The 57,671-nt window shown below is 66.9% G+C and carries 47 protein-coding genes, 1 tRNA gene and 4 pseudogenes (1 of these 52 running past the window's edge); 21 read left to right on the forward strand and 31 right to left on the reverse strand.

Annotated features, from left to right (window positions below):
• Both E6J58_14410 and E6J58_14415 read left to right on the forward strand, forming a co-directional pair.
• Nucleotides 1-450 (forward strand): BrnT family toxin (locus E6J58_14410; protein TMB36095.1); only part of this gene is annotated, 450 nt, incomplete at its 5' end.
• Between the two features lie 19 nt (nt 451-469).
• On the forward strand, nt 470-997 hold the full coding sequence (locus E6J58_14415) for a hypothetical protein (GenBank protein TMB36096.1): 528 nt from the start codon (nt 470-472) through the stop codon (nt 995-997).
• Nucleotides 998-1,103: 106 nt separating this feature from the next.
• On the opposite strand, the gene E6J58_14420 is transcribed toward E6J58_14415, so the two are convergent.
• Together E6J58_14420 and E6J58_14425 are read right to left on the reverse strand one after the other, a co-directional pair.
• On the reverse strand, nt 1,104-2,579 hold the full coding sequence (locus E6J58_14420; GenBank protein ID TMB36097.1) for an ATP-binding cassette domain-containing protein: 1,476 nt from the start codon (nt 2,577-2,579) through the stop codon (nt 1,104-1,106).
• 5 nt (nt 2,580-2,584) lie between these two features.
• Nucleotides 2,585-3,571 (reverse strand): ABC transporter substrate-binding protein, encoded by a 987-nt coding sequence (locus E6J58_14425; GenBank protein ID TMB36098.1) that lies wholly within the window; start codon nt 3,569-3,571, stop codon nt 2,585-2,587.
• A 114-nt stretch (nt 3,572-3,685) separates the two neighbouring features.
• On the opposite strand from E6J58_14425, the gene E6J58_14430 reads away from it, so the two are divergent.
• The 4 genes and pseudogenes from E6J58_14430 (at nt 3,686) to E6J58_14445 (ending at nt 6,265) form a co-directional block, all read left to right on the forward strand.
• Nucleotides 3,686-4,051, forward strand: a complete 366-nt coding sequence (locus E6J58_14430) for a helix-turn-helix domain-containing protein (protein ID TMB36099.1) — start codon at nt 3,686-3,688, stop codon at nt 4,049-4,051.
• A gap of 91 nt (nt 4,052-4,142) precedes the next feature.
• Nucleotides 4,143-4,445, forward strand: a pseudogene (locus E6J58_14435) (addiction module toxin RelE).
• 62 nt (nt 4,446-4,507) lie between these two features.
• Nucleotides 4,508-4,777: a helix-turn-helix domain-containing protein gene (locus E6J58_14440; protein TMB36205.1), complete on the forward strand. Its 270-nt coding sequence runs from the start codon at nt 4,508-4,510 to the stop codon at nt 4,775-4,777.
• A gap of 126 nt (nt 4,778-4,903) precedes the next feature.
• The gene (locus E6J58_14445) at nt 4,904-6,265 is read left to right on the forward strand and encodes a sensor histidine kinase (protein ID TMB36100.1); all 1,362 of its coding nucleotides are present in this window, start codon (nt 4,904-4,906) and stop codon (nt 6,263-6,265) included.
• A gap of 856 nt (nt 6,266-7,121) precedes the next feature.
• Here the strand turns inward: E6J58_14445 and E6J58_14450 are convergent.
• Nucleotides 7,122-7,442, reverse strand: a complete 321-nt coding sequence (locus E6J58_14450) for a hypothetical protein (GenBank protein ID TMB36101.1) — start codon at nt 7,440-7,442, stop codon at nt 7,122-7,124.
• 131 nt (nt 7,443-7,573) lie between these two features.
• Here E6J58_14450 and E6J58_14455 point away from each other — a divergent pair, with 131 nt between their 5' ends.
• The 6 genes and pseudogenes from E6J58_14455 to E6J58_14480 all read left to right on the forward strand — a co-directional run bounded on the left by E6J58_14455 (nt 7,574) and on the right by E6J58_14480 (nt 14,073).
• Entirely contained in the window at nt 7,574-9,208 is a 1,635-nt protein-coding gene (locus tag E6J58_14455) for a hypothetical protein (protein TMB36102.1), read from the forward strand.
• A 230-nt stretch (nt 9,209-9,438) separates the two neighbouring features.
• Entirely contained in the window at nt 9,439-9,978 is a 540-nt protein-coding gene (locus E6J58_14460; GenBank protein ID TMB36103.1) for a hypothetical protein, read from the forward strand.
• On the forward strand, nt 9,845-10,261 hold the full coding sequence (locus tag E6J58_14465; protein ID TMB36104.1) for a helix-turn-helix domain-containing protein: 417 nt from the start codon (nt 9,845-9,847) through the stop codon (nt 10,259-10,261). Before E6J58_14460 ends, E6J58_14465 begins: the two co-directional genes overlap by 134 nt.
• A 63-nt stretch (nt 10,262-10,324) precedes the next feature.
• Nucleotides 10,325-10,616, forward strand: a pseudogene (locus tag E6J58_14470) (nucleotidyltransferase family protein).
• Nucleotides 10,558-10,881 carry a DUF86 domain-containing protein gene (locus tag E6J58_14475; GenBank protein TMB36105.1) on the forward strand — a complete coding sequence of 108 codons (324 nt, stop codon included), beginning with the start codon at nt 10,558-10,560 and terminating at the stop codon, nt 10,879-10,881. Before E6J58_14470 ends, E6J58_14475 begins: the two are co-directional and overlap by 59 nt.
• 672 nt (nt 10,882-11,553) lie before the next feature.
• A complete protein-coding gene (locus E6J58_14480; GenBank protein ID TMB36106.1) occupies nt 11,554-14,073 on the forward strand; it encodes a hypothetical protein in 2,520 nt (839 codons plus the stop codon).
• Nucleotides 14,074-14,140: 67 nt separating this feature from the next.
• Here the strand turns inward: E6J58_14480 and E6J58_14485 are convergent, their stop codons facing one another.
• From E6J58_14485 to prfA, 8 genes are all read right to left on the reverse strand, one after another.
• Nucleotides 14,141-14,266 carry a hypothetical protein gene (locus E6J58_14485; GenBank protein TMB36206.1) on the reverse strand — a complete coding sequence of 42 codons (126 nt, stop codon included), beginning with the start codon at nt 14,264-14,266 and terminating at the stop codon, nt 14,141-14,143.
• Nucleotides 14,267-15,005: 739 nt separating this feature from the next.
• A tRNA-Gly gene (locus E6J58_14490) sits at nt 15,006-15,081 on the reverse strand.
• A 44-nt stretch (nt 15,082-15,125) separates the two neighbouring features.
• A complete protein-coding gene (locus E6J58_14495; protein TMB36107.1) occupies nt 15,126-16,745 on the reverse strand; it encodes a hypothetical protein in 1,620 nt (539 codons plus the stop codon).
• On the reverse strand, nt 16,746-17,156 hold the full coding sequence (locus E6J58_14500) for a hypothetical protein (protein TMB36108.1): 411 nt from the start codon (nt 17,154-17,156) through the stop codon (nt 16,746-16,748).
• A 74-nt stretch (nt 17,157-17,230) separates the two neighbouring features.
• Nucleotides 17,231-18,493: a UDP-N-acetylglucosamine 1-carboxyvinyltransferase gene (gene murA / locus E6J58_14505; protein ID TMB36109.1), complete on the reverse strand. Its 1,263-nt coding sequence runs from the start codon at nt 18,491-18,493 to the stop codon at nt 17,231-17,233.
• A complete protein-coding gene (gene prmC, locus E6J58_14510) occupies nt 18,494-19,351 on the reverse strand; it encodes a peptide chain release factor N(5)-glutamine methyltransferase (GenBank protein TMB36110.1) in 858 nt (285 codons plus the stop codon).
• Entirely contained in the window at nt 19,344-20,192 is an 849-nt protein-coding gene (locus E6J58_14515; GenBank protein ID TMB36111.1) for a peptide chain release factor N(5)-glutamine methyltransferase, read from the reverse strand. The genes prmC and E6J58_14515 overlap by 8 nt, the downstream gene beginning before the upstream one ends.
• Entirely contained in the window at nt 20,189-21,262 is a 1,074-nt protein-coding gene (gene prfA, locus E6J58_14520) for a peptide chain release factor 1 (protein TMB36112.1), read from the reverse strand. Before prfA ends, E6J58_14515 begins: the two co-directional genes overlap by 4 nt.
• A gap of 775 nt (nt 21,263-22,037) precedes the next feature.
• Between prfA and E6J58_14525 the strand changes: the two genes are divergently transcribed.
• Together E6J58_14525 and E6J58_14530 are read left to right on the forward strand one after the other, a co-directional pair.
• Nucleotides 22,038-22,721, forward strand: coding sequence for a hypothetical protein (locus E6J58_14525; GenBank protein TMB36113.1), 684 nt, complete (start codon nt 22,038-22,040; stop codon nt 22,719-22,721).
• 46 nt (nt 22,722-22,767) lie between these two features.
• Entirely contained in the window at nt 22,768-24,267 is a 1,500-nt protein-coding gene (locus E6J58_14530) for a leucyl aminopeptidase (protein TMB36114.1), read from the forward strand.
• Between the two features lies 1 nt (nt 24,268).
• Here E6J58_14530 and E6J58_14535 read toward each other — a convergent pair whose 3' ends face one another.
• The 3 genes from E6J58_14535 to E6J58_14545 form a co-directional block, all read right to left on the reverse strand.
• Nucleotides 24,269-25,531: an aminopeptidase P family protein gene (locus tag E6J58_14535; GenBank protein TMB36115.1), complete on the reverse strand. Its 1,263-nt coding sequence runs from the start codon at nt 25,529-25,531 to the stop codon at nt 24,269-24,271.
• A 9-nt stretch (nt 25,532-25,540) separates the two neighbouring features.
• Nucleotides 25,541-26,170: a hypothetical protein gene (locus E6J58_14540; protein ID TMB36207.1), complete on the reverse strand. Its 630-nt coding sequence runs from the start codon at nt 26,168-26,170 to the stop codon at nt 25,541-25,543.
• A gap of 61 nt (nt 26,171-26,231) precedes the next feature.
• Nucleotides 26,232-27,806: an amidohydrolase gene (locus E6J58_14545; GenBank protein ID TMB36116.1), complete on the reverse strand. Its 1,575-nt coding sequence runs from the start codon at nt 27,804-27,806 to the stop codon at nt 26,232-26,234.
• A gap of 30 nt (nt 27,807-27,836) precedes the next feature.
• Between E6J58_14545 and E6J58_14550 the strand changes: the two are divergent.
• The 3 genes and pseudogenes from E6J58_14550 (at nt 27,837) to E6J58_14560 (ending at nt 30,326) form a co-directional block, all read left to right on the forward strand.
• Nucleotides 27,837-28,499 (forward strand): annotated as a pseudogene (locus tag E6J58_14550) (M50 family metallopeptidase).
• A 46-nt stretch (nt 28,500-28,545) separates the two neighbouring features.
• Nucleotides 28,546-29,250 carry a hypothetical protein gene (locus tag E6J58_14555; GenBank protein TMB36117.1) on the forward strand — a complete coding sequence of 235 codons (705 nt, stop codon included), beginning with the start codon at nt 28,546-28,548 and terminating at the stop codon, nt 29,248-29,250.
• 74 nt (nt 29,251-29,324) lie between these two features.
• Nucleotides 29,325-30,326 carry an aldo/keto reductase gene (locus E6J58_14560; protein TMB36208.1) on the forward strand — a complete coding sequence of 334 codons (1,002 nt, stop codon included), beginning with the start codon at nt 29,325-29,327 and terminating at the stop codon, nt 30,324-30,326.
• Here the strand turns inward: E6J58_14560 and E6J58_14565 are convergent.
• The 3 genes from E6J58_14565 to E6J58_14575 all read right to left on the reverse strand — a co-directional run bounded on the left by E6J58_14565 (nt 30,316) and on the right by E6J58_14575 (nt 33,010).
• A complete protein-coding gene (locus E6J58_14565) occupies nt 30,316-30,966 on the reverse strand; it encodes an MBL fold metallo-hydrolase (protein TMB36118.1) in 651 nt (216 codons plus the stop codon). The two genes, E6J58_14560 and E6J58_14565, sit on opposite strands and share 11 nt — an antisense overlap.
• Nucleotides 30,963-32,417 (reverse strand): VCBS repeat-containing protein, encoded by a 1,455-nt coding sequence (locus E6J58_14570; GenBank protein ID TMB36119.1) that lies wholly within the window; start codon nt 32,415-32,417, stop codon nt 30,963-30,965. Before E6J58_14570 ends, E6J58_14565 begins: the two co-directional genes overlap by 4 nt.
• A gap of 140 nt (nt 32,418-32,557) precedes the next feature.
• On the reverse strand, nt 32,558-33,010 hold the full coding sequence (locus tag E6J58_14575; GenBank protein ID TMB36120.1) for a hypothetical protein: 453 nt from the start codon (nt 33,008-33,010) through the stop codon (nt 32,558-32,560).
• A 77-nt stretch (nt 33,011-33,087) separates the two neighbouring features.
• Between E6J58_14575 and E6J58_14580 the strand changes: the two genes are divergently transcribed.
• Complete coding sequence (locus E6J58_14580; GenBank protein ID TMB36121.1) at nt 33,088-33,447, forward strand: response regulator; 360 nt, start codon at nt 33,088-33,090, stop codon at nt 33,445-33,447.
• A gap of 4 nt (nt 33,448-33,451) precedes the next feature.
• Here E6J58_14580 and E6J58_14585 read toward each other — a convergent pair whose 3' ends face one another.
• The 4 genes and pseudogenes from E6J58_14585 to E6J58_14600 form a co-directional block, all read right to left on the reverse strand.
• Nucleotides 33,452-34,666, reverse strand: coding sequence for a hypothetical protein (locus E6J58_14585; protein ID TMB36209.1), 1,215 nt, complete (start codon nt 34,664-34,666; stop codon nt 33,452-33,454).
• Nucleotides 34,667-34,786: 120 nt separating this feature from the next.
• Nucleotides 34,787-35,524: pseudogene (locus E6J58_14590) on the reverse strand (DNA topoisomerase IV subunit B).
• A complete protein-coding gene (locus tag E6J58_14595) occupies nt 35,524-37,881 on the reverse strand; it encodes a DNA topoisomerase IV subunit A (GenBank protein TMB36122.1) in 2,358 nt (785 codons plus the stop codon). Before E6J58_14595 ends, E6J58_14590 begins: the two are co-directional and overlap by 1 nt.
• 86 nt (nt 37,882-37,967) lie before the next feature.
• Nucleotides 37,968-40,085, reverse strand: a complete 2,118-nt coding sequence (locus E6J58_14600; protein TMB36123.1) for an elongation factor G — start codon at nt 40,083-40,085, stop codon at nt 37,968-37,970.
• 74 nt (nt 40,086-40,159) lie between these two features.
• Here E6J58_14600 and sppA point away from each other — a divergent pair, with 74 nt between their 5' ends.
• From sppA to E6J58_14615, 3 genes are read left to right on the forward strand one after another with little or no spacing between them, the layout of a single operon-like run.
• Nucleotides 40,160-42,658 (forward strand): signal peptide peptidase SppA, encoded by a 2,499-nt coding sequence (gene sppA, locus E6J58_14605; protein TMB36124.1) that lies wholly within the window; start codon nt 40,160-40,162, stop codon nt 42,656-42,658.
• Nucleotides 42,659-44,545, forward strand: coding sequence for a tetratricopeptide repeat protein (locus tag E6J58_14610; GenBank protein TMB36125.1), 1,887 nt, complete (start codon nt 42,659-42,661; stop codon nt 44,543-44,545).
• A 16-nt stretch (nt 44,546-44,561) separates the two neighbouring features.
• Nucleotides 44,562-46,160, forward strand: coding sequence for a transcription termination factor Rho (locus E6J58_14615; GenBank protein TMB36126.1), 1,599 nt, complete (start codon nt 44,562-44,564; stop codon nt 46,158-46,160).
• A gap of 19 nt (nt 46,161-46,179) precedes the next feature.
• Here the strand turns inward: E6J58_14615 and E6J58_14620 are convergent, their stop codons facing one another.
• The 10 genes from E6J58_14620 to infB all read right to left on the reverse strand — a co-directional run.
• Nucleotides 46,180-48,117, reverse strand: a complete 1,938-nt coding sequence (locus tag E6J58_14620) for a hypothetical protein (GenBank protein TMB36127.1) — start codon at nt 48,115-48,117, stop codon at nt 46,180-46,182.
• Between the two features lie 275 nt (nt 48,118-48,392).
• Nucleotides 48,393-50,351, reverse strand: coding sequence for an alpha/beta fold hydrolase (locus E6J58_14625; GenBank protein TMB36128.1), 1,959 nt, complete (start codon nt 50,349-50,351; stop codon nt 48,393-48,395).
• 254 nt (nt 50,352-50,605) lie between these two features.
• Nucleotides 50,606-51,277, reverse strand: a complete 672-nt coding sequence (locus E6J58_14630; protein TMB36129.1) for a deaminase — start codon at nt 51,275-51,277, stop codon at nt 50,606-50,608.
• Between the two features lie 487 nt (nt 51,278-51,764).
• Nucleotides 51,765-52,061, reverse strand: coding sequence for a coiled coil domain-containing protein (locus tag E6J58_14635; GenBank protein TMB36130.1), 297 nt, complete (start codon nt 52,059-52,061; stop codon nt 51,765-51,767).
• A gap of 70 nt (nt 52,062-52,131) precedes the next feature.
• Nucleotides 52,132-53,217, reverse strand: a complete 1,086-nt coding sequence (locus tag E6J58_14640) for a 4'-phosphopantetheinyl transferase superfamily protein (GenBank protein ID TMB36131.1) — start codon at nt 53,215-53,217, stop codon at nt 52,132-52,134.
• A 26-nt stretch (nt 53,218-53,243) separates the two neighbouring features.
• The gene (truB, locus tag E6J58_14645; protein TMB36132.1) at nt 53,244-54,194 is read right to left on the reverse strand and encodes a tRNA pseudouridine(55) synthase TruB; all 951 of its coding nucleotides are present in this window, start codon (nt 54,192-54,194) and stop codon (nt 53,244-53,246) included.
• On the reverse strand, nt 54,184-55,200 hold the full coding sequence (locus E6J58_14650) for a bifunctional oligoribonuclease/PAP phosphatase NrnA (GenBank protein ID TMB36133.1): 1,017 nt from the start codon (nt 55,198-55,200) through the stop codon (nt 54,184-54,186). The genes truB and E6J58_14650 overlap by 11 nt, the downstream gene beginning before the upstream one ends.
• Nucleotides 55,197-55,589, reverse strand: coding sequence for a 30S ribosome-binding factor RbfA (gene rbfA, locus E6J58_14655; protein ID TMB36134.1), 393 nt, complete (start codon nt 55,587-55,589; stop codon nt 55,197-55,199). The genes E6J58_14650 and rbfA overlap by 4 nt, the downstream gene beginning before the upstream one ends.
• Nucleotides 55,586-56,002 carry a DUF503 domain-containing protein gene (locus E6J58_14660; GenBank protein ID TMB36135.1) on the reverse strand — a complete coding sequence of 139 codons (417 nt, stop codon included), beginning with the start codon at nt 56,000-56,002 and terminating at the stop codon, nt 55,586-55,588. Before E6J58_14660 ends, rbfA begins: the two co-directional genes overlap by 4 nt.
• Nucleotides 56,003-56,027: 25 nt before the next feature.
• Nucleotides 56,028-57,671 carry the 3' portion of a translation initiation factor IF-2 gene (gene infB, locus E6J58_14665; GenBank protein ID TMB36136.1) on the reverse strand. Its footprint extends 1,230 nt past the window's final position, so only the last 1,644 of its 2,874 coding nucleotides appear in the window; the start codon falls outside the window, past its right edge; it ends in the stop codon at nt 56,028-56,030.

Below are 57,671 nucleotides of genomic sequence, written 5' to 3' on the forward strand. Positions count from 1 at the left end.
GAGGTCGAATCGCTGCTCCGGTGCACCGTCTTCCTCGCGGACCGTATCGTCGAACCCGCTCACGACGAGCCGCGGTGGCTGCTGCTCGGGGAAACCAACAAGGGACGTCGGTTGGCGCTCATCTTCACGCGACGTGGCAGCAAGCTTCGGCCCAGCAGCTGCCGCCAAATGCGGCGAAACGAAGGGAGGCTCATGAGGAAGCGAAACTCGAAAGTGGTTCCGAAGAAGGCCGCTAAGCGCGACCGGCAGATCGAGGAATTCGAGAGTCGGGATCTCGGAGACGACATCCGGGCCGCTGGCGGCCTCCGGGCGATCCGCAAGACCTTGCCGACTTCGATCGTGCTCGAGCAGGACCTGGTCGACAAGCTGCGCGAAAAAGGCGCCAAGCGCGGCCTTGGCTACCAGACGATGCTCAAGCTCATCGCGCGCGAGCACGTGGACGAGTACTGAGTGCCACGGCGCGTACGCTATGGAGATTTCAAAGCTTGAGGCGGCATCGCGCCTGCTTGACACCGCAATCAGGTCGTTTTTCGAGGGAGCTGACGAAGTGGCGGTTCACTCGCTTGCGGCCGCATCGCTGAATATTTTTTCGGACCTCGCCGAACACGGCGGTAACTCCTGGCGCGCTCATCTCGGCGACGATTCAAAGCTCTCGGCGCGGGAGGTGAAGCGCGTCCTGAACAGAGCATGGAACTTCTTCAAGCACGCTGATCGAGATCCCGACAAAACGCTTCACTTCGAGGAGATCGACAGCGAGCACCTGATGTTCGTCGCCGTCCTCCAGTGCGGTGAGCTTCAAGCAACGACCTGCTGCATGCAGGCCTTCCAACTCTGGTACATCGCCGCGCACCCAGCTCACTTTCCGAAGAGCGAGCCCGTTTTCTCCGAGGCAATGAAGTTGTTCCCCGACTTCGAGACCTTGTCTTCGGCAATGAAGATTCGACGAGGAGCCGCTTTCCTGCACGAACATTGCCCGCCGCAGGCGCGCGCCGAGTAGCAGCGGCACTCTTGCGCATTCCGTGCATGTCGGCTGAACCGCGATGGCAACCGAAACTCACCGCAACATCCGGATGCTGGACGGGGCGGAGCCGCGACGGTAGCCGTCAGCGCTGCGGCGCCGACATCCCCCAGCGCACGACCGTGGCGCGCTCGAGCCAGCGGAACAGCAGGTTCTCGACGAGAAGGCCGATCACGATCACGGTCACGAGTCCCGCGAATACAAGTTCCGTGTTCATCTCGAATCGGTTCTGGTAGATGAACCAGCCCAGCCCCCCCTGGCTCCCCGCGACCCCGAAGACCATCTCCGCCGCGATGACGGTGCGCCAGGAGAACGCCCAGCCGATCTTCACGCCCGTGAGGATGTGCGGGAAGGCTGCGGGAAGCAGGATGCCGGCGACGAAGTGCCATCCGCGAAGTCCGAGGTTCTGCCCCACCTTGCGCAGTGTGGGCGCCACGGTCACGAATCCCGTGTACGTGTTGAGCGACATCGGCCACAGCACCGAGTGCACGACCACGAAAATCAAGGAACCGGTCCCGAGCCCGAACCAGAGGAGCGACAGCGGCATCAAGGCGATCGCCGGCAGGGGATTGAACATCGAGGTGAGCGTCTCGAGGACCGCAGAGCCGGTCCGCGTCGTCACGGCGACGCCGGTGAGCGCGAGCGTGAGGACGGCTGCGATGCCCATCCCGGCCAGCAGCACCTGGAGCGACTGCGCCGCATATCCCGGCACCTGGCCGTTCTCGACCGAGCGCGCGAACGCGCGCAGCACGGTGGACGCGGGAGGGAACAGCAACGGACTCACGTGGAACGCGCGCGTCGCCAGCTCCCAGATGGCGAGCAGGGCGGCGACGACCGCCACCTTCGCGAGCGTCCATCGCGCGCGCGGGCTCATCCGGCGAGCAGCTCGTCGACGGCGCGCTGCACTTGCACGGCCGAGGCCGTGTGCCGCGATCCGGCGGCAGGGTTGTCGACCATGCCGCGGACCTGAGTGGGTCACGAAGAGCAGCGTCGTCCGCGCCGCGCGCAGCACCGCGAGCAGATCGTCCTGCAGCTTGCGGCGCGTGATCGCATCCAGGCTCGCGAACGGCTCGTCCATGAGCAGGATGCGTGGAGATAGCGCGAGCGCGCGGGCGATGGCCACGCGCTGCTTCATCCCGCCGGAAAGCTGGTGCGGGTGAGCTTGCGCGAACCCGGCGAGGCCGACCAGCTCGACGTAACGCAGCGCTTCCGCCTTGGCCTGCGCGGCGGCCATGCCGCGGGCGACGCGCAGCGGATATGCGACGTTGCCGAGCACCGTGCGCCAGGGGAGCAATTGGTCGAATTCCTGGAACACGACGACGCGGTCGGGTCCGGGGGCGAGCACCGGTTTCCCGTCGAGCTCGATCGAGCCTCGCGAGGGCCGGAGGAATCCCGCCATCGCCTGCAGCAAGGTGGACTTCCCGCATCCGGACGGTCCAAAGAGGACGAAGCGTTCGCCTTCGCGCACTACCAGCGAGACGCCGTCCACGGCGGTGAAGGAACCCTCGTGCCTCTCGTAGGCGAGGGCGACGTCGACGACCCGCAGCAGATCGGCGGCCATCGCGTTCAGCTGCCCGGCAGCTCGTGCAGGTGCGGCAGCGCGTAGTCGCGCCAGGACGGCCGGGCCGACTTCAGGGCCCCGATCTTCACCATGAAGGAGACGAACCGCGACACGCCGTTCGGCGTCATGGTGTAGCGGATGCCGGGCTGCCGGACGATCTCCGCGATCTGCTCGGCGGTCGAGCTCGACTTCTCGCTCTTGACGTAGATCCGCGACGCCTCCGCGGGGTCGCGTGCGATGAGCTCCATCGCCTCGCGCATCGCCGCGACGAAGGCGGCGAGCAGCTTGGGGTTCGCCCTGGCCCACTGCTCGCTGGTCCAGACGAAGTTGAAGTTGTGGGGCCCGCCCATCGGCTGGTAGCTGTCGAACACCTTCGCGATCCCTGGGCGGCGCAATTGCTCGTACTGGTAGGGCGGGCCCGAGAGGTGGCAGGTTATCTCGCGGCGGGAGAGCAGCGCCGCGGTCGCGTCCTCCTGCGACATCGAGACGACCTGCCGGTCGAGCTTCCGCGCGTCGCCGAGCTCCTTCTCCGCTGCCATCTGCAGGATGATGTGCTGGACCGAGCCGATCGCGGGCAGCGCGATGCGATCGTCCGGCTTCAGGTCCTTCAGCGACCGGATCCCGGCCCGGGCGCAGTTCAAGTAGAGCGGCATCTCGTTAAGTGCGCCCACTGCCTTCCAGTCGAGCCCCTTGTCGATGGCGAGCGCGAACGGCGGGAAACCTCCCGACCCGACGTCGATCTGCCCGGCGATCATGGCGTCGCGGATGACGGGGCCCGAGGTTAGCTGCCGCCACTCCACCCTCACGCCCGGCGCGCGCTTCTCGATGAGGCGCAGCTCGCGCATCACAATGAGCGGCAGGTAGGCAAGGCCGGGCTGCTTGACGATGCGCAGCTCGCGCACTTCCTCGGCGCGTGCGGGGGGTGCTCCCGACGCGAGCACCAGCGCGAGCGCGAGCAGGCGGCGGGCCAAACGCACCTCCGAAGCGACGATGACCTTGTATCACGCCGCGTGCGTCCAGGACCTGGCGGCGGGCGAAACGCACCTCCGAAGCGACGATTGTTAACACGCCACGTGCGTCCAGGACCTAAGGGCAGATAAGTCAGGATGGAACGACCGGCCCGATTCGCTGGGCTGGATTACGCCAGGCGCGTTGCCCATGCCGGCGCGAATCAGGGGAGAACATCGGGTGATCGTCCTCGCCGCGGCGCTGCTGTCCGCCGGAGGCAGCCGCCAATCGGCGCCTTCGGGTTTTGCAGCCTGTTTGCTTCACCCGTGCTGCAAGGTTTGATCACAGTCCGCGAGGTCGCCAAGCAACTCGGCGTGTCGACGACGACCGTGTACAAGCTCTGCACGACGCGCCAACTGCCCTGCATACGCGTGCTCGGCGCGATTCGGATAGCCCCGGCGGACGTCGCGGCGTACATCGCGCGTGAGGGACTTGACAATCTAAGCCAGTATTGGCATATTTAGCTAGGTAAGCTCGACCGAGAGCGAACCGACGCTGAAGCCCATCGTCTGGATCGGGAGCAGCAAGGATGACGTATCCGAGCTCCCCACGGAGGTGAAGCTCGTGTTCGGCCATGCGCTCTACCTCGCTCAAATCGGCCGCAAGCATCCCGACGCCAAGCCGCTCACCGGAATCGGGCGCGGTGTTCTCGAGGCGGTCGAGGACTTCAACAGGAACACTTACCGGGCGGTCTACAAAGTCCAGCTCGGCGGCCTAGTGTACGTGCTTCACGTCTTTCAGTAGAAGTCGAAGTCGGGCAAGGCGACACCGAAGGCTGACATCGACCTGATCAAGTCGCGGCTCAAGTTGGCGAAGCAGGACCACGAACGGCGAACCAAGGCAAAGGGGAAGTCGTGAAGACCAGGACCGGAAAGAAGCAGAGCACCATCACCGAGGGCAGCGGGAACGTCTTCGCCGACATGGGCGTACCCGAGCCGGAGCACGCCCTCGCCAAGGCCAAGCTCGCCGCCAAAATCGCCGCTGCGATCGAGGAAGAGGAACTCACTCAGACGGAAGCGGCCGAGCGCCTCGGAACGGACCAGGCGAAAGTGTCCGCCATCATCCGTGGCCGCCTCGATCAGTTCTCGACAGAGCGGCTCCTGCAATACGCCCAGATGATCGGCTACGACGTGGAGATCCGCTTCAGCCGCCGGCACCAGAGGACTGGGCACTTGCGAATTGGCACGTAAAGTTCGTCCGAGAGAACGTCGACGAATACAAAAACGCGCAGCTAACGCTGGTGTGACGCCCTCGCAGCGTCTCCTGCTCCGTCGGTCTCTTGCCGGCGGCCCATACTTTCCTTAGATCCAGGACCGATGGGCGGTAGCGAGCCGGTGCCGCCTGCGGTTGGCGCGCCGACCGCAAGGCGTTTCATCGTGGTGGCCGTCGGAATAGCCGCCTGTTTCATGGGCGTCACTGCATATTCACAAGCCGTGCAGCGTGACGTCGATCGGGACGCCGACGACATTGCCTACAACGCGGTACCGAGTGTCGAGCGTCTCTCCGCTGCGCGCGCCGAGCTCCGTCATCTCGAAGCGCTGCTGGCACGCGCGCGAATCGACGGGAACCTCGCCGCCATCGGCCGCTCACGCGGCGCCTTTCACGATGACATTGCCGAGTACCTGGCGTTGCCCACTTTCCCGGGCGAGCGCGAGCGCTGGGACGCGGTGAGCACCGTGCTGGAGAAATTGGAGCAGGTGGTCTCCGGCATCTTGGCCGGCGAAAACTCCGCAAGAGTCCAATTGCCCCAGACGGTCGATCTTGCCAGCGCAGCGATCGCGGGATCGATTGAATTCAACGCAGCGCAGGCACGGCGACTGGCCATCCACATCAGAATGCTCCGCCGCCGATCCCTGATCACCGGATACCTACTGGACGGCCTCGCCGCCGCGCTCGCGTTAGCCGCCAGCCTGCTTCTCTTGCGTGGCGTGCGCCAATATACCGGTCTTCTCGAGGCTTACGGTTCGCTCTTGCGCGACCGCGCCGACGAACTAGAACAGTTCTCGGGACGGGTGGCGCACGACATCTTGAGCCCTCTGGCCACGGCATCGATGGCGCTGGGAATCGCCGGAGCAGCGGCGGGTGCCGATGAGCGGTCGAGGGCCGCCGCTCAGCGTGGGATGAAGAGCCTGCAGCGCGTGCAGCTCATCGTGAATGGATTGCTCGATTTCGCTCGCGCCGGCGCCCGGCCCGCACCTGGCGTAAGCGTTGAGCTGAAACCCGTCCTCGACGACTTGGCTGACGCACTCGGTATGGCCGCCCGCGAAAAGCAAATCGATCTGGCGGTGGAGCCGGTACCTTCTTGTGCAGTGGCGTGTAGTGCCGGCGTCCTCACCAGCCTGATGGCAAACTTGTTGAACAACGCCATCAAGTACATGGGCGAGGACGGGCACGAGCGAAGAATCACCGTGCGCGTGCGCGATGTTGGGCAACTGGCCCGTGTCGAGGTGGCGGATACTGGTCCGGGCATTCCCCGCGAGCTTCTGCCGACTCTGTTCGAGCCTTACGTTCGTGGCGCTACCGGCGGCAAGCCGGGCATCGGGCTGGGGCTCGCAACGGTGAAGCGGATCGCGCAGACCCATGGTGGCCGCGCGGGCGTCGAGTCCACACCCGGCGAAGGGAGCTGCTTCTGGTTCGAGCTTCCCAAGGTGGCTCGTCGATCAACGGACCAGAAGTGATTGGGTCGGGCGCGCTCGCTGGCAGCTCGGGAATGGCTTCGCGCGGAACACGGAACCGATTCAGCACCTCCTGCGCACTGATCAGCGCCGATAGAGAACTGCCCATCAACTTCTCGGTCGATCGTGCTCGAGCAGGAGCTCGTCGACAAGCTTCGCGAAAAAGGCGCCAAGCGCGGCCTCGGCTACCAGACGATGCTCAAGCTCATCGCCCGCGAGCACGTCGACGAGTACTGAAACCTGCCGGCCTGCGCGCAAGAGCGCGACCCACGTGCCGCGCCCCACGTCGGCGCCGGAAACGCCTGTGCGGCGCACCAATCCCACAGGATGCTTCAGGACAGTTCGCGATACAGCTCCAGCTCTCCGTGAGTCTTTCGCTCGGTCAGCTCGCGCATGAGCCCAGCGATGGACCACTCGGCTGCGAAACTTCAACCGATCGGCTACCTTGAGTAGAGATTGAAAGTTCTTTCGCTTACCAGAAGATGCTGAAGGTGATCATTCGCGAGCACGTCGACGACTATTGAACCTCGCTGGCGGGCGCGACGGTGGTGAGGCTCGACTCCAGGTTCTCGGGACTCGCTTCACTTCTCGTCCGCGTACACGGCGGCGAGGTGCTGTATCTGTCGCTGGAGACGTCGGTGAATGCACGGTGACACTTCAGGCCATCGGGAGCGCGTTCTAGCCGGTCTCAAAATCGGCGGTTGCGCCAAAAATGAGGCCCCCGTGCTTCGTGGGGGCTCTGCTCCGAGGGGCCGCTGAGACATTCCGTTTGGCCCGGTTCGTGATCATGACGCCGCCAGATGGGTCGCGGCGGCGGCGGGCATGCAGAGGTGTGCCATCGTCGGGCGTTGCGGCGAACTCAGCATATCGCCGCCGCGAGCCCGACCTGACTCTGCTTCATCAGACGGTCCGCGCTGATCTGAAGAAATTCCTTGCCGAGATGGAACAACGAGGCGACGGCGCGGGACTGCCCGGCTTCGTCGTCGCGGAGTTCGAGCGTTACCTCGCTTGCGGCATCCTCGCCAACGGCTTTGCTCGCGTCCGCTGCAGCTCCTGCGGCGACGAGCTGCTGGTCGCCTTCTCCTGCGACTTGCTTTTCGCCGCACGCCCGCCCGAGACGACCGAACGGCTGTACTTTCGTGTGCGGCTGGGTGTAGTCCGCTGCCGTCGCGCTCTGCAAGGCTGATCGCGATGAAGGAAGAGGAGGGCGAGCTGACAGAACTTCGCTTATCTGTGCTTCCCGCTTGATCTCCTTCTACGTCAAGTTGCACTGGGAAGGCGTGTAGCCCGTAGGAGCAACACGCTACGGATATGCGCGACGCTTGCGGGCAAAACGCCTGGATGGTTGGAGGAGCGATGAACAAGCACAAGCTATTGAGGGCACTTGCAGTTGCAACCGTTGGCGTGCTGGGTCCGTTGGTCAGCACTTCTATCGCATTCGCCGACTCGTTTCCGGGATCGGTGTCCAAAGCCAATTGTGGTCCTGGGGATCATACGGAAAGCGGATTACAAGGCGAGACAACGGTGGAAGAACGTTTCAGCGGCGATTCCGAGCGCGCCTACAACTGCAATCTGGAACTCGTGGGCCAGGAGCCCCAAGCTGAGTTTGAAGGAGCATTTTCCCAGGATGGACCGGCGTACAGCGGTGACTGCGCCTACTATGGAACGGACCGTGCTGCCACTCTCCAAGGCGTCAAGGTGATCGATGCCTCCGACCCCCAGCATCCGCGGGTGAGCGCGCACTTGACCGATACCCCCGCGGCGCTTGCCCCGCACGAGACGGTGCAGACCAATGATCGAAGTGGCCTCCTCGTGGCCGCCCAAAATAATGGGCCGGACTTTGCTGTTTATGACATTTCCGCCGACTGCCGCCACCCGGTCCTGCTGGCCCACATCCAGCTCCCGGGCAGCCAGGGCCACATGGGCGCCTTCGCCCCGGACGGCCGGACGTACTACCTCACCCAGGGCGGAGCCACCAACCGCACCCTGCACATCGTGGACCTCTCCGACCCATCGCATCCGCAGGAGCTTCCCCCCTGGAACTTCCTGGGCGATGGCAAGCCCCACGGGCTAGAGCTCAACCCGGAGGGCTTCGAGCCCGGTGTCCACGAAGGGACGCGGGTGTACGCGGGGCAGTCCGGCAATTTCCCCTTCACCCCCTTCAGGGACGGGCTGGTGATCGAGGACGTCAGCGACTATCAGTTCCGTCGCCCCAATCCGCAGATCCGGATTGTCAGCACGCTCTTCTGGCCGGACCAGGGGGGAGCCGAGGCCATGATCCCCGTCAAGATCAGGGGGCGCCCGTACCTCATCAGCACGGACGAGTCCGGCGGCGCGGGCGGCGCGGGCGGTTGGGCGGCCGCGTGTGCCCGGGGGGCCTCCGCGTTCGGTTATCCCAATATCATTGACGTCGGTGACGAGACGAACCCTAAGATCATCGCCAAACTCAGGCTGGAAGTGAACGACCCCGCGAATTGCTCAGCGCTACTCGCTGAGACGCCGCCGGATCCGCCCGGAACCGCGCCCGGGACGAACTTGCCGGCCATCTCAGGGACGACCAACTACAGCGAAGAAACATGTGTCGCTGACAATCCCAAAAATGCGAAGATGCTCGCTTGCAGTTTTCAGAATGCACAACTGCGCGTTTTCGACATTCGCGATCTTTCCCATCCCAAGGAGATTGCGTACTGGAAGGCAGGGGCTGTGCGGACAAGGGTCCTTCCCGCATCAGGGAGCTGGGCGCCGGGCTCCGATCGAACCGTGGATAAGATTGCGCATTGGGTACGCTGGGTCAAGCGGAACGGCAATGGCCAGGGCAAGGGGAACGGCAACGGAAACAAGCTGGAGCTCTGGACCGTCAGTGATGGCCACGGCTTTCAGGTGCTGCGTTTCACCGAGAACTTCAAAGGTAAACACCGGGACCTTTTCGACGACTCCGACGATTAATCGATCGTCGGCATAAGTCAGGCCGCAATTCGATGTACAAACTGGCTCAGCCGCGAACCGGCTGGGCCAGTTTTCATTGATGGGGGAATCAGCGGAGTACGCGCTCTTGTCGCCGAAATCCCGGCGTTCCATTTACGCTCGACTCAGGCGAGAGCAAGCCGATAGATCAGTTGAGGTACCTGTCCGTGCGTCGGGCCCCTTGGCGAAGCGGCACCGGCCCTGACGGACGAATGCGCTCCCAAGAAGCTGACCCGGAGACAATTGTGCACGCACTCGCGCGCGCCGGCCTCGTCGACTACTGGGTCCACACCTGCCGCCGCTGCAAACGCCGAGGAGAGCCTCACAGCGAGCGCCAAGCCGATGGGGACCTCCGCCCTTGCCCTCGCTGCGGGATGAAGCTCTGGCCCACCGCGAAGGTGCGGCCGATGCGCTTCCACGACCGGCGCCACACCGCGGCCACGCTGCTCCTGCGCGAACGCGTCGATCCGCACCGCGTGCAGCGCCTGCTGCGGCATCGGGACGTGAAGACGACCACGGGAACGTACGGGCACCTCGTCGTCGAGGACCTGCGCGACGCGATCAACCTGCTTCCGCCGTCGCCGTTTGCTGCATCCTTGCTCGAAGACCCCGAGGTCGATGCCTGCTCGCGTGCAGAATTCGACGATCGGGAACGAGGAGAATCAGGGAGTTGGATTGGAGCGGGAAACGGGAGTCGAACCCGCCACCCTCAGCTTGGGAAAGCGAATCGGTCGGTTTGTAGGCGCATGTAGGCATTCACAAGCCGTGGCACGTATTGGTGCTTCTAGATCCGGTGAATTGCATTCAGTATCTTTTGGCACAAGGTTTTGCAGGTCCGGTGCTGGACCGGTGCTGCAAGGTTTTCTGAGCGTCCGTGACGTTGCTGCGCAACTGCGCGTATCAACCGCGACGGTCTACAAGCTCTGCGCGGCGCGCGAGCTGCCACACGTACGCGTCCTGGGCGCTATCCGGATCGCGCCGGACGACCTGGCTGCCTTCGTCGAGCGTCTCCGGCGGGCTACTTCAGCAGGTTGAAGGGGCTTTTGTGCGTAGCGTACCTCGGCTGGCCTCATTCGGCGGCTGCCCTATGATCGAGTCATGACGCGCGAGGAAGCCCTGCGACGGCTCTCGGAGCATCGAGGAGAGCTCGAACGGTTCGGGGTGCGATCGCTTGATCTCTTCGGCTCCGTCGCGCGCGGCGACTCGGGGTCCGGGCAGTGATGTGGACCTCCTGATCGAGTTCGACAAGCCGGTGGGGCTCTTCCATTTCTTCCGGGTCCAGCGCAGGCTGGAAGCCATCCTCGGCCGACCAGTCGATCTGGTCATGAAGGATGCCATCAAGCGCCAGCTGCGGGCGCGGATCCTTGCCGAGTCGGTCAGTGCCAGCTAGGGACTGGCGCCTCCGCATCGAGGACATCCTGGCGGCGGTGGAGCGCGTGCAGCGGTACACGGTGGGCATGGACCTCTCGTCCTTCATCGTGGACGAGAAGACCGTGGATGCCGTCAGCTTCTGCTTCGGCGTCATCGGTGAGGCTGCGCGCCACATTCCAGAGGACGTGGTCGCCGCCAATCCCGACCTGCCATGGCCGGAGATGCGCGCCATGCGGAACGTCGTGGTCCACGAATATTTTGGGGTCACGCAGGAGACGCTCTAGAAGACAGCACGCGAGGACCTCCCAGCGCTCGTCGACCGACTGCGTCGCTTGCTGGCCGAACCCGAGCCCTGAGTAGCGCGCCTGAGATCGGGCAGGGGGTTCAGAGACCGCGCCGGGTCTACCGGGATTCTATCGGCTATGACGCGCGCGCCATCCGAGTTGTGCTGGCCGGGTCGCCTAATCCGTTGAAGCGACCCTCGGCGATGGCCGTTAGATGGTGCTGCTCCAGTCGCACCCAACTGCTGCGCCGCCTCGCCACCCTGGTCCCACCACGGCGCAGCGACCACATCCAATGCAAGGCGTCTTTGCGCGGCCTCGTACTGGAGCAATCAGGTTATCTGCGCAGGTGCCGCTCGAAGCCTGGCGAGTGAGCAGGACCGCTTGGTTCAGACGTTCGTCCGCCCTTCCCCTAGCGCAGCGTATCGTCCTAGGGTGCAAGTCCTAGGGCGAGAGTCGGGGGAAGATCGGCTACTCGGGCGAACACGAAAGGGCGCGCCTTTACTGCTCTCTTCGCGACCTACACCGCAAAGGTGACGATCCGCCCGGACGAAGACAGAAGGGGCATCGAGACGTCGATCCACGGCGAACTTCTAGGTGCTGACGAATACGAACTCGATCCCGTGCAAGCAACTCGTGATTTAGGCGCCGCACGCGGCCCCGCAGGAGGACCCGATGAATCGCACGTCAATCAATCACTCAGCGCTGGTGCTCTCCGTTGCGATGGCAACCGCGTGGCCTCTGTCGCCCGCAGTCGCGGACAAAGGTGGCACGCCTCACAAAGACGCCGTCCATCCGAAGTTCGGGTTGGCCGCGCCTTCGGACGGGCCCTTTCCATCGGACCGGTTCACCAAAGCCGATCCGACTCAGAACACCTGCGAACAAGTGAACCTGCCGATGCCGGACTCCACGACCGAGCCTTCGGCGCACATGGAAGTCACGCTGCTCAACGAGCTGGACGGCTTCAACACCCGGCCGCGCATCGCCATCCCGTTCGACGGCGAGATCGATCTTAGCACCGTGAACAGCGACACGATCTTCCTCGTGAGCCTCGGTGACTCGATCATCGACGGCGTGCCCGGCTGTCCGAGCGCGCGCGTCGAAACGGACGACCAAGAAACCCTGCCACGGCCGGACGCAGGCGCGGTGGTCGGCATCGATCAGGGCGTCTGGGACCCTACGACGAACACAGACCCTACGACGAAGACACTGTACGTCGAGGCGGCGGAGACGCTCGAGCAGCACACGCGCTATGTTGTATTCGTGACCCGCGGCGTAAAAGACACGACGGGTCAGCCCATCGAGACTCCGAAGGAGTTCAAAAAGGCGATCGGCGATGACGCGGACGCCGCGCCGATCGATCCGGCTTACCAGGCGGCGCTGCGGCGCGCGGTCGGCCAGGCGCACTTCTTCGGCGTGAAGCGCAACGACATCGCGGTCGCCAGTGTCTTCACGACGCTGAGCGTGACCGCAGCGGCCGAGAAGATTCGTACGGCCGTAACGGCGACGCCGCCGCCGTCGCCGGCTTACTTCAACATCGCCAAGGATTCCAAAGGGAACACGCATCCTGCGGTATTCGACCCCAGCAAGATCACCCGGACGGGCAACCTGACGGGGATTACGTTTCATCGCGACCGGATCTTGCCGCCCGCGTCCGTGAATACTGTCTTCCAGTCCGCCTTCCTCGACACGATGCGAGTCATTCCAGGTGCGATCAAGACGCTGGCCTTCGGCCGTATCCAGACGCCGAATTATTTGCAAGCGGACGCCAGCATGATCCCGTTTCCGACCTACTCCGGTTCACCGACCCAGCTCGGCACGGTGGATCTCTACTTCGAGCTCATGTTGCCCTCGGAAGACCTCGAGTGCAATCCCCAGCGGCGGAAGCCGCCGGGCGGGTGGCCGGTGGTGATCTGGGGACACGCCAACAACGAGAACGGAGTGAACGGCTCGCAATCGCGAGTCGCGGCGGTCTTTGCCTCGCACTGCATCGCGACTCTCAGCTGGAACCAGGTCGGCTATGGCTTCGGACCAAACAGCACCGTGACCATCGCGCAGACGGATGGTACGTCGCTCATCTTCCCGTTTGCGGGCCGCACCTATGACCTCAACCATCCCGACAGCCAGCCCTTCCCTGGGCCGGACGGGTTCTACGACGGCAACAGCGCGCAGCCGGAAGGAGCCTGGGGCGTCCGAGACCCGTCCGGCGTCCGAGACACGCGCATCCTGTTCGACCGCGATCAGAACCGGCAGGGCATCGCCGACATCGCGCAGCTGATTCGCGCCATCGAAGTGGGCATGGATGTCGATGGTGATGGCACACGGGACCTCGATCCAGAACACGTATACTATGGTGGTCTCTCGAAGGGCGCCGTCCTGGGCGTACTCGCCACCGCTGTCGAGTCCAGGTTCAAGGCCTCGGCGCTCTCCAGCCCCGGCGGCTTCATCGTGTTCCAGAACTCGCCGGGGCGGCGTGGACCCGTTGCCGGTCTGCTGTTGCAAGAACACCACCCTTCTCTCCTCAACCCGCCGGGCACTCCCCTGATCACCAAGCTCGGAGCTCACGACTCGCAGGCGCAACTTTCCGACGGTCCGGGCCTTCTCGTCACGGCGCCGTTCTACAACGAGAACATGCCGGAGCGTGGTCTGACGCCCATCGTCAATTGTTCTTTGCGCTCCTCGACAGGAGCGACTTGCCGGAGCAGCATTCCCGGCGCGCTGGAGATCCAAGACTACTTCGAGCGCCTGGAGTGGCTCAACGCGAACAATGCGGCCGGCGCGTTCATGGAGTACCTCAAGACCAAGCCGATCAACGGCCGGGCGCGTCCCATCCTCATCCAGATGGCTCGCGGTGACCGAACCACCGTCAATCCCAACGTCGCCGAAGCCGTCCATGCCGGAAAGTTGGAGGACCGTGTGACCCTGTACCGTCACGACCTGTTTGATCCGCCCCCCACCGATCCCACGGGCCAGAAAGTGAAGTTCACGGGGGATCCGCATACGTTTTTGATTTCTACCAACTCAGAAACGTTCGGCCCTACGGTGCAGCGCCTTGCACTCCAAGCGCAGGAACAGATTGCCCGTTTCTACGAGTCGGACGGCGCCAACACTATCGACCCGGATGGCACCGAGACGTTATTCGAGACGCCGGCAGCCAGCATCCCGACCGACTTCGGCTTCGTCGTTCCTCCGTAGTCAGACAAGAGCTTGTTACTCACGACGGCGGCTCCTCACTTCGGTTGACGAGCCGCCGTTTCGCTTTTCAAGAAGGCTTCTTCGTAAGCAGCTCGGCACCGACCTTCGGGTTGGCCTTTGAGGCCGTGGCCTTCATGACCTGGCCGACGAGGAAGCCAACAATGTCGGTCTTCCCACCCTCGTACTTGGCAATGCAGTCGGGTTGTCGGCCAGCACCTTGTCGATGGCGGCCTCGATGCTGGCGACCTCGGTGGCCTGCTTGAGGCGGCGCTTGTCAAGCGTGGCGAGCCGCCCCGCGCGGCGAAGCGCAGTGCCCTCCCGCCGCGCTCTGCTCGGCTGGTGCCGAGGAGACAGGAGGAGGCGAGGCGACAGAAGTTCGCTTATCTGTCTTCTGCCCCGCCCCCCGCCTGTTCAACGCGGGGGGCGACAAGCTGGGTAATCAGTTACTCGGCTACGGTGAGGCCGTGGCGCGAGAGGGTCTCTTCGCCTCGGCGGGCGTACTCGGCCAGGACACGCAGGACGTCAGCCGTGCCCGCTGGCAGCTTCGGATGGCGCTTGAATGCCCGCGGGTAGAATGTCTCGCAGCGGAAGCGATCTCGAGGATGGTGCCAGCCAGCGCCCTGCAGAGAACCCCGCGCTCCGGGCAAGCGGACGCGATCCCGATCCCCGAAGCGCTCGTTTTGCGCTTCCACGACCTGCGCCACAGCACGGCCACGCTGGTCCTGCGCGAGCGCGTCGAATGCGCACGGCGTGCAGCGCCTACTGCGCCATCGCGACGTGAAGACGACGATGGGCACGTACAGCCACGTCGTCGTCGAGGACCTGCGCGAGGCGATCAACCTGCTTCCGCCGGCGCCGCTTGCTGCATCGTTGCTGCAAGACCCGAGGTCGACGCCTGACCGTTAGCAGCGAGAATTATCAGGGATTTGGATTGGAGCGGGAAACGGGAGTCGAACCCGCGACCCTCAGCTTGGGAAGCTGATGCTCTACCAACTGAGCTATTCCCGCTCGGGACTTCGGAGGCTAGTCGGCGCTCCTGGTCGCGTCAAGGACTACTCGACGCTCAGCGAATACGCCTGCGTCGCGCTAGCGTCCTTGTTCCGCGGGCTCGAGATTTCCAGCGCATAGTCGCCCTCCTTCAGCGGCACCGCGATCAGCTTCTCCTCTCCTTCGCCGCGCTTCGCGTCCGACGATCCGATCACCTCCGCGGGCCGGTCGCCGCGCAGCTCGTACAGGCGGAGCTGCAGATCGACGCCACGGACCGCGGACAAGATCATGCTCAACGGAGCGTGGCCCGCGCCGACGTGGAAGCGGAATACGTCGATGTCCTTGCGTGGCCAGATCCAGCCCTTGAGCTGGATGGGGAGAGAAAGAACGGGCGCCGTCGCGACGTCGTCGTTCGGTTCGCGCTCGGTCGACCCGTCGTCGGGAGAAAGCTGGACGGAAAGCCGGTACGGCGTCTGCCGATCCTCGCCGTCGCGCACCCACTTGCCGTCGAGCTGGCGCGCCGCCGCCTGTACCAGCACGTAACTGTCTCCAGCGGGAATCCCGACCGAGGGAAGCACTTCGGCCTCCCGCGGGCCGCCCTCGTTGACGCGCGCGAGCAGCCGGGGCTTCTCCGCGCCCGCGCCCGCGTCCGCGTAAGCAGCCAGCTCCAGGTCTGCGCGGTCCGCCCCGGTCAGCTCGGCGTGGAGCACCATCGGAGCGTCGGCGTGGATGCGGTACCAGTCCTGATCGCCCGCCGGCGCGATGAACCCGGTGGCCGTCTCGTGCAGCGCCGTTGCGTGCTGCGGATCGTCGTTCGGCTCGACCTCAAGATCTGCCGCTCCCGGCTCCACGGCCGCCAAGATGGTGTACGGCGCGAGGGGAGCACCCCGGCGCGAGTGACCCTTGAGGACAAGGTAGTACCCGCCGGCCGCGGCGCCTCCGTCGGGCAGTCCCCCGTCGGGGGAGTCGGCGAGATGCAACGACAGGTCGCGGACGAGCAGCGCATCGGCTCCGTGGAACGTCGCCAGCAATGACGCATCGGAGAGTGCGCGCACTTCCAGGTCCGGACGCACCCCTGCCACGGCCGTGACCTCGATGCGCAGAACGTCGGTGGCCGACGGGGTGACCTCCAGGCGATACCAGTCCTCGTCCTCCGCAGAGAGATACGTCCCCTGCACGGGCTTTCCCGGCTGCAGTGGCGTCGCATCGACCGCGCGATCGTTCGGCTCCAGCTCCTGCCCCGGCTGCGGGTCGGCGCCGAGGACGGTCAGCTCGTAGTCCTGCGGGCCCGTTCCGGAAACCTTGACGAAGCACGCTTCGACGCACGCCATCGCGGGAATGACGCCTGGATCCTCGCCGCCGGCGTGCGCGCGAAGCGTCCGGTTCCGATCGCGATCGTACGTCTCGAGAAATGCGTCGCGGGCGAGCTTGAGCTCGACCCGCAGCGCCAGCGTCTTGCCGCCCGGGACTCCCACCCGATACCAGTCGTCGTCCTTCGGCGCCTGCAACGAACCGGTCACCACGGCGCGCGCGGGGATCTGCTGCGCTCGCTGGAAGTCGTTCGGCTCCTGCTCCCGGACGCGCTCGGGAGCTGCGGCTGCCAGCGGGGATTCGGTTGGCGGCAGAGGAGCCGCCTTCTCGCGACACGCGCAGAGCAGCGCCGCGACGAGCAAAGCTCGACGCATCTACTTGCGCGCGGCCTTCGTACCCGGATTCAGCTTGACCGCGAACTGCCGGTAGAACTCGACGATTCCCTTGGTGAGCTGCTGCGCCGAATCGCCTTCCTCGGCGAAGTCAGCCGATTCCAGCCAGATCCCGCCGCAGCTCTCGCAGGTCTCGTACACCAGCGGATTGCGCTTGTGCTGGCTCTCCACCGCCAGCAGGCCGACGTGGTCAACCGGGCACTCGCCCGCGTCCTCCTCCGGGTTGGCCCTGCCGCCCATCGCCTCGAGCGTCGGCAGACCGCTGTGCAGGAGGAGCCGGTTGAGGTCTGCGACGTCGAGCCAGAGACCTCCGCACTCGGCGCAACGAAAGAGGAGACGGTCCTCTCCGTTGGTGAGCTCGGTCATCTCCGTGTTGTCGCGCGGGCAATCCATGGGTTCTTCGTGCTCCGGTCAGGAGGGTAGGACTCAAAGCCTAGCCCACCGGCTTTCCCGAGGGCAACGGGCGTTCAAGCGAGTGCGCCTTTCACGCGACGGATGCCTGCTCCGAGCGCCTCCAGCTTCTTCTCCAGCGCCTCGTAGCCGCGATCCAGGTGGTAGACGCGGTGGACGGTGGTCTTTCCCTCCGCCCGGAGCCCGGCCAGCACCAGCGAGGCGCTGGCGCGCAGGTCGGTGGCCATCACCGGCGCCCCCGACAAGCGCGACACGCCGCGCACGACGGCGGTGTGCCCGTCGATCGCGATGTCCGCTCCCATGCGCACGAGCTCCTGCACGTGCATGAAGCGGTTCTCGAAGACGGTCTCGACCACCCGCGATGCTCCTCGCGCGATCGTCAGGCAAGCCATGAGCTGCGCCTGCAGATCGGTGGGAAAACCGGGGAACGGCGCGGTGATGAAGTCGACCGCCTCGGGCCGCTCCGGCGCGACGATGCGAAGACCGCCCCGCTCGCTCGAGATGCGCGCTCCCGCCTCGCGCATCTTGGCCAGCACTCCATCGAGGTCGTCGGCGCGCGCACCCCTCACCACAACGTCACCGCCCGTGATCATGGCAGCCGCCAGCAGCGTTCCCGCCTCGATCCGATCGGGGATCACCTGGAGGTCCATCGGACGCAGGCTCGTGACTCCCTCGACGACGATGACGCTGCTGCCGCCCCCCTGGATGCGCGCGCCCATCGCGTTCAGGGCGTCCGCCAGCGCCATCACCTCGGGCTCGCGGGCACAGTTCTCCAGCACGGTGCGGCCGTCGGCGAGCGACGCCGCCATCATGAGGTTCTCGGTGCCCGTCACGGTCGGCAGATCGAACAGCACGGTCGCGCCGCGCAGCCGCGTCGCGGACGCTTCGACGTAGCCGTGCGCCAGCTCGATCTTCGCGCCCAGGAGCTGCAGCCCCTTGAGGTGCTGATCGATCGGGCGCGCGCCGATGGCGCAGCCGCCGGGCAGCGAGACGCGGGCGCGGCCGAAACGGGCCACGAGCGGCCCCAGCACCAGGACGCTGGCGCGCATCGTCTTCACCATCTCGTAGGGGGCTTCCGGATTGGCGACGTGCTCCGTGTCGACCTGCACGGTCGCTCCGTCGCGTTCGACGCGCGCTCCCATGTGGCCGAGCAGCCTGCCCAGCGTGCGGATGTCGGCGAGATCCGGCACGCCGCGGAAGATGGACCGGCCTTCTGCGAGCAGCGCAGCGGCGATCTGCGGCAGCGTGGCGTTCTTCGAGCCGGACACCTGCACTTCACCGGACAGCGGCTTGCCCCCGGTGATCTCGATCGCGTCCATCTACGCCCCTTTCCCTACGACGTGGCGGTCGAGCCCCGCGAGGTCACGCTCGATGCGCAGCTGCGTCAACCCCGCCTCGCGCAGCAGGACCACCACCGCCTCTCCCTGCGCGGGATCGATCTCCGTGACGAACAATCCGCCGGGCGCCAGCCAATCCCGGATTCCGGCGGCGATCCTGCGGATGACGGCGAGGCCGTCGTCGCCCCCGAAGAGCGCGAGGTGCGGCTCGTGTTGCACGACGTCGGGAGCAAGTCTCTTCGCATCCGCTATGGGCACGTAGGGTGGGTTCGCCGCGATCGCATCGTACCGGACCTTCTCTGGCAGCGCCGCATATAGATCTCCCGTGATCACCCTGACCCGGCCGGCGGCGAGTCTTTCCGCGTTCCGCCGCGCCACCGCCGCCGCGTCTTCCGAGACTTCGACGAGGTCCACGCTCGCCTGCGGCCGCTCGGCGGCGATGGAGATTCCGACCGCGCCCGATCCCGCGCAGAGATCGAGCACCCGTACGTGGCGGTCTTTGGCGAGGTACTCGGTGACGATGCGCACCAGGAGCTCGGTCTCCGGCCGGGGAATGAACACTCCCGGCGCCACCTCGAAGGGCCGACCATGGAACTCCTTCGACCGCAGGATGTAGGCGACCGGCTCGCGCGCGCCCCGGCGTTTGATCAACGCCTTGAAGGTCGCGAGCTCTCCACCAGCGAGAGGCTTGTCCGCGTCGATATAGAGGCGGATCCGGTCGCAGCGAAGGGCATGCGCAAGAAGGAGCTCCGCGTCGAGGCGAGGGTTCTCCACGCCCTTCTTGCCGAGCCATTCCCGCGCCCACTGCAAGAGCGAGCGCACCGTCCAGGTCTCAGCCATGGTTCTGCGCCGAAACCACCCTGCGCACGCCTTCCTTGTCGCAGTGGGCACGCGGGTCGCGAAGTCCTGCGCCGGTGAGCAGGCCGATCACTTTCTCGACCTGTGAAGGGTCGCACTCCTGGGCATAGACTCCGCGGGGGGCCAGCCATTCGGGCAACTCGCCGATCAGCCGGCGCACCACGTCCAGTCCGTCGGGACCGCCGAAGAAGCTGACCGCCGGCTCGTGGTTGATCACCTCTTCGGGCAGCTCCGTGCCGTCGGGAACCCAGGGTGGGTTGGCGGTGACGATCGCGTATCTGCGGCCGCGCGACAGCGGCTCGAAGAGGTCTCCCGCGAAGCAGAGCGCGCGTCCGGGAATGAGCCGTTCCGCGTTCTCCCGGGCGAGCTCGATGGCCTCGGTGGACACGTCGGTCAGGTCGACGCGAAGTCCCGGGCGCGCGCGGGCAACGCAGATGCCCGCCGCGCCGATGCCGCAGGCGAGGTCGAGCGCGAACCCCGACACTTCGGGTGCGGCGCGCTCGAGGGCCGCGTTGATCAGGACGGGCAGATCGAGTCGGGGGATAAAGCCGCGGCGGTCGACCTTGAAGCGGAGCCCGAGCAGCTCGACGGCGCCTACGATGTAACCGGTGGGCTCGGCGTTCAGGCGCCGCGAAAGCAGGCGCATGAACTCGCCATGGTGGACGGAATCGAGGGCGCTCTGCCAGCGGTCGGGTAGCTCCGCCGGCAGCAGGCCGAGCGCGTGCGCGACGAGCTCCTGCGCTTCCTGCTGCGGATCTTCGCTGAGCAACTCCGGCGCCGCGAGCCGCTTCGCGGTGTGTTGCACGAGCTCGCCCACCGTCATGCGCGCGCTTGCTGCTGGCGCAGCGCCTCCGCCTGGAAGAAGGTGCGGCAGGCGACGACCATGTCCTCGATGTCGCCGTCCATCACGGCGGCGAGATTGTGGCGCGTCAGTCCGATGCGGTGGTCGGTCAGCCGATCCTGCGGAAAGTTGTAGGTGCGGATCTTCTCGCTGCGGTCGCCGGTTCCCACCTGCGACTTGCGCTGCGCGTCGCGGGCGCTGCGCTGCTTCTCCTGCTCCATCTCGTACAGCCGCGCGCGAAGCATCTTCAGCGCCATGGCGCGGTTCTTGATCTGCGACTTCTCCTGCTGGCACTTCACCACCACGCCGCTGGGCTTGTGCGTCAGCCGCACCGCGGAATCCGTCGTGTTGACGCTCTGACCACCCGACCCGGTCGAGCGCATCACGTCCATCTGGATGTCCGCGGGGTTGATGTGGACGTCCACCTCCTCCGCCTCCGGCATCACGGACACCGTCGCCGTGGAGGTGTGGATGCGACCTTGCGCCTCGGTGGCGGGGACGCGTTGCACGCGGTGCACGCCGGACTCGTACTTGAGGAAGCTGAACACGCCGTCGCCCTCGATGGTCACGCTCGCGTCCTTGATTCCGCCGGCGGCGTTGTCGCTGGAGTCCATCAGCGAGGTCTTCCAGCCTTTTCGCTCTGCGTACCGCAGGTACATGCGCAGGAGCTCCGCCGCGAAGAGGCCCGCCTCGTCGCCGCCCGCGCCCGCCCGCACTTCCAGGATCACGCTGCGCTCGTCGTTCGGATCCCGGGGCAGGAGCAGGATCTTCAGGCGCTCGTTCAGCTCTTCCACCTTGGGCTGCAGGAGAGGAATCTCCTCGCGCGCCATCGCGCGCATCTCCGCATCGGCGTCATCGAGCGCGGTGCGATATTCGTCGAGCTCCGCCTTGATGCGCTTGTACTCGCGGAAGGTCTCGACCAGGGACTCCAGTTGCGCCCGCTCTTTCGCCACCTGCGAAAAGCGTCCCCGATCCGCGATCACCTCGGGATTGCCCAGATCGGCGGTCAGCCGCTCGAACCTCTGCTCGATCTCCTGCAGCTTGTCTTCCACGTCCCTCGTTGCCCCGGAAGGCGCCGGACCCTATCCGCGCCCCCGGCGGAAAGCAACGTACAGTTCCGAACGGTTGCCGTCGTGATCACCTTCGGAGCGGGCGCGTTCACGCGCCCCGAGGTGCGTCGTATGCGCTCGCTCCGTTGGCCCGTGGTCGCGGCATTCGCGGGAATCGTTGCCTGCAACAGCGTGGAACAGGGAATTCCGGGAGGCGGCGGAGGAGGTGGCTTCGGGACGGACGCTGGCGCAGCGACCGATGCCGGCGCCGGCGGTAGCGGTGGCGAAGGCACGGTCGACGCGGGAACGACATCGGGCGCCGACGCCGGGGGCGGTGGCACTGGTGGAGGCGGTAACGGCAACGCAGATGCCGGCACGACGGTCAGCGATTGCGCCGGCGTTGCGCCCGCCTCACTGGGTACGATGGCGTCTTATTCCGAGGGCTATGATTCCAGTTCTGGCGTCTGCGGAGCCCCGGTCGGAAATGGTGCCGGTATCATCGCGCACTTCGTGGCCAGCGATCGTTACCCACGTTTTACGCTGGTCAATCCCTCGGGTGGAGTCAACGGTCGCATCGCCACGGTTGCACACGGTGGCGTCATCCCGCTTCCCAGCGGATTTTTGGACTGGTCGTTCATGCAGTTCCGCGGAACCAACGAAGAGCAGTTCATGGACGCGATCGACGATTCCGGCAGGCCGCGGAGCGCCGGCCGGAATTTCTTTTTCATGTATAGTCCGCGCGAGCAGTCCGGTCAACAATCAGAAGGACCAGCGGCGGGTGATGATGTTCGGCGCGACCGGGTCGATCCGCTGGGGTCCTCGCGATCTTTCGACCGACAGCCTCGTCTTCGGGGTGGGAGTCGATCTCAAAGGCCGGGCGCTCGTGATCCAGAGCGGTTACGGGCAGTGCAGCGGGTGCATCCTCGGTCAATGGTTCGAGCGCGACGGCACCGCGCTGACCGGCAGCTTCACGCTCATCGAGGGCTTCACGCCGGGGCCGGCGACGTGGTTCGACACGGCGCCGCTGATCGGCGGCGGATTGGCGGTCCGCCGGGTGGATGCCCGCGCGTCCGGACAGCTGCGCGGTTTCACCAGCAGCTGGCTGCTGACGGTGGAAAGCGGGAGCGCGTCGGGACGGAGCGCGCCGGCGTGGATGACCTCGCGCAACAACACCAATCTCGCGCTCGCGAGAGGCGGAAGAGCATATGCAGTGCTCGCCAACGGCGGGGATGGCGAGCGGTGCACGCAGAAGCTCGAGGTCGTCTCACCGTCCGGCAACTCGTGCGGGAGCTTCGATCTGGCGATGACCAACGACGGCAGCAGTTGCGACAACTGGGACCTCGGTCTCGGGCTCGACGGTACCGTCGTGCAACATCTGCCCGCGCAACTCGAGCAGGCGCTGGACAGCAGCGGCCGGACGAGGAGCTGCACCATCCGCTTCTGGCCCGCCGCGCTCAAATAGAGGGCTTCACAGCGGGCCTCCGGCCGGAGTAGAACGCGCCGCTCCGATGGCGCTTCCCACTTTTGTCGTTTCCGCAAAGCCCGCTGCCCACGAAACGGACCTCCTCGCCCTGCTCGTGCGCGAGGGCAGCGAGGTTGCTGCCGGAGGTGGACTGGACGCGCTGCTCGCCCGCTGCGCCAAGGAAGAGGACTTCACCGGGAAGGAAGGCCAGGTCCTCTCGCTGCACACGCACGGCAAGCTCGGGGCGCAGCGCCTTGCGGCGATCGGGATAGGCAAGGAGAAAGATCGCGATCGGACGCTGGAGCAACTCCGCGCCGCGGCGTCGCGCGCGGTCAAGCTGGCGAGGGCAGCCGGCGCGAAGTCGCTCGCGATCGCCGGACCGTTCGACGGCCCGGATCCCGTGCAGGCGGCCGCGGAAGGCGCATCTCTCGGTGCCTACGCCTTCGACCGCTACAAGAAGGAGAAGAAGCCCCTCAAGCTGACCCGTGTCGATCTGCTAATCCCCGCCAAACCTGCCCGCGTGCTCGCCGACGCCGCGCGGCTCGGATGCGAGATCGCCGACGCGGTCTGCGCCGCGCGCGACCTGGTGAACGAGTCTCCCGGCCACGCGACTCCGCGCGCGTTGGCCGCGGAGGCGCGGAAGATTTCGGAAAAGCTGGGCCTCGAGTGCGAGGTGCTCGGGAGAGCGCAGATCGCGAAGCTGGGCATGAACCTGTTCCTCGGCGTCGCGCGGGGCAGCGCCGAAGAGCCGCAGCTCGTCCGCATCGCGTACGAGCCCGCTCGCGCTGGCGGCAAAGCGGTGGCTTTGGTCGGAAAGGCCATCACGTTCGACTCCGGCGGCCTGTCGCTGAAGACCGCGCAGGGGATGGAGGACATGAAGACGGACATGGCAGGCGCGGCCGCGGTGATCGCGGCAATGCGGCTGGTCGCTGCGCTGAAGCCGCCGTTCCCGGTGCGCGCCTACTTCGGCGCCTGCGAGAACCTGCCCAGCGGGACCGCGTACAAGCCGGGCGATGTAATCGTCGGCAAGAACGGCACCAGCGTGGAAGTGCTGAACACCGACGCCGAGGGGCGGCTCGTCCTGGCAGACGTGCTGGCCTGGGCGGTCGAGGAGAAGCCCGCTGCCGTGATCGATCTGGCGACGCTGACCGGCGCAATCCTCGTGGCGCTCGGTCCCTGGATGGCGGGGCTCTTCAGCAACGACGACGCGCTCGCCGGGGAGCTGCTCGCCGCCGCCCGCGCCGCCGGAGAGCCGGTGTGGCGCATGCCCCTGCCACCCGAGATGGAGGAGCTGATCAAGAGTCCCGTGGCCGATCTGAAGAACACCGGTGGGCGCTTCGGCGGCTCGATCAACGCGGCCCTCTTCCTCCAGCACTTCGTCGGCAAGGTGCCTTGGGCGCACCTCGACATCGCCGGACCCGCCTCGATCGACAAGGAGCGCGGTTACAACGCCCGCGGCGGCACCGGCGCTGGCGTCCGCCTGCTGGCAGCATTCATCCGCCGCCGCGGCTCCGCTGCTTCTCCGCGGGCTTCCAAGGCGCGCTGATCTACTTGGCCAGGAGCGCCGGCACCGCGGGTTGTCCCGGCCCTCCGCGGAGCTCGACCCGTCCCTGCGGCAAACAGATGTCGATCTCGCTGCGGATTCCGAAGCGACCGGCGAGATAGATTCCCGGCTCGATGGAGAAGCAGGTGTCCGGCAGGTGGCGCCGCACGTCGTGTGTCTCGAAGTCGTCGTTGTTCACCCCGTCGCCGTGCCCGTGGTGATCGATGCTGTGCCCGGTCCGATGCAGGAAGCGGTCGCCGTAACCGGCCTTTGCGATGGGATCGCGCGCGGCCGCATCCACTTCCGCGCCGGTGGGGAGCTTCCCGATCTCCGCGCGCTCGCGCAGCAGGCGGACGGCGGCATCGCGTGCCTGGAACACCTGCGCGGCGATCCGCTGGATCTCTTCGGGGACGGTCTCTCCGAGAAAGTAGACGCGCGTCAGGTCGGCGTAGATTCCGGCCGGCGCGAGCCGCGCGCTGAAGTCCAGCAGCAGCAAGCTGTTGCGCCCGACAACCGATCCACCGCTGGGCGGCGGCGAGTAGTGCGGGTCGGCCGTGTGCGCGTCGGCGGCGACGCCGGGCCAGCTCTCCGGATCGAATCCTTCCGGCAGCATCCGCGCCCGGGCGAATTCCTGCAGCTCGCGCTCGGTCGCGGGCCGGTCCTCTTGCACCCGCCGCGCCGCTTCCTGCGCTACCGCCTCGAGGTCCGCGCTGAGCAGGTCTGCCGCCTGCGCCTGCGAGGCGAGCTCTTCCGGCGACAGCGTGCTCGTCAGCTCCGCCACCAGATCGGCGCTGGAGACCACTTCCGGTCCCATCGCCCGGACCAGCTCCAGCGTGCCGCCGTCCACGCGCGCGACGGTGGGGATCTCGTTGCGCGGGGAATAATCCATCGCCACCCGGCGGATGCCGCGAAGCAGCGCTCCCAGCTCCCGATCGCGCGTGCGCCACGAGGTGTAGGACGAAGAGCTGCCCGGGACGCCATCCAGCGAGCGGGGCTCGATGGCGTGAAGCAGCTTGCGCGGCTGTCCCTGGGCGGGAACGAGACAGTACCAGCGGCGCGACCGCGCGCCCGCCGGATCGAGCCCGAGCAGGCGATACGCGATCTCGTCCGAGCGGCGGAAATCGAAGAACAGCCAGCCGTCGAGCTTCTCCCGCTGCAGGGCCCGTTGGATGCGGGCCAACCGCTGCGGCGTGAGCCCCTCGTAGACCGGCGGCTTCTCCGGCGCGGCGACCTGGGCGAGCGCCGCGCACAACAGGACGGTGATCAAGGCTTTCCCTCAGTCTTTCCCGCCGGTGCCGCGGAAGCCGTCCTCGCGATCGCGGAACAGCACGTTGAACGTGGTCAGCGACCCATAGCAACCGGTGATGTAGCCCTGCAGATCCATCTTCTCGGCGTCGGTCAGCTTCGGGCTGGCATTGATCTTCTGCTCGAGGACGCGAAGCCGGTCGCGAATCATCACCACCTTGTGGAAGAACGCCTCCAGCGGCAGCTCCTTGGGCTGCAACGTCGGGTCCGCCGGCTTGAGCACCGCGCTGCCGCCCTCCCACCTGGGGGCGAGCGGAGCCACTCCTCCGCCGCGCTCCTCGTCCATCGCCTCGCGGATCAGCGCCTTCAGTTCCTCTCGGGTCATCTCCATCTCTCCCACGGGCCCATCGGGAATCCGCAGCCGCGGCGGCGGCGCCTCGCGCTCGCGGTGCGGCCTCGGCGCCTTCGCGATCTGCACGACGGGCGACGGCCGTGCGCCGGCGCGCGGCATGTACGCGTCGCAGATCGGCGCCGTGCAAGCAAACTCGCCACGCTCCGTCCGGATCCTGCAGGTCCCGAGGAGCAGCCCGCGCCGTCCCTCGATGACGCGGTAGACCGCGCACGTACCGCAGATTGGCGCGAAGGTGCAGATGCGGCCGATCTCCGACGGATCGGCCAGGCAATCTTCCACGTCCGGGCAGTTTTCCAGCGGCGCGGGCATCTCAGTCTCCAGCGTATACCACCCGCCCGCCGACGACGGTCGCCGCGATTGGAACCGAGCAAAGCTCGTCCACGTGGACCGCCATCACGTCGCGACCGAAGACCGTCAGGTCGGCGTCGAACCCTTCGCGGATGCAGCCTCGCCGGCCTTCGGCGAATTCCGCCCACGCGGCGCCGGCGGTGAAGGCGCGCAGCGCCTCGTCGCGACGGAGCCGCTGCTCGGGCATCCAGGCGGGTCCCGCCGCCGGCTTTCGCGTCACCGCGGCGCGGAGCCCCGCGCGCGGGTCGATGTCCTCGACGGGAAAATCGCTGCCGAACGCGAGCGCCGCGCCAGCATCCAGCGCCTGCCTCCACGCATACGCGCCGCGCTGACGCTCCGTTCCATGCCCCAGCCGATCTTCGGCCCAGGCGGCGTCGCTCGTTGCGTGCGTCGGCTGCATGGAAGCGATCGCGCCTGACTTCTTCAGCAGCGGAACGTCGCGCGGGCGGAGCACTTGAAGATGCTCGGCGCGGGCTCTCAGCGTGCGCGGGACCTTGGTGAACGCCTCGAGGACCAGCGCGCAGGCGCGGTCGCCGATGCAATGAACGCTCGGCTGGAAGCCAGCCGCCGCTACCCGAAGGATCCGCGACTCCAGCTCGCGCGGATCGAGCAGCCAGAGCCCGGAATTCCCTGGATCGTCCTCGTAGGGGTCGAACATCGCCGCCCCGCGGCTGCCCAGCGCGCCATCCGCGAAGAGCTTCACGCTACGCACGCAGAGGGATCCGATGGAACGCCGCTCGCGCCAGGCACGCATCTGGTCGTCGAGCTCCGCCCCTTGCCCGTTGATCATCGCGTAGACGCGGAGGGGAAGCTCGTCGCGCTCCGCAAGCCGCGCGTAGGCGTCGAGCACTTCCGGCCCGGCGCTCGCATCGTGCACGGCGGTGAGACCCGCGGCAGCGAGCGCGTGGAGCGAGCGAAGCAACATCTCCTCGCACTGGCGCGCCGACGGCCCGGGAACGGCCCGCAGGACCAGATCCATGGCGGTGTCGATCAGCACGCCGGTCGGCATGCCATCGTCGCGGCGCAGGATGCGGCCGCCCGGCGGGTCCGGCGTCGAGGCGACGATGCCCGCGGCTCGGAGCGCGTTGTCGTTGCACCACAGCGCGTGAACGTCGATCCGCGAGAGCGCCACCGGATGCCGCGGAGTCGCCGCGCTGAGCAGTGAAGCGCCGGGAAAATCTCGCATCGCCCAGAGGTTCTGATCCCAGCCGCTGCCGCGCACCCACCCGCCCTCCGGCAATATGGATGCGAAGCGCGCGACGCGCTCGACGCACTCCTTCTCCGAGGTGGCACCCGCGAGCCGCACCTCGGTCAGCGTTCGCGCGTGCAGCAATGGATGTCCGTGCGCGTCGATGAGTCCCGGCACCGCGCAGCCCTCGCCCAGCTCGATGAAGCGGAGGTCGCCATGCGCCGCGCGCTCGCACTCCTCGCGCGTGCCCACCCGCTCGAACCGCCCGTCCCGGATCAGAACCGCAGCGGCGGCGGGCCGGGCGGGGTCCAGCGTGTGCAGCGACCCTGCGACGAGCAGATCGGGCATCGTGAAACTTCCGGCCTGGTTTCACGTTACATGAGGGGAATGGACGAGCGCCACCACCTCGACGGAAGGCTCCTGGCCGCGCTGGGCGCGGCGGCGCTTCTGGGAGTGCTCTTCTGGAACACGTGGCCGCTCTATCCATTCAAGCTGCTGGTGGTGCTGATGCACGAGAGCGGGCACGCGGCGGCCGCGCTCCTCATGGGCGGCGCCGTCGATGGCATTCGCATCAGTCCCGATCAGGGCGGCGTCACGCTGGCGCGAATTCCGCCCACCATCCTGCGTGAAGTCGTGGTCGCCAGCGCCGGATACGTCGGATCCGCCGTTTCCGCCTGCGTCTTGCTCTACGTCGCCGCGCGCGCCCGCGAGGGCCGCTGGCCGTTGGTCGCGCTCGCCGGCTGGTGCGCACTCGTGACCGTGCTCTACGTCCGCGACGGATTCACCCTCGTCTTCGTGGGCGCCTGCGCGCTCGCCCTCGGTCTGCTCGCGCGCTATGGCGCCGGCTGGCTCCGGCGCGCCGTCCTCGTCTTCCTCGCCGCGTTCTCCTGCTGCTACGCGCTCTACGACATCCGCGATGACCTGCTCCACCTCCGCTCCTGGTCCGGCGGCACCGACGCCGACGCGCTGGCGCGTTTGACGTTCATTCCGGCGATCGTCTGGGGTGCAGCGTGGGGCGCGCTGTCCATCGCGCTGGTATTCTCGTCGCCGCACCACGGGTGCACCCGGCGATGTAAACTGCGCGCGCATGCCGCGCCCCTGGACCGTCCTCCCTCACCAGCCCATCGAGAAGCTCCAGGAGAACCTCTGGACGGTGGAGGCGAGCCTGCCGCACGGCCCGCTCAAGCGCCGGATGGGAATCGCCCGGCTCGCGAGCGGGCAACTCGTGTTCCTCAACGCCGTCGCCCTCGACGAGCCGTCGATGAAGCAGATCGAGGCGTGGGGCGAGCCAGCGTTTACCATCGCGCCGAACGCGTACCACCGGATCGATCTCGGATCGTACAAGGTGCGCTATCCCAGGCTCCGCGTGCTCGCCGCGCGGGCGGCGCGCAAGCGCGTCGGGCAGGTCGCGGCGGTCGACGGATGGCTCGAGCTGTTGCCGAAGGATGCGGGCGTGGTCATCGAGGACGTGGCCGGGACGAAGATGGGAGACGTCGCGTGCACCGCCCGCGCCGCCTCTCGCGCCTCTCTCTGCTTTCCGGGCGACGTGCTGATGAACGTCCCGCCTGTGCGGGGCTTTCCTGGCCTTCTCCTCCACGTGCTCGGGTTCATCGGCGCCCTTCGTGTCCCCCGATTGATTCGCTGGATCGGCGTGAAGGACCGGGCGGCGCTGAAGGCGCATCTGCTCCGGCTCGCCGAGACCCCGGGCCTGCAGCACGTCTTCACCTGCCACGGACCCGTGGTCTCGGTCGATCCGTCCGGTGCGCTACGCAAGGCAGCGCAAGGCCTCTGAACACGGCGGCGCCCGTGACATAGCTTCCAGGCATGGCTACGCGAAGGAGCGTGCTGACAACCCTGTTTGGAGGCATGTTTGCGATGGCAGCGCGAAAGCAAGCGGGAGGCGCGCCGCAAGGCGACGTGCCGAAGGACAAGTATCGGATCCCCTCGGATGCGCGGGCGAGGACGCGCCAGCTGGGACGGACGGGAGTACGGGTCTCCATTGTCGGCTTGGGCGGGTATCACCTGGGGCTGCCGCGGGACGAGCAGGAGAGCATCCGCATCGTGCGTCGAGCGCTCGACCACGGGATGAACTTCCTCGACAACTGCTGGGACTACAATGGGGGCAAGAGCGAGGAGCGGATGGGCAAGGCCCTGCGCGACGGGTACCGCGAAAAGGCCTTCCTGATGACCAAGCTCGACGGCCGCACCGCGCAGTCGGCGCGCGAGCAGCTCGACCAGTCGCTCAAGAGGCTACAGACGGAGATGATCGATCTCGTCCAGATCCACGAGGTAATCCGCGACGACGATCCCGAGCGTTGCTTCGCGCCCGGCGGCACCGTCGAGGCGCTGGTGGAGGCACGCAAGGCAGGCAAGTTGCGATTCATCGGGTTCACCGGCCACAAGAACCCGCGGATTCACCGCCACATGCTGGAGACGGCGCGCAAGAGCTCGTTCCAATTCGATACGGTTCAGATGCCCATCAACGTCCTCGACGCGCACTACCGCAGCTTCGAGAAGGAGGTCCTTCCGCTCGCGCAGCAGGAGGGCACCGCCGTTCTGGGAATGAAGCCATTGGCGGCGGGCCTGATTCTCGAGTCGGGCGCCGCCTCCGCCGTGGAGTGCCTGCGCTACGCGATGAGCGTGCCCGGCGTCAGCGTCACGATCACGGGATGCGAGAGCGAAGGGGTATTCGAGCAGGCGCTCTGGCTCGCGACCACCTTCAAGCCGATGACCGACGACGAGAAGGCGAAGCTCCTCCGGCGCACCGCCACGTACTCACAAGGTGGCAAGTGGGAGAAGTTCAAGACCACGCAGATGTTCGACGGCACCGAGCAACACAGGCAATGGCTGACGTCGGCTACTCTCTAGGCCGCATCCGGTAGGCGACGAAGTCGGTGAGCGAGGCCAGCTTCTGGAAGTACGGGTTGCGCTCGCGCTCGCGGGCGACCGATGAGATCGGCACGTCGCCGTAGTCGTGACCCGGAAAGAGTCGTACGTCGCCAGGAAGCTCGGAGACGCGCTTGAGGCTCTGGAACATCTGCTCGGGATCGCCTCCGGCAAGGTCGCAGCGGCCACAGGCATTGACGAACACCGTGTCGCCGGCGAAGAGCCCATCTCCGGCATGCCAGCACGTCGATCCCGGCGTGTGACCGGGGGTGTGCATGGCGACGACGCGCAGCGGGCCCACTTCGACGGCGTCGCCCGCGGCGAGCGGCGTCACTTCGCGCTGTAACTCGGGCGCGAGCTTCGGCACGTCGGCGCGGTGGGCGAAGACCCGGATGCCGCCCAGGGCGAGCGCCTGCGGCAGGCCGTTGACGTGATCGAAATGATGGTGCGAGACGAGGGCGTGGGTCAGGGAGCGGCCGTCGGCTCCCGCGGCCGCCTGCGCCGCTTCCACGTCCCATGCCGGATCGACGATGGCGGTCTCGCGGGCGCCCTCGGCGCCGACGAGGTAGACGAAGTTCTCCATCGGCCCGAGCTTGAGCTGCCGCACGTAGAGGGCCATCACCAGCCTCCCCGGTTCGTCAGGACGACGATCTCGCCGCGGTGGCCGCGCGTCTTCGGATAGTGCAGGACGAGGTCGCTGCGCCCCTTTCCGTCCAGGTCGACGGCCTCCATCACTCCCGCGGCCCGCACCTCGACGGTTTCCGCCGGATTGGACGCGAACTCGCCGCCACCGAGCGCCGGATAGATGTCGAGCTGGTCCTCGCTCGAGCCGAAGATCAAGTCCGGCTTTCCATCGCCGGTCACGTCCGCAGTCAGGCTGACCGCCTGCAGGTCGGTGTCGCCCGCCAGCGGAATGCGGAACTTCAGCTCGCGCTCGCTGACGGGCTCGACGGCGAACTTCCGCGACTTGCGATCGAACGGGTAGATCTGGAAGTCGACCTTCGCCGTCTTGGCCGTCAGCATCCGGATCAGCGCGAAGACGCCGAAGCTCGTGTAGGGGACCACCAGGTCAGGGCGGCCGTCTCCGTCGAGATCGACGAGCTGCGTCTGGAAAAGGCTGACTCCTTCGCTCTCCAGGATCTCGGCGGGCTCCTTCGAGAATCCGTCCTTGCGGCCGAGGAACACGTAGCTCGTGCTCCGCGCCGACGTCACTCCCTCGAACACCTGCTTGCGGACGATCAGATCGACGAATCCGTCGCCGTCCAGGTCGGAGACGAGCGTGGTGGCCGAGGTGCCGCGCTCGCGGTGATCGGCGGGGGTGCGGACGGAAAAATCGCGGCTGAAGTCGGGCTGCGGGTGGAAGACGAAGCCCGGGACCTGCCGGTAGATGGCGACGCGATCCTCCTGCGTGGCGATGATGTCCCGCAGCCCGTCGCCGTCGGTGTCGACGACGTGCAGGCCGGGAAATCCGTAGCGGACCTCGATCCCCTCGCCGCGCTTGGGGCCGCCGCTCACCTCCATGTCCACTTCCAGCTCGGCAGCTTTTTCGTAGCGGTCGCCGACATGGCGGAAAATGGCGAGCGCCCCCAGCGACGGCACCAGCAGGTCGTGGCTGTTCTTTCCGGCGAGGTCGTGCATCAGGCGGACGCGGGGCAGCTCGCCGTTGATCGGCTGGTGGAAGAAGGTTGGATGCTCGACGAGCTTGCGCGGCGTCGCCCCCACGCGGCCGGGGAAGGACTTCGCGCTCACTCCGCGCGGCGTCACCAGAAGAAGGTCGTCGGCGCGTCCTCCGCTGGCTGGGCCGACGTCGAAGGCGCAGGCCTCGGCCTCGTCGACGGCCAGCGTCAGGTCGGGACGCGGCGCAAAGACGCCGCCGCGGTTCCAGAAGATGGCGAAGGACCGCTTCTGGTACGGCGGATTGCCGGTGCGGTAGACGGCGAGGAGATCCTTGCGCCCGTCGCCGTCGAGGTCGGTCGCGACGACGGAGGCCACCTCTCCCTCGACGGCGAGCGACTGTACGTGGAACCGCGGCGCTGCCGCGGCTGCCGCGAGCAGCAGGAGGAAAACGGACACGTCGACAGCATAGACCGCAACCCCTGTCCAGCCTCAAGCAATCGCCGCGTGGCCGCACCTTTCGGTAGGGGCGTCTAGTCCCAAGGCAGCGCGCGGACTCCCGCGGCGCTGCGGGACAGCCGGCGCGATCCCGCGCCGGGCTAGTGAACCATGGGGGGCGGTGAGCTCGACGCCAGCCGGACCACGCCGGAGAGCTGATCGGCGATCCGCCTTACTTCGCGCTCCTCCCCTTCCACCAAGGCGACCTGGTCGCCGTCGCGCGTTTCCACCCAGGCGCGGGCGCGACCGCCCGAGAACGCGACGTGCACGCCTTCGATCTCGGCCGCCGGAACACGCAGCCGCGCCGACCGCAATTCGGCGCCTTCGAAGCGCCAGGTGGCCAGCTCCGCCTGGACGACCTGGACGACGAACGCCACTGCCAGTGCCGCCGTCGCCGCTCCCACCACGCGATATCCCGCCCAGAGGTCGAACACGCCCCACCCGATAGCGGCGAGCGCGAGCACGACCGAGAGGATCCGCGCCGACAGCCTGCGGGTGAGCCGGAATTCCGGCCCCGGGGCAAGCGTCAGGTCGCGACGGAAGGTGCCTCGCACAGGATCCCCGTTATCCTACAGACTGCGGGAATGAAAGCCGATGTGCTGCACGTTCGCACCTTGCGAGGAGTTCATCGATGAGCACAAAGGCATGCAAGATCCTGGTGGTCGACGACGACGCGGACACCCGCGAGGCGCTCTCGACCGCGCTGTCAGATGCAGGGTTCGCGGTAGAGGCGGTCGAGGGCGGCGGTCAGGCGCTCGACTGGATTCAACAGCACGGCGAACCCGACGTGATCTTGCTCGACCTGCGTATGCCTCACATCGATGGGAACCAGCTGCTCGCTCGCGTGCGCGGCGGACGTGCGCGCGCCGTCGTCCTTTCGGGTGATTCTTCAGCGCGGCTCATCCGCTTCGCCCGCGACGCGAGACTCTTGGGAAAGCCGGTCGACCTCGAAGAGCTCGAGAAAGCCGTCACGGACGCCTGCGCAGCGTAGCCGGCTAGACGTCCAGCTCCTTCACCTCGCCCGCGCGCTCCATGATGAACCTGAAGCGGGCGCTCACGTCCTTGCCGAGCAGATCGTTGATGGTCCGTTCCGTCTCCAGAGCTGCATGCTCCGGAATGGTGACCTTGAGCGCGATCCGGCGCCGCGGATCGAGGGTGGTGGACTTCAGCTCCTCCGCCGTCATCTCGCCGAGGCCCTTGAACCGCATGATGTTCGGCTTCGCGTTGCCCTTCGCGTGCTCCTTCAGGATGCGCGCCCGATCGACGTCGTCGAGCGCCCAGAACGTGTCCTTGCCGATCTCGATCTTGTAGAGCGGCGGCTGCGCCAGGAAGACGGAGCCGTTGCGGATCAGGTCGCGCATGTGGCGGTAGAAGAACGTGAGCAGCAGCGTCGAGATGTGGTGTCCGTCGCTGTCGGCGTCCATTAGCAGGAAGATCTTCCCGTAGCGCAGGTTCGCGGCCTTGAAGTCCTCTCCGATCCCGCACCCCAGCGCGGAGACGATGTCCTGCAGCTCCTTGTTCTGGCCGACCTTCTCGCTCGAGGCCTGTTCGGCGTTCAGCACCTTGCCTCGCAGCGGGAGGATCGCCTGCGTGCGGCGATCGCGGCCCTGTTTCGCGGAGCCGCCGGCGGAGTCTCCCTCGACGATGAAGAGCTCGCTTTCCTGGGGATTGGTGGACGCGCAGTCGGCGAGCTTCCCGGGCAGGTTCAGTCGATGTGAAACAGCGGTCTTGCGCGACACCTGCTGCGCGGCCGCGCGGGAGGCTTCCCGCGCCCGTGCCGCCAGGATGATGCGCGCGATGATCGGCTCGGCGACGGTCTTGGTATCGTTGAGCCACTTCTCCAGCGCCGGCCGGACCACGCCTTCCACCTGGGCGATGGTCTCCGGATTGTTGAGGCGCCCCTTGGTCTGGCCCTGGAACTGGGGATCGATCACGTAGCTGGAAAGGATTCCGCAGACACCTTCGCGGATGTCCTCCGCCGTCAGCGTCACGCCCTTGGGGGCGAGCCCGTGCGTCTCCATGTAGTTGCGCACCGCCTTGACAATCCCGGAGCGCAGGCCCGCCTCGTGCGTTCCGCCGTTCGGGGTCGGGATGCCGTTGACGTAGCTGCGGATGTGCTCGTCGGTCGCTTCCGTCCAGACGAGCGCGACCTCGAGGCGGATGTCGCCTTCACTTTGGCGATTGAACAGCGCGCCGGGCGGGATCTGCATCGCCGCCACCGGCGGCACCGAGGGAATTTCTCCGCCCTGCGCCGTCAGCTCTGTCTCCGGCAGTCCTTCTTCGCTGCTGACAAGCGGCTCCCTCGGTCCCGGCGAAGGCGACCTCTGCGCGGCGGGAACCGTGTTCTTGCCCCGCTGGGCGACGACCTTCGCCAGGTACTCGGCGATGCCGCCGTCGTGCTGGTAGGTGTCCTCGCGTGCCGGCTTCTGCGTCTCGTCGCGGAACACCACGATCATGCCGCGGTGCAGGTAGCTCTTTGCCTCCAGCCGATCGCGGATCAGCTCGGCGTCGAACTTCGCCTTGAGCCCGAAGACCTCCGCGTCAGGCGTGAAGGTGACGGTGGTGCCGGTTCCGCGGGCCTTCCCTTCGGTCTTCAGCTTCGAGGTCGCGAGCCCCTTGGCGTAGGTCTGGACGTGATGCTTGCCATCACGCTTCACGCGCGCGATCAGGCTCGAGGAGAGAGCGTTGACCACGCTGGCGCCCACTCCGTGCAGGCCGCCCGAGTGGATGTAGTTCCCCTGCTCGAACTTCCCACCCGAGTGCAGGGTGGTGAGGATCACCTCCAGCGCGGTCTTCTTGTACTTCGGCATCACGTCGATGGGGATCCCGCGTCCGTCGTCGACGATGGTGGCCGTCTTTCCGTCCTTGTGCAGCGTGACCTCGATGCGCGAAGCGTAGCCGTTGATCACCTCGTCGACGGAGTTGTCGAGGATCTCCCAGAGGAGGTGGTGGTAGCCCGTGGCGTCGGTGCCGCCGATGTACATGGCGGGCCGCTTGCGGACCGGCTCGAGGCCCTCGAGGACCTGGATGTCGGCGGCGCTGTAGGACGTCTTGCGGACCGCGGCCATTACTTCTTCTCCTCCCCGGGCAGCGACTGCACCACCGGGCCCCTCGAAAGCGCTTTCACCGTGTCCTTGCGCACCAGCTGGCGACCTTTACCGCCGCGACTCGACGGCTCGCGCACCGTCAGCTCGAGCTTCCGTCCCTTCGACGTCTCCAGGGGAAGCTCCGCCTTGCGGTCGGCGGTGCAGAGGAAGCCCAACACCTTGTCGTCCGCCTGCACCTTGATCACCCGCACGCCGCGCCCGGCCCCGGCGAGCTCGTTGACCTCCTTGGCCTTGGTGACGAGCGCGTACGCGTCCTCGGTGACCACCGCGAGGAAGTCCTTCTCCTCCACGGGGACCACGCCGATGAGCTCGTCGTCCTTGGCCGGCCGCGAGAACCGGCGCCCGGCGCGCGTGGAGAGCTCGGTGTGGGGCGCGAGCGCGAACCTCAAACCATAGCCGCCCCGCGAGAGCGCGAGCAGCTTCTCCGGGCGCGCGAGCCGCTTGTCGAGCGAGAGCGCGCCGACCACCCGTTCGTTGTCGTCGAACTTGAACAGCTTCTGCACCGGATCGCCGTAGCCGGTGCTCGCCGGGACGTCGTTGAAGCGGGTCACGTAGGCAGTCCCGAAATTGCTGAAGACGACCAGGTTGCTCTTGAGCGAGCCCCCCAGCACGTATGCGACTTCGTCGCCTTCGCGCACGCGCGTCTGGGACGGATCCTTCAGCTCGCGCACGCGCTTGATCCAGCCATCGCGCGTCAGCACCACCTGCGCGTCCTCGTCGGCGATGAACGCCTCTTCGCTGTACTCCACCTCTTCACTGCCGACTCCGCCGATCTTCGTGCGGCGCTTGTCGGCGTACGCTTTCTGGATCTCCGCGATCTCCTCGCGGACGACGCCCCACCGGCTGCGGTCGTTTCCGAGCAGCTCCTTGAGACGCCGTTGCTCGGCGCGCTTCTCCTTGAGCTCCTTCTGGATCACCAGGATCTCGAGGCGGGCCAGGCGGTAGAGCTTCATCTCCAGGATCGCGTCCGCCTGTTCCTCGGAGAGCTTGAAGCGCTTGATCATCTTCTTCGCCGCGTCCTCCTTGCCCTCGCTCTTGCGGATCATCTTCAGCATCTCGTCGAGGGCGTCGTAGACCTTCGCGAAGCCCTCGAGGATGTGCAGCCGCTGCTGCACCTGCTTCAGATCGAACTCAAATCGCCTGGTGACGACGTCGAATCGGAAATCGAGGAAGTGGCGGAGGATGCTCTTCAGATCGAGACGCTTCGGAGCTCCGACCTCCGGATTGTCGGTGGGGACCAGGCAGGTGAGGTTCACGCCGAAGTTCGTCTGCAGCGGCGTGTGCTTGTAGAGGTACGCCATCACCAGCTCGGGATCCGCGTCTCGCTTGATCTCGAGGACGATGCGCACGTCCTTGGTGCTCTCGTCGCGAACGTCGACCAGGGGCGTCAGCTTCCTCTCGCGCACCAGCTCGCCGAACTTCGCCACCAGATTGGACTTGTTGACCGCGTAGGGAATGGAAGTGACGACGACCAGCCTGCCGCCGCGCGCCAGCTCCTCCAGCTTCCACTCGCCTCGCACGCGGACCGAGCCCTGCCCCGTCTCGTAGATCTGGCGCAGCTCGGACTTGCTGTTGAGGATCTGCCCGCCGGTGGGAAAGTCCGGACCCTTGATGTGCTTGAGCAGGTCCTTGACCTCCAGGTCCTTGTGCCTGGAGAGGTCGATCAGCGCGTCGCAGAGCTCGCCGAGGTTGTGCGGCGGGATGTTCGTCGCCATGCCCACCGCAATGCCGGTGGTGCCGTTCATCAAGAGCTGAGGCAGCCGCGCCGGAATGACGATGGGCTCGAACTGCGTGCCGTCGTAGTTCGGCCGGTAGTCGATCGTCCGCTTGGCGAGCTCCTGCACCAGCTCCGCGGCCAGCGCGGCGAGGCGGCACTCGGTGTAGCGCATCGCCGCGGCCGCGTCGCCATCGAGCGAGCCGAAGTTCCCGTGGCCGTCGACCAGCGGGTAGCGGAGCGAGAAGTCCTGCGCCATCCGCACCAGCGCGTCGTAGATGGCGACGTCGCCGTGCGGGTGGTACTGGCCCATGATGGTGCCCACCACCTTCGCGCACTTCTGGTACTTGGCCTCGTGCGTGAGGCGGTGGTCCTGGAACATCCCGTAGATGATCCGCCGCTGCACCGGCTTGAGCCCGTCGCGCACGTCGGGCAGAGCGCGCGAAGTGATCACCGAGAGCGCGTAGTTCAGGTACCGGCGGCGCGCCTCCTCGTGTAGCGGCGCGAGCACTTCCGACGGCGGCGGCGCTCCGTTTCCACCGGAACTTCGCCGTTTTCGCTTCTTGCCGCCTCCGTTGCCGAACATGCTCAACTGTTCAGACATTCAGGCGTCTGTAACACAGGTCCCGCGCAGGGCGCAGATTTCGGATCACGGAATGAAGCGCTTCAGAGACCAAGCCTCGGTAGAGGTCAGGCGCGGCCTTTGCCGGGCTGGTTCGGCTTGGGCTCGTCCTTGCCCTGCTCGGCGGCGCGCTGCGCGAGGACCTTCTGCGCTTCGTGCGATGGCACTTCCTCGTATCCCATGAGCTCCATCGTGAAGTAGCCCAGGCCCTTGGTCAGCGACCTGAGCTCGGGCGCGTACGTCCGCAGCTCCGCGTGCGGCGCCTGGGCGTGGATCAGCGTTCCCTTCGAGGTCGGTTCCATCCCGAAGATCTTCCCGCGCCGCGAAGTGAGGTCCGCAATCACCTCGCCGAGCATTTCGTCCGGGACCACCACTTCAAGCCGCATCATCGGTTCGAGCAGGACGGGCTTCGCTCCGGCGAGCGCGTTCTTCAGCGCCATCGAGCCGGCGATGCGGAACGCCATGTCCGAGCTGTCCACGGTGTGGAACGAGCCGTCCACCAGCCGCGCGCGGAAGTCGACCAGTGGAAACCCGCCCAGCGGCCCCTGCTTGGCCGCGTCGCGGATCCCGTGCTCCACCGAGGGAATGTAGTTGCGCGGAATGACGCCCCCGACGATCGCGTCCTCGAACTCGATCCCCGTTCCCCGGGGTAGCGGCTCCAGTTCGATGTGGCAATCGCCGTACTGTCCGCGCCCGCCGCTTTGCCGCTTGTACCTGCCCTGCGCCTTCGCCTTGCCGGTCACCGTCTCGTGATACGCCGGGTGCGGCAGCTCGAGGTGGACGTCCACGTCGAACTTCCGCTTCAGCTTCTCGACGGCGACCTCGATGTGCACCTGCCCCATGCCCCGGAGCAACGTCTCGTTGGTCTCCGGGTCGCGCACCATCTCCAGCGAGGGATCCTCCTCGAGCAGGCGATGGAGGGCGACGCCGACCTTCTCCTCCTGCTCGCGGTCGATCTTGAGCGCGTAGGCGATCACCCGCTGCGGGCGGGGGATCATGTCCAGCCGCAGGATCGGGCTGTCGTTGGAGCAGAGCGTGTCGCCGACGTGCACGTCCTTCAGCTTCATCAGGCCGACGATCTCTCCGGCCGCTGCCTCCGGGATTTCGGTCGTCCGGTTACCGTCGATGCGGTAGACGTGCTGCACGGTCTCGCTGTTCCCGGTGCGGCCGTTCACGATCACCGTGCCGTGCTTCACCGCGCCGGAGAAGACGCGGCAGGCGCTGAGACGACCGACGAAGTGGTCCACGGTGTTGCGGAACGCCAGCATGGTGAGCGGCGCGTCCCGCTGGGCGTTGCGGACCAGCTCTCCGTTCTTTCCGTCCTTCCCCTTGATCTCCCGGCGCACCGTCGGAGGCGGCAGATAGCGGACCATCGCCGCCGCCACGTCGTCCACGCCGATGCCGGGCCTCGCCGCGCAGGCGAGCACCGGAAGGAACCGCCGCCCGAGGACCGCGTGCGCGATGCCGTCGATCAGCATTTCCTCCCCGGGTTCACGCCCGTCGAGGTACGCTTCCAGCATCGCATCGTCCGTCTCCGCCACCGCCTCCACCAGCCGGGTCCGCAACCGTTTCGCCTCGTCGACGAGCTGCTCGGGTACGTCCTCCAGCGCGTACCCGCCGAACTTCCCGTCGGTCTTCCGGGTATACACGTGCGCCCGCATCGTGATCAGGTCGATGACGCCGCTGAAGCTCTCGCCCAGCCCGATGGGAAGCTGCAAGGCGATGGGCTTGGCGTTCAGCGTCTTCTCCATGTCGTCGAGTGCGCGGAGGAACGACGCCCGATCCTTGTCGAGCTTGTTCACGCAGGCGAGCAGCGGCAGGGCCCGCTCCGCCGCCATGTCCCAATGCGCTTCCGTCTGGTGCTTGACGCCGGAGACGGCGGAGACGAGCAGAAGGCCTCCCTCGCAGACGGCCATCGACCGGTCGGCATCGGTGAGGAAGTCGGAGAATCCGGGGGCGTCGAGCAGGTTGAGGAGTGTTCCCTCGTGCTCGGCGTAGGTGATGTGGGTCGCGACCGTAAAGTTGCGCTTGCTCTCCTCCGGGTCGACGTCGAGGTGGCTGGTGGAACCGTCCTTCGAGGCGCGGGCCGGCGCATCGTGGCGAAGCAGCGCCTCGGTCAGGGCGGTCTTTCCCGCACCATCGTGTGCGATGATTGCGACATTGCGGATCGTTTTCGGATCGAGCATGCGTTGGTCTCCCCGGATGCAGCCCTGAAACGGGAGAGACTAGACCAACCCGCTGCGCTTGTAGAGGAGGGGCGATGCGCGTCCTAGCGGTCTGTTCCATAGCGGTCTCGCTGGTGGCATTGCCCGCCGGCGCGCAGCTGACCCAAGGGGCCGTCGCCCCATCGGAATCGTTTTCCCTCCAGGACGACGGGACCTCGCTCGGGAGCAACCCCGCGGGGCTGGGCTTCGTCGAAGGCCTCGAAGCGGATTTCCTGCACAACGGCTTTTACTCGCGCTCACGGGACGACCAGACGAACGCCCTCTATCTGACCGGGGGAACGGGCGGTCTCGCTCTCGGGCTGGGCTTCGACTGGATCCGACGCCGCCCGTGCGGCGAGTTCTTGTGTCCGCCGGGGGTGGACACGGCGCCATCGTCGTACCGACGCACGACCGTCGGCGGAGCGCTTCATCTCGGCTCGCTCTCGCTCGGGGCCGTCCACCGCGGATTTTCCGGGCTCGATCTCTCCTCGTGGGACTTCGGTGCGCTGATGCGCCCTTGGCGGTGGATCTCGCTGGGCGCGGCCGTGCTCGACGCAGACCGACCTGGCCCGCTTCCCCGCCGCTGGGTGGTCTCGACAGCGCTCCGGCCGTGGCGCGAGAACGTCGACATTGCCGCCGATCTGCGCTGGGCTGAATGCACCAATGTCCAACTCAACACGCCCATCGGATCCCCGGTTCCGAGCTGCGGCTTCGACCGCAAGGACTGGATCTTCACGGCCCGGGCCCGCGTCGCTCGCGGTCTGACGCTGCTCGGCCAGATCGCGCTGCTCGACAGATCGCGGACACAGGGGATGGTCGGGCTCCAGGTCGATCTCGGGCATGTCGGCGCCTCGTATGCGCCGGTCATCGGACCGGGCGACCCCGGAGACGTCTGGCGCATTCGCGCGTCGACGGAACGGTGGCCCTCGCTGCGCAGTCCCCTCCGGCAGGCGGTGGAGCTCGATCTGAAGAAGGCGCTCTCCCACCCGCGCCCAGGGCCGGTGGCGCTCATCTTTGGTGCGACCGCCCGGGATCCGCTCGCGGAAACGCTCGCCGCGCTGCGGCGCATCGCGCGCGACCCGGCAACCAGGGCCGTGGTCCTGCGCACTGGCGGCATGCCACTGGGGCTGGCCCGCGCGGAGGAGCTACGCGCAGCCATCGAAGATCTCAAGGCTTCCGGCAAAAAGGTGCTTTTCTATCTGGAAAGCGCCGGCGACCTCGAATATAGTGTTGCTCTCTCGGCCGACCGGGTCTATGCGGCTCCGCAGGCCGTCCTGCTGGTGAACGGTTTTGCCGCGACGGCGTTGTTCGCCGCCGCGGGCCTCGACAAGCTCGGTGTGAAGGCGGAGTTCTTCCGCGTCGGCGCATACAAGAACGCGCCGGATCTCTTCACCCGAAGCGGGATGTCGGGCGAGCAGCGTGAGGTGGAGTCATCACTCCTGGACGATCTTTACGGACGGTACGTCAGGCGCATCTCGGATGCGCGCCATCTCGACGAACGCAAGGTCAAGTCCCTCCTCGACGAGGGCATCCTGAAGCCCGGGGAAGCGGTGCAGGCGGGGCTGATCGACGGGTTGGTCTATCCCGACCAGCTCGAGGAGGAGGCAGGTAAGGTTCTGGGAGCGAACGTCACCCTGAAGAAGATCGGCACCGACCAGCCGGCGGAGCGCGACCTGCGCTGGGGTCGCCGCGGGCGAATCGCCGTCGTGCGCGTGGAAGGGAACATCGCGCGCGGTGAAGGTGGCCGCGATCCGTTCGGCGCCGTCCGGGTGGCGGGATCGGACGCGATCGTCCGCCGCATCCGGCACGCGGCCGACGACTCGTCGGTCGCGGCCATCGTGGTCCGCATCGACTCCCCGGGTGGCGACGGCACCGCCTCCGACCTGATCTGGCGCGAGCTGGTGCGGGCGCGGAAGGAGAAGAAGAAGCCGGTGATCGCGAGCATGGGCGACGTCGCCGCCTCGGGCGGCTACTACGTGGCGGCCGGCGCCGACGCCATCTTCGCCGATCCCGCCACCATCACCGGTTCCATCGGCGTGTTCGTCGGTCACTTCGATGCCAGCGAGCTGTTCGGCAAGCTGGGGCTGAACCTCGTGACCATCAAGCGCGGCGAGAGCGCGGACCTCTTCCATCCCCAGCGCAGCCTCACCGACCACGAACGGAAGACGCTGCAGGCCTGGGTCGACGACTTCTACGAGCTGTTCGTGACTCGCGTCGCCGAAGCCCGAGGATTGACCAGCGCCGACGTGCACCGGGTAGCGCAGGGCCGCGTCTGGACCGGCTCGCAGGCGGTGGAGCGCAAGCTGGTAGACCGGCTCGGCGGCCTCGAGGAGGCTCTCGCCGAGGCCAAGCGACGCGCCGGCTTCGCCGCCGACGAAGAGGTGGAGGTCGACGATGAGGAAGCCGTCAGCGTCGATCTCACATCCTTCGCCGGCGCCACTGCGCTCGAGGCGGTTCCATTCGGCTTTGGCCCCAGAGCGCTGCGGGCGCTCTCGCTGCTCGGCGATGCCGACACGCTGCGGGCGGCCCTGCCCTTCGACCTGGAGGTACGGTAGATGGCGCTGACCGTCCTCATCGTCGAGGATGAGCAGAGCGCCTCGCGGCTGCTCTCGGGCATCGCGGCCGAGGTCGGACTCTCGGCGCGCGCCACCGCGTCGGCGAAGGAAGCCCAGGAGCTTTGCGCGCAGGCCGCCGCCTCCGGTCAGCCATTCTCGGCGGTGGTCCTGGATCTGGTGCTCTCGGAGCTGGATGGGTTCCAGTTCGGGGCGGCTGCCCGCGCTGCGAGCTGGGGGGCGAAGCTTCCCATCATCGTCATCAGCGGAATCTACAAGAAGCTGCCCGAGGAGTTTGCCACGCGCATCCAGCCCGCCGCTTTCTTCGCCAAGCCGTTCGAGCCGGCAGCGCTGCGCGCGGCACTGGCGAAACACACCGGCTCGCAGAGCGCCGCACCTCCGCTGGAAGGAGCGCTCGCGGATCGGCCGGTGGGCGCCATCCTCGTGCAGCTGCTCCGCGAAAAAGCCAGCGGCGTCCTCACCGTGTCGCAGGACACTTCGCAACGGCTGATCACGTTCCAGCAGGGCATGATCCGATTCGCGCAATCGAACGTTCGCGCGGAGACGATCGGCTCCGCGCAGATCGCTTCCGGTCTGATCAAGCAGACTTCGTTCGACCGCGCAGTCGCCATCGCGAAGCAACAGAACATCGCCTTGCACGAGGCGCTCGCCGCGGCGCGGGTCATGACGCCGGAGCAGCTGCGCGCGGCGCTCAAGCAGCAGACGGTCGACGTCTCCATCGCTGCGGTCGGAACCTTGAGCGGCCGGTTCCAGTTCGAGCAGAAGCCCGCCGAGGCGGTGAACGGCGTACCCGACATGCGAACGAGCCCCGTGGCTCTGGTGCTGGAAGCCGCCAAGCGGCTCGGCAACCCCGCAGCGGCGAAACCCTGGCTGGAGCAGCGCGCCCAGGACAAGCTGAACCGCAGCCCCGAGCTCGAGCGCGAGATGTTTGCGCTCAAGACGTTCTGGCCCGGCGAAGCGGTGACGCCGGTGGCGACAGGCGGGCGGTCGATCGGCGAGGTCCTGACGCGCGTGAAGTCGCACGAGCTCCCGCTGCTGCAGTACCTGTACATGAGCGGGCTTCTCGCGCTCTCCGCGACCGCGAAGCCGGGAACGAAGTCGCAGCCGGCGCCCTCCTCCGACGAGGACAAGCGCAAGAAGTTCACCGCCCAGGAAGAGGCCGCGCGCGCCTCTCTCTTCGCCGATCGCGAGCGGCTGCGAGAGGCCTCGCAGTACGAAGTCCTCGGCGTCGCGCCGGGCGTTTCCGGCGAGGAGATCAAAACCGCCTGGTTCGCCGCGGCGAAGCGGTACCATTCCGACGCGTTCAGCGGGCTCGACCTCGGGTCTGCGCGGCGGGTCGCGGAGGAGCTCTTCACCCGGGTCAACGAGGCCAACTCGGCCCTGTCCGATGCGAATCGCCGAGCCGAGTACGACGTCTATCTGGATCGCAAGGCCAAGGGTCTTCCTACCGACGTCGGCGTGATCCTGCGCGCCGAGGGTGTGTTCCAGAGGGGAGAGGCGCTCTTCAAGTCGGGCCGGTGGGACGACGCGGAGGCACAGTTCCGCGAGGCGATTTCCTTGAACGACACCGAGGCGGAGTTCCACGCCTTCCTCGGCATGGCCATGTTCAAACGCAGCGGAAAGCCGGAAGAGGCGCTGCCGCACGTCCAGAAGGCGCTGAAGATGGAGCCGCGCCTGCAGAGCGGCGCCATCTTCCTCAGCCAGCTCTATGCGGCGCAGGGTGAGGTGGAGCGCGCGAAGTCGCTGCTCCGCAAGGCGATCGACAAGGATCCGGACTTCGCCCAGGCGAAGGACGAGCTCAGGCGGATGCGGACCGCGCCCGTCGAGCAGACGAAAGGCGGCTTTCTCAGCCGCCTGCTGAAGAAGTAGCAACGGAGCTCACCAGATGGATGGAGAAGGACAGCGTCCCCCCGCACCACCGGATACCGCGCAGCCGGCTGCCGCCGATGCGCCCGAGCCGGGCAACGCCCGTTATCCCCAGCAGCAGGGCGTGAACGGCAACGGCGCCGGACAGTACGCGCAGAACCAGGAAGCCCAGGGTGGCGGCGGCGGACGGCGCCGCTTCCGGCGAAACCGCCGCGGCGGTCGCGGCCGCCGGGGCAAGGGTCATGGCCAGAACCAGGTTCCGGCGCCGCTCGACGCGCAGGGTCGCATCGTCGATGTCGAGAACGACGGAGGCCAGGAGGGCGCGGCGGAGGAGGCTGGCGGCGAACCAGCGTCCGCACAGACGCAACCGCCGCCTTCGGAGCAGCAGGCCGGCACGGAGGCGGTGCCACAGACGGCGGAAGGCGCTCCACAGCAGCAACAGCAACCGCCGCAGCAGAACCGGCCGCCGCAGCAGCACCGGCAGCAGCAACAGCAGCGGCCGCAGCAGCAGCCGCGGCATGAGCCGGCGCAACCGGTCGAAGGCGTCCTGGACGTCGATCACCGCGGCAACGGGCGACTCCGCAATCCGAAATACAACTTCCTCCCCCAGGGCGACGACGCCGACGTGCCGCGGCACATCATCGACCGCGATCACCTGCGCCCAGGAGTGCTCCTCACCGGCCAGGCTGTCCGCCGCAACGGCAGGCTGCAGGTGATCAAGACGGACTCCGTCGAAGGACTGCCTCCGCAGGACGCGGCGCGGCGCACCGCTTTCCAGAACCTCACGGTCATCGACCCCGACGACCGGGTCGTGCTGGAAACCACCTCCAAGGAGCTGCTCACCCGGGTCATCGACATCGTGGCGCCGATCGGCCTCGGGCAGCGCATGCTGATCGTAGCGCCGCCGAAGACCGGCAAGACGATCATGCTGCAGAAGATCTGCCACGCGATCACGCAGAACCGGCCCGAGGTACAGCAGATGGTCCTGCTGGTCGACGAGCGTCCGGAGGAAGTCACGGACTTCCGGCGCACGGTGAAGGCGGACGTGTTCGCCTCGTCATCCGACCGGCCGACGGACGAGCACATCCACGTGGCGGAGGTGGTGCTCGAGCGCGCCAAGCGCCTCGTCGAGGGCGGCAAGGACGTGGTGATCCTCCTCGACTCGATCACCCGCCTCTCGCGCGCCTACAACAAGGAAGTGGAATCCAGCGGCCGGACCCTGTCGGGCGGTATCGACTCGCGCGCGCTGGAGCGTCCGAAGCGGTTCTTCGGGGCGGCGCGCAACGCCGAGGAAGGCGGCTCGCTCACCATCGTCGCCACGGCGCTGATCGACACCGGGTCGCGGATGGACGAGGTGATCTTCGAGGAGTTCAAGGGCACCGGGAACTCCGAGATCAACCTCGACCGCCAGCTGGCGGAGAAGCGCATCTTCCCTGCCATCAACATCCAGACTTCAGGCACCCGCAAGGAAGAGAAGCTCTTCAGCCAGCACGAGTACGAGAAGGTGAAGAAGCTCCGCGGCGCCCTCTTCGCCCTCAAGCCCGTGGAAGCGATGGAGCGCCTGCTCAAGTCCCTGAACGAATTCCGCTCCAACGCGGAATTCCTCGACGCGATCTAGGGTACACAGCCAGCGCGCGTCACGGAGCCTTCGTTGTTGGCTCGAGGATCGCGCAACGGCTATCCTTGAAGCAGGCCACTATCCGCCCGCCATCGATGGCACGGGCTGCGTTGAGCTCGCGATGCGCAATTTCGGCGGTCCCGCTCGTGTCGACGAGAAAGTTGAGATCCTCCGCCGCGCCGGCGGTGAAGATTGCGCCGTGCAATCTCGGCACGTAGCCGCAATCCGCGCGCCGCGTGCAGCGGCCGCCGAAGTCGAGCGCGCCGACGACCGTGCCGGTGTCGTCGAGATCGCTGATCGACCACACTCCTTCCAACTCGTGACCGGCGCCATCCCAGAGGAAGCCCTGATCGGTGTACTGATCCTTGACGGTCGTGCCGGCGGCGACCCCGATCGAGTTCACCGCCGCGAGCGGTCCGCCCGCGATGCTCGTCAACTGTCCACTCTGAAAGAACGCTCCGTGGGACGTCGCGTCGAACCCGACGATCAGCGCGCTCGAGTTGATTGCGAGCGCGGTGAATCCCTGGATCGGCAACATCGTCACGGTCTCGCCGTCGACGGTGAACGGCTGCGCGATTTTCGGATCCGACCAGTTGGTCCCATTGGTGTCGGCGTTTCCGACGATCAGCCCGGCGTCGTTGATGGCGATGAACTCGCCGCTGAACGGTTTGCCGTCGACGTGGTCGACAATCCGGTAGGAGCCATTTGCCCAGGCGACGAACGGATGGTCGTTGATGCGTCCGACCACGTCGCCGCGCCGATTGATCCCCCGAATGAACGCAGTGCCCTGCACTGGAAGCTGCGTGACGACGCCGGCGGAAGCGTCGTAGGTCACGAGCTTGCCGTAGGCCAGGGACTGGTCCCTGAGGGTGCCGGCGATGTGGCTTCCCTTCACTGCATTCACGGTGTCGAGCGGAATGATGGCGGCGACTTGGTAGCGCGGATCGACGTCCGGGTCGAAGCGGAGCCAGACCTGCCCGCCCCGATTGTCCGGCGTCGCGACGATCTGGCAGGGTAGCGTCGCAGGCCCGGTGCAGAGGCCGGACCACTGTCCAAGGTGCGACCGCGGACCGGGCACGGCGCTGACTGTCACGGTCTGCCCCGGATCGAGGATGTCGGCCGCGAGTTCGTTTCCGGGCCGCATGTAGTCGTACCGCCAGAATTGCTCGGGGAAGCGCGGCGAATCGCTGATGACGCTCCCAATGGTCGCCGAGTCGGCCAGCATGTAGCGCACCGCGATCTGGTTTTGCTCGACGACAGCCGTAATGGTCGTGTCCTCGTCTAGCGTCAGCGCGCACCCATCCGCCATCGGCACGCAGTTGCCGCGGAAGGTCGCCCGCCACGGCTTGAGATAGGAGTTTGCGGTCGACGAATAGAACCCCAGAACGATCTTCGTTCCAGCGGACGCGACGGCGACGAGCGTCGACGCGGAGGGCGTCGTGATCGTGGCGCCGGGCGCGTCGATCGAGACATTCGACCACGGATTCCCATCGAATGGCGCGCCGTTCCGCGTCTGCGCCACGACCGTGAGGCGGCGTGGGCCAGAAGGGGGCGGCGCCCTCAAGGAAAAACGCACGTCGACGGTCAGGTCGACATCAATCGCAACCTGACAACGCGTGCCGCTGCACCCCGGCACCGACCACTCGCCGATCGCCGAATCCGACGCTGGCTGCGCTTCTAGCGCTACGGCCGACCCCGCGGGGAGCGTCGCGCGGCATTGCGAGCCGCACTGAATCGGACCTCCCGTCACCGTGCCGTGCCCGTCGCCTTGCGCGCGGACGGTGAGCGTGAACTGCGGTGGAGGTGGCGGCGGATTGGGCGCGAAGCGGACCACCACCGTGAGATCTCCGTTGACCGTCACCGGGCACTGAAGGCCGCTGCAGCCCGCGACTGACCATTCGGGAACCGACGAGTCGGACGGCCTGGCCTCGAGCACCACCGCGGTGTCCGCCTCCACCGATACCGTACAACGCGAGTCGCATTGGATTGGATCGGTGACGACGCCATGCCCGAAGACGACGACTGTCAGTTGGGCCCGCGTTGGGGCATGTCCCCCGCAGCCCAGCATAAGCGCCACTAACCGAACAAGGAACCAGCCGCCCACTCGTCCGCAACGCGCGTTACCGGAATTGCGCACCCGCATCTTCCGCCCCCGCCCTCGAGGAAGATGTGGACTGCGTGCTTGCAGGGCAAGCGATGTAGCCCCCTCCTGCCCGTGCGCTGCTCGGCGGGTCAGTTCGTCTTCATTGGCTCCAACAGCTTCTGCTGCAGGAAGAGAGCGATGGCGGCGGTCGCGTAGTCGCGATTCTCCTTCTTCGCGAAGCCGTGACCTTCGTTCATGCCGAGCAGGTACCAGACGTCCTTCCCGCGTCCGCGGACCGCCTTGACGATCTGCTCCGCCTCGCTGCGCGGAACGCGCGGGTCGTTGTACCCCTGCTGCACGAACAGCTCCGCCTCGATCTTGTCGACGCTGAGCAAGGGCGAGATCCGCTCTTGCACGGCCCGCACCGCCGGGTCGCGCTCATCGCCGTATTCGGCGCGTCGCAGATCGCGCCGGTATGCCTGTGTGTTCTGCAGGAAGGTGACCAGGTTCGAGATGCCGACCACGTCGACCGCCGCCCGGACGCGGCGGCCCTGGAAGGCAGCGGTGGCCAGTGTCATGTATCCGCCGTAGCTGCCGCCGTAGACGCCGACGCGAGAGGCATCGAGCTCGGGCTGCCTGGCGATGAAATCCAGCGTCGCCGGGATGTCCTGCAGCGCCTGCTCCCGCTTCGCGCCGTCGTCGGCGGCGAGATACGCCTTGCCGTACCCCGCTGACCCGCGAACGTTCGGCAGCAACACCGCTAGCCGTAGCTCCGAAGCCAGGAGCTGAACGAAGGACGAGAACGTGGGACGGCTCTGCCCTTCCGGACCGCCATGCCAGATGACGACCACCGGCAGCTTGCCCGTCGCGCCGCGGGGCTTGTACAGGAACGCCGGCATGGTCCCCGCGCCGCCGCCGGCGGGATAGCGGACGAGCTGCGCATCGACGAACGTCGACGGGTCGAGCCCACCGACCTCCGACCGCGTCCAGCGGACCACGCGCATTCCGCGCAGGTCGATCTGGTAGACGTCGGCAGGCTGCGTCGCCGTCTGGAACGTCACTGCGAGCTGATCGGCGCGGTGCCGTGGAAATTCGAAGTTCTCGATCACCGCGTTGCCTGGCAGCGCGATCTGCTGCGCGTGGCGCTGCCGATCGAGAACGTAGAGCCGCGACGCCCCGTCCTCGTTGGTGGCGAAGGCCACCCGCGACCCGTCGTCCGACACCGCCAGGTCCTCGACGTCCCACTTCACGTCTGCCGCGAGCGCGGTATGGTTGCCCTGCCCGTCGAGCAGGTAGAGCTGGTTGAAGTCGCTCCAGCGATCGGTGACGAGGTACACGCCCTTGCCGTCCGCGCTCCACCGCGCAGCGATCACACTCGCCTTGCCTTCTTTCGGTGAGAGCTGCGTCAGCTTCCCCGACGACACGTCCAGAGCGAACAGATCGGCGTCCTGGATGCTGCGCTCGTGAACGACCAGGAGCCGCGCGCCGTCGCGCGAGAACTCCACCGGCGCCCAAGTCCCTTCCGCCTCGGTGACCCGCCGCGCGTTCTTTGGCGAGCTGGCGTCGGCGACGTAGACATCGGTGTCCTTTCCGTTGCGTTGCGTGCTGGAAAAGGCGACCCGCTTGCCGTCGCGAGAGAGGGTCAGCGACTGGTGGCGGCTCTTGCCATCGGTGAGCAGCTCGGATCGTCCCGAGCGCCGGTCGAGCCGGAAGAGCTGGTAGAACTCGCCGCCGCCTTTGTCCTGCAGGTACCAGACGATCTGGGGATCGCCTGGCTGGAACCTTGCCGCGTTGACCGGCTCGTCCGCGAAGGTGATCTGCGTGCGCATGCCGAGGGGCATCTCGACGACGTGCAGCTGGGCGGTGGAAGCGAAGCGCGTGGTGATGAGCAGCGCACTGCCGTCATCTGAGACGTCCGCCAGCGCGGCGGAGCGCGCGTTCAGGTACTGGCCGGTGCGCGATTTGAGATCCGCGGGGATCGCCGGCACCCCGCTCTGGAGCAGGCTGGGAACGCCCGGCGCAGGTCCCATTCCCTCGACGGTGGAAGAAGGAGTCTCGGGTGCGGGCGGGGCAGCGGCAAGCAGGAACGCGAGGATGAGAACCGGCATGGCGCCGCGTTTTGCGCGGGACCTGTGCAAAAAGCAAGGCCAGCGAATGACCGGCCCTGAGACTAGTGCAGCGCATGTGAGATCCGATGGCCGCCGCTCATCCCGACGCTTTCACGCTGATAGATCGATCTGCGTCCGTTGCGGCCCCTCGTGTTCGGCCAGCGCCACAAAGCCCTCGACGCCGACCTGGTGCGCACCATCCACGGCTTCGACGCGCTTCTGGTGCTCACCGGATCGACGGCGTCGGCAAATCTTTAGCCCTCGCGCTTCATGCGCTTCCGGCGGGCAATCTCACGTTCGCTGGGGGAATCGAGCGTAGTGTCGCCAATCTTGATCTCACCCTCTCGCTCGTAATGGCCGACGATCAGGCCATTTGGAGAGACGCGGGACCTGGTCAGCTTGAAAGAATGCGGCGCCGAGCCGTCGGCGAACAGCTTTTTGCCGCCGCCAAGCACGACCGGCACTGTGAAGATGCTCATAGCGTCGACCAGGTCATTGGCGAGCAGCGCGTGGACGAGTTCGGTACTGCCCTGGGTGGCGAGGTTCGGGCCGTCTTCCTGCTTCAGGCGCTTCACGTCGGCGATGTCGCGCAGGAGCACTGAGCCTGCCCAGCTCGTATCGACCTCGCCTGAGCGCGAAACCGCGTACTTCTTGATGTCCTTGAACAGCTTGGCGATGCTGCCATGGGGAGCGTCTTCTTCGTAGTAGGGCCAGTACGCGGCGAAAATCTCGTAGGTCTTGCGGCCGAGCAGCAGGTCGAATTTCTCCTTGAAGACGCGGTGGACCTCTTCGCCGCCCGCTTGATCGAAATAGGGCATCGCCCAGCCGCCGAACTTGAAGGCCTTGGTCGGATCCTCGGTCGGCCCGCCGGGCGCTTGCATGACGCCATCGATGGAAACCTGGGCGCCGACGATAATCTTCCGCATGGGTCACTCTCCTTGTTTGAGGCGCAGGACGAACGGCCTGCTTCCGATCCGATGTGTTCCCACATTAACGTCTTGGCGAGCGGTGCGGTGTGCACCGCATGTGAGATCCGATCAAGCATTCGCTTCCGCGAGCGGATGATCGAAGCGGCGGGTTTCGTCCAGATGAAGGGAGTCGGGTCGTCGTTCCAATGCGCGATGTACGCGTCGATGTGCCCACCGCCGGTGTGCTGTGCGACGAAGAGTTGTCGAAAATGACGTGCAGCTCGCGGGGCGGGTGCGTCCGCGCGACCAGCTTCATGAAGGCGAGGAAGTCGGCATGCGGTGCACTAGAGCGCATCTCATGACCCCGGACCGAGCCAGGCAGCCGAGACGCAGCCCGGCGCCGCGGATCGGATGAGCGTTTGCGGATGCAAACGCGTCCGCGGCGAAGGGAGGGGTCATGAGATGCGCTCCCAGCCGTAGAGCCGCACCTCCGGTGCGGCAGCGGCTAATCGATCTTCGTCGAGTCGACGGTCTTCTTCAGCTCGTTCCAGGCCCCTTCCACGCCGGACTTCAAGGCTTCCCAGCGCTCCTCGCCCGCCGCCTTCAGCTCGTCCAGCTTGCGGCGCGCCTGCTCGTGCTTTTCTTCCGCCTTCGCCTGCGCCAGCTTCTGCTGATACTCGAGGCGCCCCTGGGCGGCGGCCTTCTCCGCCTTCGCCTTCATCTGCTTCAGCTTCGCGCCCCATTCCGCCACTTGCGCTTCCATCTTCGCGACGTAGGCGGCCTTCATCTCCTTCATGCCCATCCTGGACCTCCTTCACGCAAAGTCTATGCACCGTGCAAAGTGGCCGTCCACACGCGGAGGCGTCCGATGCTCAACTCCAGCGATATGTCCGCGGCGCGATTTCGGGCGCCTCGACCACCACGGCCGCGCGATAGGGATCGCCGACGTCGACCGGATGGACCGAGTACCGCCGGGCCGCGTCGGGAATCCCGGTCGCCCAGAGCAGCCGCGGCGGCGAGAACGCGATCTCGTACGACCGCGTCGACCGCGAGAGCCCCTCGCCGGTCGCTTTCAGGAACGCCTCCTTGCAAGTCCAGAGCCTGAAGAACGCGTCTGCCCTCCTGTCCGCGTCGGTCTCCGCGAAGAGCCGCTCGATCTCGCCGGGAGCATAGAAGCGCCTCGCAATCGCATCGCTTCGCCGCCGGCGCGGCAGCTCGACGTCCGCTCCGACTTCCGCCCGCGAGAGCGCGATTAGCGCCAGCGCGCCCGAGTGGCTGATGTTGAACCGCAGCGGCGAGCCTGGCAGGAACGGCTTGCCGTGAGGCCCGTAGCGGAACTGCACTTCGGAGGGATCGCAGGCGAGCGCGCGCCCGAGGACCTCGCGCAATGTCCCGCGCGCGGCGCCCCAGAGCGACCGCAGCGAGTCGGTGGCGAAGCTCTGGAATCTCTCCTCCTCACGCGGCGAAAACGTCTTTCGCATCGTTTCGAGGCGATCGCGACGAACGTCGAGGCTGGTCGCGATCAGCACCAGCTCGCCCTCGCCCGGGAATATTCGGTCCGGAGCTGGCATCCAGGTGGGATGGAACCTTGGAGACGGATGATTCATCGACGAGATGTTAGCGCTCGGAGCCTTCGCGTGCGCGCAGTAGTCCTGATCACTCTTTTCGTCGCCGCCTGCGGCGGCTCCGGCGGAGGGGCCGGCAGTGGCAGTGGCAGTCCGGACGCCGGTGCAGACGTCGTCACCATCGGCTGGACACAAGCGGCGATCACCACGCCGGTCACGACGACTGTCGGTGCCGGCGTGCCGGTGCGCTGGCGGAGCGGCGACGGCGTCGATCACACGGTCGTGGCGGACGCCTCGCCTCCCCCGAATTCGGTCGGCGTTCCGGCCGGCAGCACCAGCACCACGCAGACCATCACGACCCCCGGGACCTACCGGTATCACTGCACGATCCATCCGGGCATGCACGGGACGTTGATCGTTCAGTAATCCTTCTCGACCAGATCGTGGCTGCCGGAGAGGAGGACGCGCAGCAGCTTCAGCGTCCCGACGCCGTCGCTCTCGGCGACGGCGAGGACGCGGGCCTGCGGGTCCATCAGCCGGACCTTGCGACCCCGCGGATACGGCGGCGCGCGCAATCGCGACAGGTCCGCCGGTCCCGGCGCGTGCCCGTGCGCCACGCGGCGCGCGAGTTGGGGATCGAGCTGCAGCTCGGCGAGGTCGGTGAGGGCACGGGAGACGGGATGCACGAATCGCGCGAGCTCTTCCCGCGCTTCTTTCGCCGTGGTCATCAGGGTGTCCAGCCCGACCGAGTCCTCGAGTCCGAAGGGCCCCACGCGCATCCGTTTCAGCGCGCGCAGGTGCGCGCCGCAGCCGACCCTCTGCCCCAGATCGTGCGCCAGCGTTCGCAAGTACGTACCCTTCGAGCAGCGGACGAAGATTCCCGCGTCGGGCGGCCTGAACCACAAAAGCGTCGCCTCCGCGATGTAGACCTGCCGCGCCTCGCGCTCCACCTCCTCGCCCGCGCGCGCCAGCTCGTAGAGTCGCTTTCCGTCCACCTTGCGCGCCGAATACATCGGCGGCGTCTGCTCGATCAGCCCGACGAATCCTTCCAGCGCTGCCCGGACGCGGTCTTCGGTCAGGCCCTCGAGCGGCTTCGTCTCCAGCGTCCGTCCGGCGCTGTCCTGGGTGTCGGTGGTCGCCCCGAAGCGGACGACGGCGTCGTACTCTTTTTCCCCGTCGCTGACGAAGCTGGCGATCTTCGTCGCGTCCCCGATGCAGATGGGCAAGACCCCGGTAGCCGTCGGATCGAGCGTCCCCGTGTGCCCGCAGCGCTTTGCCTTGAAGAGGCCTTTCACCCGGCGGACCACGTCGAAGCTGGTGGGTCCGCTCGGTTTGTCGACGACGACTACGCCGCAGAGCTCATGCGTCATTCTTCAGTGCTTCCTCGACCTCGTCCGCGATCCGCGCGCGCACCTTCGCCTCGTCTCCCTCGATGCTGCAACCCGCTGCGTTGTGATGACCGCCGCCGCCGAACTTCTGGGCGATCGCGGCGACGTTCACCCGGCCGCGCGAGCGGAAGCTGACCCTCCAGGGACCCTCATCCTGCGGCTCGCGGAAGCTGGCCGCGACCTCGACGCCGTCCACGCTGCGGGCGAAGTTGATGAAACCGTCGGTCAGATCCGTCTCGCTGCCGGTCTTCGCCACCATGGCGTTGGTGATGGTGATGGTGGCGAGCTTGCCGTGGACCTCGAGCGTGGAGAGGACCTCGGCGAGCAGGCGCATGCGCGCGAGGGGCTGCTGCTCGTACACGCGCACCGTCATCTCCCACGGTTCGACCCCTGCCTCGACCAGCTCTGCGGCGATCCGCAGGCACTCGGGATCGGTGCTCGAGTACCGGAAACATCCCGTGTCGGCAAGGATGCTGGCATAGACGCATTCCGCGGTGTCCTTGGAAAACGGCCCGCCCAGCGCGCGGATGATCTTGTACGCGAGGATGCCCACCGAAGCGGCGTGCGGGTCGACGTAGTTCACGTCGCCGAACGGCTCCGTGGTGATGTGGTGGTCCAGGTTGAGGAGGACGCCGCGGCGATCCGCTCGAGGCACGTCCGGCCCCAGCCGGTCGAAGGCGCCCGCGTCGGCCGCCACCGTGACGTCGAAGGCGGCGCCCGCGGGCAACGACTTCGCCACCTCGGCCGCTCCGCGCAGGAAGCGGAAGTTGTACGGGAGATCGTCGGGATTGTAGACGGTCACTTCGCGGCCGAGATCCCGCAGCGCGGAAGCCAGCGCCAGGGCAGATCCGAGCGCGTCGCCGTCGGGACCGCGGTGCATGGTGATCAGGACCGTGCGCGCGGCCCGCAGCGCGTCGACTGCCAGCGGCAGGTTCTCCTCGGGCTTCCAGTCGCGCGCGTTCGCGACGCCGCGGTTGATCGCCTTCACTCGTCGCGCTCCGGAACGAACGGCTCCGGATGCTGCGTCCGCTCCTCGTCGTGCACCTGCCGGAGGAGCTGGTCGATGCGCTCACCTCGATCGATGGCCTCGTCGTAGGTGAAGCGCAGTTCGGGGGTCACGCGCAGCTTGAGCTCGACGCCGATCTCGCGGCGGAGGAAACCGCGCGCCTTCTCCAGGCCCTTTGCCGTGTGCTTGCGCTGTTCGAGGTCGCCGTGCACCGTCCAGTACACCCGGGCTTCCCGCAGGTCCGGCGACATCTTCACTCCGGTGATCGTCACCAGGCCGATGCGGGGGTCGCGCATGCCGCGCGCGAACCGCTCGGCGAGCAGCTGCTGGACCATGTGGGCCACGCGCTCCGGGCGGTTGTGCGTGGTCATTCCAGATCCTCCTCCTTCAGCCAGCCCGGCTCCCGCTGCTCCGGCAGCTCCTCCTCGTCCTGCTCCGGAGGCAGGCGCGAGAGATCGTGCGCGTCGAAGTCCGGCTTTCCCGACCAGTCGCTCTTCATCTCCGAGTAGGTCTCGATCTCCATTTCCCGATTAAGGATCTCCGCGATGTTCCCGGCGTCGCGCGCGCACTTGTCCAGCACTTCGTTGACGAAGCTGCGATCGTTGGACACCGCCGCGATGCCGATCACCGCGCGCTGCCAGATGTCGTTCTCCGCGACCTCGGCCGCGGCGACGTTGAAGCGGGAGCGCAGGCGATCCACCACCTTGCGGACCACCTGCCGCTTGTCCTTCAGCGAGGAAGCGCCCTGGACGTGGAGCGTAAGCCTGAGGATCCCGACGACCATCTGCACGTCCCGAGGCCCGCGCCGGCTAGGTCAGCGAGGGCCGGATCGTCTCCAGCTCGTACGCCTCGATCACGTCGCCGGGCTGGAAATCGGTGAAGTTCTCGATCCCGATTCCGCACTCGAATCCCTTGTCCACCTCTCTGACGTCGTCCTTGAAACGCTTGAGGGAGGCGATCTTGCTGGTGATGATGGGCTTCTGGTCGCGCAGCAGGCGCACCATCGAGGTCCGGGTGATCTTGCCGTCGGTGACCGAGGAGCCGGCGATAGTCCCCAGCTTCGGCACGTTGAAGGTCTGCAGCACCTTCGCGTGGCCCACCACCTTCTCCTTGATGATGGCCTCGAGCAGGCCCTCCATGGCCAGCTTCACGTCGTCGAGCGCCTCGTAGATGATGTCGTACTGCTTGAGCGTCACTCCCTGCGACGCGGCCGTCTCCGCCGCCTTCGACTCGGGTTTGACGCTGAACCCCACGATCATGGCCTTCGAGGCAGCGGCCAGCATCACGTCGCTCTCGGTGACGTTGCCGACGGCAGAATGAATCACGTCCACGGAGACCTTCGGAGTGGACAGCTTCGCCAGCGCCGTCTTCAGCGCCTCGACCGACCCGTGGACGTCGGCCTTGACGATGATCTTGAGGACCTTGGCCTCGTCCTTCTTGCCTTTGGCGAGGATGTCCTCGATGGAGAGCTTGTTGCTCTTCGAGAGATCCTTCTCGCGCTGCTTCTTCAGGCGGTGCTCGGCGACCACCGCGGCAGCCTGCTCGTCCTCGACCACGTTGAGATCGTCGCCCGCGGACGGTGCGCCGTCGAGGCCGAGCACTTCCACGGGGAACCCGGGCGGGACATCGTCGATCTGCTCGCCGTGCTCGTTCATCATCGCCCGGACACGCCCGTGGTGGACGCCGGTGACGATGGCGTCGCCGACGCGGAGCGTGCCGTCCTGGATGAGGACCGTGGCCACCGGGCCGCGGCCCTTTTCCAGCTTGGCCTCGATGACGGTTCCGACCGCCGGCTTGTTCGGGTTCGCCTTCAGCTCCATCACTTCCGCCTGGAGCAGGATGGCCTCGAGCAGCTTCTCCAGCCCCTCGCCGGTGCGCGCCGATACCGGGATCATCATCGTCTCGCCGCCCCACTCCTCGGAGATGAGCCCGTGTTCGGAAAGCTGCTGCTTGATGCGCTCGGGCTGCGCCTCCGGCTTGTCGATCTTGTTGATCGCGACCACCACGGTCACTTCCGCCGCCTTGGCGTGGTTGATCGACTCGACCGTCTGCGGCATCACGCCGTCGTCGGCCGCGACGACCAGCACCGCGATGTCGGTGACGTTGGCGCCCCGGGCGCGCATGGCGGTGAAGGCCTCGTGGCCCGGCGTGTCGAGGAAGGTAATCGACGCCTCGCCACCGTCGGAGCCGACCACGTCGACGGAGTAGGCGCCGATGTGCTGCGTAATCCCGCCGGCCTCGCCGGCAGCGACGTTCGCCTTTCTGATCGCGTCGAGCAGCGAAGTCTTGCCGTGGTCGACGTGCCCCATGATGGTGACGACCGGCGGCCGGGCCACCAGGTCCTCCGGCTTATCCGCCGTCTCCCGGATGAACTCGTCCAGCTCGAAGCCGACCTTCTCCACCTTCCAGCCGCTGTCGAGCGCCAGCACGCTGGCCGTGTCGAAGTCGATGGG

Source organism: Deltaproteobacteria bacterium (assembly GCA_005879535.1).
In the GTDB taxonomy this organism is placed as follows: Bacteria; Myxococcota; Myxococcia; order Myxococcales; family 40CM-4-68-19; genus 40CM-4-68-19.

Bases quoted from the DNA above. Each gene is read 5' to 3' on its own strand.
- E6J58_14415 (TMB36096.1), top strand. From the start codon at position 470: ATGGAGATTTCAAAGCTTGAGGCGGCATCGCGCCTGCTTGACACCGCA.
- E6J58_14420 (TMB36097.1), bottom strand. From the start codon at position 2,579: ATGGCCGCCGATCTGCTGCGGGTCGTCGACGTCGCCCTCGCCTACGAG.
- E6J58_14430 (TMB36099.1), top strand. From the start codon at position 3,686: ATGGAACGACCGGCCCGATTCGCTGGGCTGGATTACGCCAGGCGCGTT.
- E6J58_14440 (TMB36205.1), top strand. From the start codon at position 4,508: ATGGGCGTACCCGAGCCGGAGCACGCCCTCGCCAAGGCCAAGCTCGCC.
- E6J58_14445 (TMB36100.1), top strand. From the start codon at position 4,904: ATGGGCGGTAGCGAGCCGGTGCCGCCTGCGGTTGGCGCGCCGACCGCA.
- E6J58_14455 (TMB36102.1), top strand. From the start codon at position 7,574: ATGCGCGACGCTTGCGGGCAAAACGCCTGGATGGTTGGAGGAGCGATG.
- E6J58_14460 (TMB36103.1), top strand. From the start codon at position 9,439: ATGCGCTCCCAAGAAGCTGACCCGGAGACAATTGTGCACGCACTCGCG.
- E6J58_14465 (TMB36104.1), top strand. From the start codon at position 9,845: ATGCCTGCTCGCGTGCAGAATTCGACGATCGGGAACGAGGAGAATCAG.
- E6J58_14475 (TMB36105.1), top strand. From the start codon at position 10,558: ATGCCATCAAGCGCCAGCTGCGGGCGCGGATCCTTGCCGAGTCGGTCA.
- E6J58_14480 (TMB36106.1), top strand. From the start codon at position 11,554: ATGAATCGCACGTCAATCAATCACTCAGCGCTGGTGCTCTCCGTTGCG.
- E6J58_14495 (TMB36107.1), bottom strand. From the start codon at position 16,745: ATGCGTCGAGCTTTGCTCGTCGCGGCGCTGCTCTGCGCGTGTCGCGAG.
- E6J58_14500 (TMB36108.1), bottom strand. From the start codon at position 17,156: ATGGATTGCCCGCGCGACAACACGGAGATGACCGAGCTCACCAACGGA.
- murA (TMB36109.1), bottom strand. From the start codon at position 18,493: ATGGACGCGATCGAGATCACCGGGGGCAAGCCGCTGTCCGGTGAAGTG.
- prmC (TMB36110.1), bottom strand. From the start codon at position 19,351: ATGGCTGAGACCTGGACGGTGCGCTCGCTCTTGCAGTGGGCGCGGGAA.
- E6J58_14515 (TMB36111.1), bottom strand. From the start codon at position 20,192: ATGACGGTGGGCGAGCTCGTGCAACACACCGCGAAGCGGCTCGCGGCG.
- E6J58_14530 (TMB36114.1), top strand. From the start codon at position 22,768: ATGGCGCTTCCCACTTTTGTCGTTTCCGCAAAGCCCGCTGCCCACGAA.
- E6J58_14545 (TMB36116.1), bottom strand. From the start codon at position 27,806: ATGCCCGATCTGCTCGTCGCAGGGTCGCTGCACACGCTGGACCCCGCC.
- E6J58_14555 (TMB36117.1), top strand. From the start codon at position 28,546: ATGCCGCGCCCCTGGACCGTCCTCCCTCACCAGCCCATCGAGAAGCTC.
- E6J58_14560 (TMB36208.1), top strand. From the start codon at position 29,325: ATGTTTGCGATGGCAGCGCGAAAGCAAGCGGGAGGCGCGCCGCAAGGC.
- E6J58_14580 (TMB36121.1), top strand. From the start codon at position 33,088: ATGAGCACAAAGGCATGCAAGATCCTGGTGGTCGACGACGACGCGGAC.
- E6J58_14585 (TMB36209.1), bottom strand. From the start codon at position 34,666: ATGCAGATCCCGCCCGGCGCGCTGTTCAATCGCCAAAGTGAAGGCGAC.
- E6J58_14595 (TMB36122.1), bottom strand. From the start codon at position 37,881: ATGTCTGAACAGTTGAGCATGTTCGGCAACGGAGGCGGCAAGAAGCGA.
- E6J58_14600 (TMB36123.1), bottom strand. From the start codon at position 40,085: ATGCTCGATCCGAAAACGATCCGCAATGTCGCAATCATCGCACACGAT.
- sppA (TMB36124.1), top strand. From the start codon at position 40,160: ATGCGCGTCCTAGCGGTCTGTTCCATAGCGGTCTCGCTGGTGGCATTG.
- E6J58_14610 (TMB36125.1), top strand. From the start codon at position 42,659: ATGGCGCTGACCGTCCTCATCGTCGAGGATGAGCAGAGCGCCTCGCGG.
- E6J58_14615 (TMB36126.1), top strand. From the start codon at position 44,562: ATGGATGGAGAAGGACAGCGTCCCCCCGCACCACCGGATACCGCGCAG.
- E6J58_14625 (TMB36128.1), bottom strand. From the start codon at position 50,351: ATGCCGGTTCTCATCCTCGCGTTCCTGCTTGCCGCTGCCCCGCCCGCA.
- E6J58_14630 (TMB36129.1), bottom strand. From the start codon at position 51,277: ATGCGGAAGATTATCGTCGGCGCCCAGGTTTCCATCGATGGCGTCATG.
- E6J58_14635 (TMB36130.1), bottom strand. From the start codon at position 52,061: ATGGGCATGAAGGAGATGAAGGCCGCCTACGTCGCGAAGATGGAAGCG.
- E6J58_14640 (TMB36131.1), bottom strand. From the start codon at position 53,217: ATGGATCGTGCAGTGATACCGGTAGGTCCCGGGGGTCGTGATGGTCTG.
- truB (TMB36132.1), bottom strand. From the start codon at position 54,194: ATGACGCATGAGCTCTGCGGCGTAGTCGTCGTCGACAAACCGAGCGGA.
- rbfA (TMB36134.1), bottom strand. From the start codon at position 55,589: ATGACCACGCACAACCGCCCGGAGCGCGTGGCCCACATGGTCCAGCAG.
- E6J58_14660 (TMB36135.1), bottom strand. From the start codon at position 56,002: ATGGTCGTCGGGATCCTCAGGCTTACGCTCCACGTCCAGGGCGCTTCC.